56 protein-coding genes and 1 riboswitch (1 of these 57 cut by a window edge) are annotated in these 57,145 nt (G+C 45.6%); of the genes, 22 read left to right on the top strand and 34 right to left on the bottom strand.

Annotation, left to right across the window (positions count from 1 at the left end; translation table 11 throughout):
• Positions 1 to 1,279 carry the 3' portion of an MFS transporter gene (locus MHO32_RS21155; RefSeq protein WP_239213850.1) on the top strand. Its footprint begins 254 nt before the window's first position, so only the last 1,279 of its 1,533 coding nucleotides appear in the window; the start codon falls outside the window, past its left edge; its stop codon occupies positions 1,277 to 1,279.
• 105 nt (positions 1,280 to 1,384) lie between these two features.
• Here MHO32_RS21155 and MHO32_RS21150 read toward each other — a convergent pair whose 3' ends face one another.
• The 5 genes from MHO32_RS21150 to MHO32_RS21130 form a co-directional block, all read right to left on the bottom strand.
• The gene (locus MHO32_RS21150) at positions 1,385 to 1,987 is read right to left on the bottom strand and encodes a TetR/AcrR family transcriptional regulator (RefSeq protein WP_239213847.1); all 603 of its coding nucleotides are present in this window, start codon (positions 1,985 to 1,987) and stop codon (positions 1,385 to 1,387) included.
• 144 nt (positions 1,988 to 2,131) lie between these two features.
• Entirely contained in the window at positions 2,132 to 2,893 is a 762-nt protein-coding gene (locus tag MHO32_RS21145; RefSeq protein ID WP_005449633.1) for an iron ABC transporter ATP-binding protein, read from the bottom strand.
• Between the two features lie 11 nt (positions 2,894 to 2,904).
• Positions 2,905 to 3,855 carry an iron chelate uptake ABC transporter family permease subunit gene (locus MHO32_RS21140; RefSeq protein ID WP_154202136.1) on the bottom strand — a complete coding sequence of 317 codons (951 nt, stop codon included), beginning with the start codon at positions 3,853 to 3,855 and terminating at the stop codon, positions 2,905 to 2,907.
• Positions 3,848 to 4,804 carry an ABC transporter permease gene (locus MHO32_RS21135; RefSeq protein ID WP_017189870.1) on the bottom strand — a complete coding sequence of 319 codons (957 nt, stop codon included), beginning with the start codon at positions 4,802 to 4,804 and terminating at the stop codon, positions 3,848 to 3,850. Before MHO32_RS21135 ends, MHO32_RS21140 begins: the two co-directional genes overlap by 8 nt.
• Before the next feature lie 238 nt (positions 4,805 to 5,042).
• The gene (locus tag MHO32_RS21130; RefSeq protein WP_029788702.1) at positions 5,043 to 5,963 is read right to left on the bottom strand and encodes a siderophore ABC transporter substrate-binding protein; all 921 of its coding nucleotides are present in this window, start codon (positions 5,961 to 5,963) and stop codon (positions 5,043 to 5,045) included.
• A 203-nt stretch (positions 5,964 to 6,166) separates the two neighbouring features.
• Here MHO32_RS21130 and MHO32_RS21125 point away from each other — a divergent pair, with 203 nt between their 5' ends.
• The 5 genes from MHO32_RS21125 to MHO32_RS21105 all read left to right on the top strand — a co-directional run bounded on the left by MHO32_RS21125 (position 6,167) and on the right by MHO32_RS21105 (position 11,808).
• Positions 6,167 to 7,108, top strand: coding sequence for a LysR family transcriptional regulator (locus MHO32_RS21125; protein WP_005429183.1), 942 nt, complete (start codon positions 6,167 to 6,169; stop codon positions 7,106 to 7,108).
• A gap of 135 nt (positions 7,109 to 7,243) precedes the next feature.
• The gene (locus MHO32_RS21120) at positions 7,244 to 9,274 is read left to right on the top strand and encodes a TonB-dependent receptor domain-containing protein (protein ID WP_239213844.1); all 2,031 of its coding nucleotides are present in this window, start codon (positions 7,244 to 7,246) and stop codon (positions 9,272 to 9,274) included.
• 88 nt (positions 9,275 to 9,362) lie between these two features.
• Positions 9,363 to 9,797, top strand: a complete 435-nt coding sequence (locus tag MHO32_RS21115) for an EamA family transporter (protein ID WP_045485822.1) — start codon at positions 9,363 to 9,365, stop codon at positions 9,795 to 9,797.
• A gap of 276 nt (positions 9,798 to 10,073) precedes the next feature.
• Positions 10,074 to 11,015 carry a hypothetical protein gene (locus MHO32_RS21110; RefSeq protein WP_239213841.1) on the top strand — a complete coding sequence of 314 codons (942 nt, stop codon included), beginning with the start codon at positions 10,074 to 10,076 and terminating at the stop codon, positions 11,013 to 11,015.
• A 22-nt stretch (positions 11,016 to 11,037) separates the two neighbouring features.
• A complete protein-coding gene (locus MHO32_RS21105) occupies positions 11,038 to 11,808 on the top strand; it encodes a hypothetical protein (protein ID WP_005449606.1) in 771 nt (256 codons plus the stop codon).
• 72 nt (positions 11,809 to 11,880) lie between these two features.
• Here the strand turns inward: MHO32_RS21105 and MHO32_RS21100 are convergent, their stop codons facing one another.
• The 11 genes from MHO32_RS21100 to glgX all read right to left on the bottom strand — a co-directional run bounded on the left by MHO32_RS21100 (position 11,881) and on the right by glgX (position 23,594).
• Entirely contained in the window at positions 11,881 to 13,065 is a 1,185-nt protein-coding gene (locus tag MHO32_RS21100; RefSeq protein ID WP_053052178.1) for a multidrug effflux MFS transporter, read from the bottom strand.
• On the bottom strand, positions 13,062 to 13,691 hold the full coding sequence (locus MHO32_RS21095) for a recombinase family protein (RefSeq protein WP_005449602.1): 630 nt from the start codon (positions 13,689 to 13,691) through the stop codon (positions 13,062 to 13,064). The genes MHO32_RS21100 and MHO32_RS21095 overlap by 4 nt, the downstream gene beginning before the upstream one ends.
• Positions 13,692 to 13,879: 188 nt before the next feature.
• The gene (locus MHO32_RS21090) at positions 13,880 to 14,116 is read right to left on the bottom strand and encodes a hypothetical protein (RefSeq protein ID WP_005449600.1); all 237 of its coding nucleotides are present in this window, start codon (positions 14,114 to 14,116) and stop codon (positions 13,880 to 13,882) included.
• A 314-nt stretch (positions 14,117 to 14,430) separates the two neighbouring features.
• Positions 14,431 to 15,576, bottom strand: a complete 1,146-nt coding sequence (gene cfa / locus MHO32_RS21085) for a cyclopropane fatty acyl phospholipid synthase (protein ID WP_038898030.1) — start codon at positions 15,574 to 15,576, stop codon at positions 14,431 to 14,433.
• A gap of 7 nt (positions 15,577 to 15,583) precedes the next feature.
• Positions 15,584 to 16,585, bottom strand: coding sequence for a sulfite reductase subunit C (gene asrC, locus MHO32_RS21080; RefSeq protein ID WP_239213838.1), 1,002 nt, complete (start codon positions 16,583 to 16,585; stop codon positions 15,584 to 15,586).
• A gap of 12 nt (positions 16,586 to 16,597) precedes the next feature.
• Positions 16,598 to 17,398 carry an anaerobic sulfite reductase subunit AsrB gene (gene asrB, locus MHO32_RS21075; protein WP_005449587.1) on the bottom strand — a complete coding sequence of 267 codons (801 nt, stop codon included), beginning with the start codon at positions 17,396 to 17,398 and terminating at the stop codon, positions 16,598 to 16,600.
• Entirely contained in the window at positions 17,398 to 18,426 is a 1,029-nt protein-coding gene (asrA, locus tag MHO32_RS21070; protein WP_239213835.1) for an anaerobic sulfite reductase subunit AsrA, read from the bottom strand. The genes asrB and asrA overlap by 1 nt, the downstream gene beginning before the upstream one ends.
• 25 nt (positions 18,427 to 18,451) lie before the next feature.
• Entirely contained in the window at positions 18,452 to 19,243 is a 792-nt protein-coding gene (cobA, locus tag MHO32_RS21065; protein WP_045485795.1) for a uroporphyrinogen-III C-methyltransferase, read from the bottom strand.
• A complete protein-coding gene (locus MHO32_RS21060; RefSeq protein ID WP_009695888.1) occupies positions 19,243 to 19,398 on the bottom strand; it encodes a hypothetical protein in 156 nt (51 codons plus the stop codon). Before MHO32_RS21060 ends, cobA begins: the two co-directional genes overlap by 1 nt.
• Before the next feature lie 254 nt (positions 19,399 to 19,652).
• Complete coding sequence (locus MHO32_RS21055) at positions 19,653 to 21,374, bottom strand: sensor domain-containing diguanylate cyclase (RefSeq protein ID WP_239213869.1); 1,722 nt, start codon at positions 21,372 to 21,374, stop codon at positions 19,653 to 19,655.
• A gap of 252 nt (positions 21,375 to 21,626) precedes the next feature.
• Entirely contained in the window at positions 21,627 to 23,594 is a 1,968-nt protein-coding gene (glgX, locus tag MHO32_RS21050) for a glycogen debranching protein GlgX (protein WP_239213832.1), read from the bottom strand.
• Positions 23,595 to 24,040: 446 nt separating this feature from the next.
• Here glgX and MHO32_RS21045 point away from each other — a divergent pair, with 446 nt between their 5' ends.
• The 5 genes from MHO32_RS21045 (at position 24,041) to MHO32_RS21025 (ending at position 30,962) form a co-directional block, all read left to right on the top strand.
• Positions 24,041 to 25,318 carry a maltoporin gene (locus MHO32_RS21045; protein WP_005449575.1) on the top strand — a complete coding sequence of 426 codons (1,278 nt, stop codon included), beginning with the start codon at positions 24,041 to 24,043 and terminating at the stop codon, positions 25,316 to 25,318.
• A 100-nt stretch (positions 25,319 to 25,418) separates the two neighbouring features.
• Positions 25,419 to 26,228 carry a MalM family protein gene (locus MHO32_RS21040; RefSeq protein WP_005449574.1) on the top strand — a complete coding sequence of 270 codons (810 nt, stop codon included), beginning with the start codon at positions 25,419 to 25,421 and terminating at the stop codon, positions 26,226 to 26,228.
• Between the two features lie 328 nt (positions 26,229 to 26,556).
• The gene (locus MHO32_RS21035) at positions 26,557 to 27,063 is read left to right on the top strand and encodes a glycosidase (protein ID WP_029788722.1); all 507 of its coding nucleotides are present in this window, start codon (positions 26,557 to 26,559) and stop codon (positions 27,061 to 27,063) included.
• A gap of 86 nt (positions 27,064 to 27,149) precedes the next feature.
• Positions 27,150 to 28,772: an alpha-amylase family glycosyl hydrolase gene (locus MHO32_RS21030; protein ID WP_239213829.1), complete on the top strand. Its 1,623-nt coding sequence runs from the start codon at positions 27,150 to 27,152 to the stop codon at positions 28,770 to 28,772.
• A gap of 570 nt (positions 28,773 to 29,342) precedes the next feature.
• Positions 29,343 to 30,962 carry an endonuclease gene (locus tag MHO32_RS21025; RefSeq protein WP_005449571.1) on the top strand — a complete coding sequence of 540 codons (1,620 nt, stop codon included), beginning with the start codon at positions 29,343 to 29,345 and terminating at the stop codon, positions 30,960 to 30,962.
• Positions 30,963 to 31,010: 48 nt separating this feature from the next.
• On the opposite strand, the gene MHO32_RS21020 is transcribed toward MHO32_RS21025, so the two are convergent.
• Positions 31,011 to 32,447: an aminotransferase-like domain-containing protein gene (locus MHO32_RS21020; RefSeq protein WP_239213826.1), complete on the bottom strand. Its 1,437-nt coding sequence runs from the start codon at positions 32,445 to 32,447 to the stop codon at positions 31,011 to 31,013.
• A gap of 110 nt (positions 32,448 to 32,557) precedes the next feature.
• Here MHO32_RS21020 and MHO32_RS21015 point away from each other — a divergent pair, with 110 nt between their 5' ends.
• From MHO32_RS21015 to MHO32_RS21000, 4 genes are all read left to right on the top strand, one after another.
• Positions 32,558 to 33,475, top strand: a complete 918-nt coding sequence (locus MHO32_RS21015) for a DMT family transporter (RefSeq protein WP_005449569.1) — start codon at positions 32,558 to 32,560, stop codon at positions 33,473 to 33,475.
• Between the two features lie 61 nt (positions 33,476 to 33,536).
• Complete coding sequence (locus MHO32_RS21010; RefSeq protein WP_050933442.1) at positions 33,537 to 33,824, top strand: hypothetical protein; 288 nt, start codon at positions 33,537 to 33,539, stop codon at positions 33,822 to 33,824.
• 71 nt (positions 33,825 to 33,895) lie between these two features.
• Positions 33,896 to 34,267, top strand: coding sequence for a c-type cytochrome (locus MHO32_RS21005; protein WP_239213823.1), 372 nt, complete (start codon positions 33,896 to 33,898; stop codon positions 34,265 to 34,267).
• Positions 34,268 to 34,598: 331 nt separating this feature from the next.
• Entirely contained in the window at positions 34,599 to 35,126 is a 528-nt protein-coding gene (locus tag MHO32_RS21000) for a hypothetical protein (protein WP_005449560.1), read from the top strand.
• A 94-nt stretch (positions 35,127 to 35,220) separates the two neighbouring features.
• On the opposite strand, the gene MHO32_RS20995 is transcribed toward MHO32_RS21000, so the two are convergent.
• Positions 35,221 to 35,649: a MarR family winged helix-turn-helix transcriptional regulator gene (locus tag MHO32_RS20995; protein WP_009695880.1), complete on the bottom strand. Its 429-nt coding sequence runs from the start codon at positions 35,647 to 35,649 to the stop codon at positions 35,221 to 35,223.
• A 10-nt stretch (positions 35,650 to 35,659) separates the two neighbouring features.
• Complete coding sequence (locus MHO32_RS20990) at positions 35,660 to 36,301, bottom strand: cytochrome b/b6 domain-containing protein (protein WP_239213865.1); 642 nt, start codon at positions 36,299 to 36,301, stop codon at positions 35,660 to 35,662.
• Positions 36,302 to 36,434: 133 nt separating this feature from the next.
• Between MHO32_RS20990 and MHO32_RS20985 the strand changes: the two genes are divergently transcribed.
• Positions 36,435 to 36,878 carry a c-type cytochrome gene (locus tag MHO32_RS20985; protein ID WP_005449549.1) on the top strand — a complete coding sequence of 148 codons (444 nt, stop codon included), beginning with the start codon at positions 36,435 to 36,437 and terminating at the stop codon, positions 36,876 to 36,878.
• A 65-nt stretch (positions 36,879 to 36,943) separates the two neighbouring features.
• A complete protein-coding gene (locus tag MHO32_RS20980; protein WP_009695877.1) occupies positions 36,944 to 37,603 on the top strand; it encodes a hypothetical protein in 660 nt (219 codons plus the stop codon).
• 16 nt (positions 37,604 to 37,619) lie between these two features.
• Here MHO32_RS20980 and MHO32_RS20975 read toward each other — a convergent pair whose 3' ends face one another.
• The 6 genes from MHO32_RS20975 to MHO32_RS20950 form a co-directional block, all read right to left on the bottom strand.
• The gene (locus MHO32_RS20975; protein WP_017818231.1) at positions 37,620 to 38,069 is read right to left on the bottom strand and encodes a GNAT family N-acetyltransferase; all 450 of its coding nucleotides are present in this window, start codon (positions 38,067 to 38,069) and stop codon (positions 37,620 to 37,622) included.
• A gap of 83 nt (positions 38,070 to 38,152) precedes the next feature.
• The gene (locus MHO32_RS20970; RefSeq protein WP_239213811.1) at positions 38,153 to 38,683 is read right to left on the bottom strand and encodes a GNAT family N-acetyltransferase; all 531 of its coding nucleotides are present in this window, start codon (positions 38,681 to 38,683) and stop codon (positions 38,153 to 38,155) included.
• A gap of 66 nt (positions 38,684 to 38,749) precedes the next feature.
• Complete coding sequence (locus tag MHO32_RS20965) at positions 38,750 to 39,220, bottom strand: HAD family hydrolase (protein WP_009695874.1); 471 nt, start codon at positions 39,218 to 39,220, stop codon at positions 38,750 to 38,752.
• 416 nt (positions 39,221 to 39,636) lie between these two features.
• Positions 39,637 to 40,101 carry a GNAT family N-acetyltransferase gene (locus MHO32_RS20960; protein ID WP_005449532.1) on the bottom strand — a complete coding sequence of 155 codons (465 nt, stop codon included), beginning with the start codon at positions 40,099 to 40,101 and terminating at the stop codon, positions 39,637 to 39,639.
• Between the two features lie 9 nt (positions 40,102 to 40,110).
• Positions 40,111 to 40,842: an SDR family oxidoreductase gene (locus tag MHO32_RS20955; RefSeq protein WP_239213809.1), complete on the bottom strand. Its 732-nt coding sequence runs from the start codon at positions 40,840 to 40,842 to the stop codon at positions 40,111 to 40,113.
• Between the two features lie 27 nt (positions 40,843 to 40,869).
• Entirely contained in the window at positions 40,870 to 41,421 is a 552-nt protein-coding gene (locus MHO32_RS20950) for a GNAT family N-acetyltransferase (protein ID WP_017189892.1), read from the bottom strand.
• A gap of 231 nt (positions 41,422 to 41,652) precedes the next feature.
• Here MHO32_RS20950 and MHO32_RS20945 point away from each other — a divergent pair, with 231 nt between their 5' ends.
• The gene (locus MHO32_RS20945) at positions 41,653 to 42,747 is read left to right on the top strand and encodes a NapC/NirT family cytochrome c (RefSeq protein WP_009697286.1); all 1,095 of its coding nucleotides are present in this window, start codon (positions 41,653 to 41,655) and stop codon (positions 42,745 to 42,747) included.
• Positions 42,748 to 42,770: 23 nt separating this feature from the next.
• A complete protein-coding gene (locus tag MHO32_RS20940) occupies positions 42,771 to 45,218 on the top strand; it encodes a molybdopterin guanine dinucleotide-containing S/N-oxide reductase (RefSeq protein ID WP_009697285.1) in 2,448 nt (815 codons plus the stop codon).
• Between the two features lie 78 nt (positions 45,219 to 45,296).
• Here the strand turns inward: MHO32_RS20940 and MHO32_RS20935 are convergent, their stop codons facing one another.
• The 8 genes from MHO32_RS20935 to thiD form a co-directional block, all read right to left on the bottom strand.
• Positions 45,297 to 46,022 carry a phosphatase PAP2 family protein gene (locus tag MHO32_RS20935; protein WP_239213807.1) on the bottom strand — a complete coding sequence of 242 codons (726 nt, stop codon included), beginning with the start codon at positions 46,020 to 46,022 and terminating at the stop codon, positions 45,297 to 45,299.
• Positions 46,023 to 46,210: 188 nt separating this feature from the next.
• Positions 46,211 to 46,825, bottom strand: a complete 615-nt coding sequence (gene thiE / locus MHO32_RS20930; protein ID WP_005449518.1) for a thiamine phosphate synthase — start codon at positions 46,823 to 46,825, stop codon at positions 46,211 to 46,213.
• 64 nt (positions 46,826 to 46,889) lie between these two features.
• The gene (thiM, locus tag MHO32_RS20925) at positions 46,890 to 47,681 is read right to left on the bottom strand and encodes a hydroxyethylthiazole kinase (RefSeq protein ID WP_239213805.1); all 792 of its coding nucleotides are present in this window, start codon (positions 47,679 to 47,681) and stop codon (positions 46,890 to 46,892) included.
• 12 nt (positions 47,682 to 47,693) lie between these two features.
• Positions 47,694 to 48,362, bottom strand: a complete 669-nt coding sequence (tenA, locus tag MHO32_RS20920; RefSeq protein WP_239213803.1) for a thiaminase II — start codon at positions 48,360 to 48,362, stop codon at positions 47,694 to 47,696.
• Positions 48,363 to 48,416: 54 nt separating this feature from the next.
• A complete protein-coding gene (locus MHO32_RS20915; protein WP_239213801.1) occupies positions 48,417 to 49,367 on the bottom strand; it encodes an ABC transporter substrate-binding protein in 951 nt (316 codons plus the stop codon).
• A gap of 47 nt (positions 49,368 to 49,414) precedes the next feature.
• The gene (locus MHO32_RS20910; RefSeq protein ID WP_050906726.1) at positions 49,415 to 50,215 is read right to left on the bottom strand and encodes an ABC transporter permease; all 801 of its coding nucleotides are present in this window, start codon (positions 50,213 to 50,215) and stop codon (positions 49,415 to 49,417) included.
• Positions 50,208 to 50,963, bottom strand: coding sequence for an ABC transporter ATP-binding protein (locus MHO32_RS20905; RefSeq protein WP_132698148.1), 756 nt, complete (start codon positions 50,961 to 50,963; stop codon positions 50,208 to 50,210). The genes MHO32_RS20910 and MHO32_RS20905 overlap by 8 nt, the downstream gene beginning before the upstream one ends.
• The gene (gene thiD, locus MHO32_RS20900; protein WP_045485737.1) at positions 50,953 to 51,825 is read right to left on the bottom strand and encodes a bifunctional hydroxymethylpyrimidine kinase/phosphomethylpyrimidine kinase; all 873 of its coding nucleotides are present in this window, start codon (positions 51,823 to 51,825) and stop codon (positions 50,953 to 50,955) included. Before thiD ends, MHO32_RS20905 begins: the two co-directional genes overlap by 11 nt.
• A 109-nt stretch (positions 51,826 to 51,934) precedes the next feature.
• Positions 51,935 to 52,045: riboswitch (TPP riboswitch) on the bottom strand.
• A gap of 480 nt (positions 52,046 to 52,525) precedes the next feature.
• Between thiD and MHO32_RS20895 the strand changes: the two genes are divergently transcribed.
• Positions 52,526 to 53,911 carry a TldD/PmbA family protein gene (locus tag MHO32_RS20895; RefSeq protein WP_009697276.1) on the top strand — a complete coding sequence of 462 codons (1,386 nt, stop codon included), beginning with the start codon at positions 52,526 to 52,528 and terminating at the stop codon, positions 53,909 to 53,911.
• The gene (locus MHO32_RS20890) at positions 53,911 to 55,254 is read left to right on the top strand and encodes a TldD/PmbA family protein (RefSeq protein ID WP_017189903.1); all 1,344 of its coding nucleotides are present in this window, start codon (positions 53,911 to 53,913) and stop codon (positions 55,252 to 55,254) included. Before MHO32_RS20895 ends, MHO32_RS20890 begins: the two co-directional genes overlap by 1 nt.
• A 67-nt stretch (positions 55,255 to 55,321) precedes the next feature.
• On the opposite strand, the gene trmY is transcribed toward MHO32_RS20890, so the two are convergent.
• Positions 55,322 to 55,921, bottom strand: a complete 600-nt coding sequence (gene trmY / locus MHO32_RS20885; RefSeq protein ID WP_005374282.1) for a tRNA (pseudouridine(54)-N(1))-methyltransferase TrmY — start codon at positions 55,919 to 55,921, stop codon at positions 55,322 to 55,324.
• Positions 55,922 to 56,079: 158 nt separating this feature from the next.
• Between trmY and MHO32_RS20880 the strand changes: the two genes are divergently transcribed.
• On the top strand, positions 56,080 to 56,604 hold the full coding sequence (locus MHO32_RS20880) for a DUF3087 domain-containing protein (protein WP_005449505.1): 525 nt from the start codon (positions 56,080 to 56,082) through the stop codon (positions 56,602 to 56,604).
• The last annotated feature ends 541 nt before the right edge of the window (positions 56,605 to 57,145 follow it).

Below are 57,145 nucleotides of genomic sequence, written 5' to 3'. Positions count from 1 at the left end.
CCTTGCGCTCTATTGGACTGGTCAGCATGCGTTGTTGTTCACACTGACTTGGTTAGTAAGCGGCTTTTTCATGAGCATGTTATTGGTGGTGGTGAACCTTTATCTACTCAATACTTTTGAGCAGCGTTGGTTGCCTGCGATTATTGCGCTGACACTGATCTTCTCAACACTGTTACCAATGGGCGCTTACCCGTGGTTGGTGGCTGAGATTGTTGAAGAGTTTGATTGGTCGTTTTTGAACGTTGTTTCGGCTTGGTTGTACTTTTCAGCTCTAGTAATGATCGGCGTATACAAACCTCAGGCGATTGAGATTGAAGCTAAGCCAAAATCATCAGCTTCAGTTTACTTCGTACTCGCGCTAACGATGAGTTTGGTGGTGTTCCTACTCATGCGCGGCAGCTACTACAACTGGTTGGATTCAGACTGGTTTGTACAGGTTTTTTCTGTCGCTGCAGCACTGGTTTTGTTGGTGGTGTATCAGTTGGTGAAAACGCGCCATTTGGATACTGCGTCGATGCAATTGCACGGCAAGTTAAAGACTAACGTGTTTATGTACAACGCCTTTCTTGCAGGCTTTGCCGTGATGGCAAGTACGGTGCTGTTTGCTAACTTCCTAAAAATGGCGATGCACTATAACAGCCTCAATGCGGGCTATGCGCAGTTGCCATCGTTTTACGCCATGTTGGTCGGCATGCTGGTAAGTGTATTGGTGTATTACTTCCGCCGTCCGCTGGCGGATGCTGTGGTGCCTTTTGGCGTGCTGATGATTCTACTGTCGGTGCATGAGTTCAGCCAATTACCAAGCTTTGTTGGTACAGAGTCACTACCCATCCCAATGCTGCTGCGCGGTTTTGGTGTTGGCTTGTTGAACGTGTCGGTGACGATTGCGGTGTTGATGTATTTCCAAGTAGGGCAGCGCTTAGAAGGCATTGCTAACTTCTATCTGTTCCGAACCATGGGCGGGGTGATTGGCGGGGCGTTTTTCTCTCGTGTGATTCAAAACCACAGTGCGCAAGCATCGGGAGAAATTGGTCGTACTCTGGATGGTTCTAATCACGTATTCGCAGCTTACGAGCAGGCGTTGAGCGGTGCGATTCTAACTCATGGTCGCTTACCTAATCCGGCGCTCGGCATGAGCCAGATTAGTGCCGTTGTGAAGGAGCAAGCAACGACATTGGCGCTGAGTAATTCGTTGGTGATGTTTATTGTGTCTATTTTTGCGCTTGCGCCAATCTTGTTGATTGGTAAGAAGCTAGCCGCAAAACAAGAAGCGCACTGAGGTTAGGTAAACAGAACAAATAGCCAGCCAAACAACTCGGTAACTAAGCCGTAAAAGAACAAAGGGAGCCAATGTGCTCCCTTTGTTTTTTTAGTTTTGAGGTTCTTAGCGCTGATAAAGTTTAAGGAACGCCGTCACCGCTTTTTGTGTGTGCGAATCCAATTCTTCATCACTTAAGAAATCAAAGCCCATCAGTGCCATGTTCTGGTAATCCATTTTGATCAGCGCGAGTAGCTGCCCGCAGGCTAAATCGGCATCATCGATGTTAAGTTGCTGGCTGATGGTGTCGGTTTTTAGAAACTCAATTAAGTATTGGTGAATACGCTGCGGTCCGGTTTGCCAAAACTGATTTGGAACCGAGTCGTGTTTATTAAAATCAGCAGACACGATGCGATAAAGCGATAAGATTGGGTTAGAGCAAATGCCACGTAGATACTTTTTAGCGAAGTCTTCTAAGGTTTCTCTTAGTGGTTCATTCTGTTTATCGGCAAGTTGGAAAACGGATTCTAGGCTGATCTTGGTGTTATGCGCGAGCACTTCAACAAACAACCCTTCTTTATTGGAAAAGTAACGATAAAGGGTCTGTTTTGAACCACCACAAATTGCAACGATTTGATCGAGTGACGTGTCCTTGTAACCCTGTTCAATAAACAGCTCGGTTGCCACTTCGATGATTCGAGTTCTTTTCTTTTCAGTAGATGCGCGCATAACTAAATCAACTTAAATAAAACTGTTCAGTACAGTATCATTATTGCTGCCGAGACACACCGCTTTTCCGCGTTTAACGCTTCTTCATTGACCAAAATTAAAAAAGGCGACACGAGGCCGCCTTTGGAATCAGATTGGGTTACGTTAACGTCGGTAGTACAACGAAATACGGTTGCCGTTAATCTCTTGCACGATAAATGGAATCTCGTAAATATCGCTCAGCACTTCAGCATCAATCACTTCTTCAACCAAGCCTGCTTTGATGACTTCACCAAGTTTCATCGCTACGATGTGGTCAGAGTAACAAGACGCAAAGTTGATGTCGTGAATCACGATCACTACGGCTTTGTTCTTCATTTCCGCAAGCTTACGTAGCGTACTCATGATGTCGACGGAGTGCTTAATGTCGAGGTTATTCAGCGGCTCATCCAAGAAGATGTAGTCGGTATCTTGCGCTACCACCATAGCAATAAACGCCATTTGACGCTGACCGCCAGACAGTTGGTCGATAAAGCGATCTTTCAAATGGTCGATTTCCAGATGTTGCATCGATTCATCAATGATGCGGTGATCTTCTTCTGTCAGACGACCTTGCGAGTATGGGAAGCGACCAAACGCCACCAAATCACGCACCGTAAAGCGCATGTTGATGTTGTTTGATTGGCGCAGCACTGATAGGCGCTTTGCCAAGTCTTCGGTATTCCATTGGTCAAGCGGCTTATCACCAATCACGACGCTACCAGCATCGCTTTCTGTTAGTCGGCTCGCCATAGACAGTAGGGTACTTTTACCCGCGCCGTTAGGACCAATAATGCTGGTTACTTTACCAAGTGGAAAAAGGGCATCGGCGTTTTTTACCACGTATTTTTCGTTGTATTTTTTGCTAAGACCTTGAATACGGATCATGTGATAAACCCTTAATCGAATTTGTTTTTCATAAGCAGAAGCAAGAAGTAGCCGCCGCCGATAAAGTTGATAATAACGCTGATGGTGGTGTCGAAATCGAACAGGTTTTCAACCACCCATTGACCGCCAGACAGCAGTACAACTGACAGTACTGAGCTTGCGGCAATCAATAAGCGATGTTGGTAACCAGTGAAGATTTGGCGAGTCAGAGCCACAACAATCAGACCAAAGAACAAGATTGGACCAATCAATGCGGTCGAGATAGACACCATCAAAGTGATGATGAACATGACTTGCATGGTCAGTTTGTGGGTATCCACACCTAGGCTTTTCGCGTTATCGACACCAAGCCACATTACGTCTAATTTGTGGGCAATACGCATTAGGTACGCACCACACAGCAGCATCGGAACCACACACCAGTACACCAACTCACTGTTGATGTTGTTGAAGCTCGCGAACATGGAACTTTGGATGAAGGTGAACTCATCTGGGTCGGTGATCATGGTGAAGAAACCAGTGACACTGTTGAACAAGCTACTCAACACGATACCAATCAACAAAAGGGTGAAGATATTGCGCTGACGACCACGAAAGTAGAAGCTGAACAAAGTCATCGCACACACAATCATGATGCCAGTCGACAACACGAAGTTGAGTTTGCTGTTGATGACCAAAGCACTCAAGCCCCCAAACATCACCACAAGCAGCACTTGAATCATCACGTACATGGAATCGAAACCCAGAATCGAAGGGGTGAGGATTCGGTTGTTGGTGATGGTCTGGAAAATCAATGACGAAGACGCAATCGCCATTGCTGCCAAGACAATCGCCAGTACTTTCGGGATGCGGCGTGACAAGAAGAACTGGTAGTTATCTGGCGTTAAGCCCTTGCCGATGAACACCGCACAAATCAAAACCGCCGCGATTGCCAGCAGCGTTACTTTCATAGAATCACGCATTCGATTTGTCTCTCAGAACTAGGTAAATGAAGATTGAGCCACCCAAGATGCTGATGATCATCGAAATTGGAATCTCGTAAGGGAAGATAATGAGTCGACCTAGAATGTCGCAAGTAAGCACCAAAATCACACCTGCGTATGCGGTCCAAGGCAAGTTACGACGCATGTTGTCACCAATGAACAGCGACACAAGGTTTGGCACGATAAGCCCAAGAAACGGAATCATCCCGACGATCATTACCACCGATGACGACAGTACAGCCACAAGGATCACACCAACCAGAACGATGCGTTGATAGTTCAAACCAATGTTTTTTGCAAAGCTTTCACCCACACTTGCCGCGCTAAAGCGGTTAGCGTAAGCGTAAGCCAGAACCGAGACCGGAAGAGCGAGATATAAGAATTCGTAGTTACCACGCAATACCGAGGCGAAGTTAGCCACAGTCCAAGAACCAAGAGTCTGTACTAGGTCGTACTTGTAGGCAATAAAGGTGGTCATGGATGACACCACGTTGCCATACATGATGCCGATCAGCGGGACGAGTACGGTGTTCTTAAACTTCAAACGTTGCAAGAAGCGCACGAAGATCACCGTACCAATCACAGAAAACGCGAAGATGGTGACCAGGTGAACCCAACTGCTCATGTCTGCAAACAGAATCAGCGCGACGATGTAGCCGAACATTGCCCAATCGACCGTACCGGTGGTGGATGGGGCAGCAAAGCGGTTTTGCACGATCTGCTGCATGATCAAACCAGCGATACTCAAGCCTGCTCCGGCTAAGACGATGGCAAGCAAGCGGGGTAAGCGACTAACCAGCAAGATGTTCAAACTGTGGCTGTCACCAGCCAAAATCTGCGAGAGTGAAACGTTCGCCACCCCAACCAACAAAGAGGCGCAGGCGAGTACGACGAGCAGCAAAAAAGCCAAGATATGATGTAATTTCATGGTGTATTTATAGGGTGATAAAAACAACAATGACCTTTCGCACCGTGAAGCGGGAAAGGTCACCGATTAGAATGAGCAGGAAAGAAAGCACCTACAAACGCTGCCCAAAGGGTTCGGCTAAAAGCGTTTTACTCTTTGTTGAGTCAATTTTACTTAGAACCACTAGGCTTCAATCGACTCGCCGCGATTAAAACGCTTTTATCTCGAACAAAATTTAACCACGAAAGATAAACAGACCCTAGTCAGCAATGACTTGGTTCAGCTCTTTAATCATGGTTTGCGTCGATTGGTAGCCACCTGCGGTTAAGTACCAAGCCGCTGGGTCCATAAACAGCACGCGGTTGTTTTTCGCCGCTGGTGTCGACTTCACGAGATCGTTGTCGAACAGCTGTTTTGCTTTACCACTGCTCTGACCGATGGCTTGTTCGCGGTCAAGAATAAGCAGTACTTCAGGTTGCGCATCAGCGATGTATTCGAATGAAATCAGGTTGCCGTGAGTGCGTGGTACAGATTTCACGTTTTCAGAAGTCGAAGTCGCGAAGCCTGCTTCTTCATACACGAATGAGAAACGGCTGTTGGTGCCAAACATTGCCAAGCTGTTACCACTGTTTGAGACCGTCAGTGCGCGTCGTGGTTGTTCTTCTACTTTTGCGTGAAGATGGTCGATTTGCTCTTGAACGTCTTCGATTAACTGCTCAGCTTGTTCTTCTTTGTCGAAGATGTCACCCAGCGTGCGCCAGTGTTCTTGGGTTGTTTTCCAGTAGTCGGTGGTGTCGATACGGAACATGTAAGTTGGTGCGATGTCGCTCAGATCTTTATAGATATCTGCCATGCGACCTTCTGCGATGATCAGGTCTGGCTTGAGCATAAACAGCGTCTCGAAGTTCACTTCTTTTACGCTACCCGTATTCACAAACGAGTCGATTTGGAATTTTTCTAGTGATTTTGGCAACAGTGTTTTTGGCATGCCGACAGGTGTTACACCCAAAGCATCAATGTAGTCTAAACTGCCGTAGCCTAGAACAACGACGCGTTGTGGAACGCCATCAATGTCTACTGTGCCCAAGCTGTGTTGGTAGGTTTTAGCCATTGCCCCGATAGGAGCCAATGCAAGCAGCAAAGCTCCCGTTGCTACGCGAAGAGAAGTTTTACCCAACATAATGATTTCCAAAAGGTGCGATGCAATCTCGCATTAGTGCCTTAAAAAACAAATAGTGCTTTAAAAAATAAAGCGGGAGATTAGTCGTAAAGCGGTATAACTAATTTGATTAAAATCAAATAAGAATGATTATTGATTGCAGACACATTAGCAGATAGTCTATATGCAGCAACAGAATTAGCGGAATAGTGAGTATTCAAAAAATGAATTTAGCTCAAGTCGACTTGAACTTATTGTTTATTCTCAAACACCTACTTGAAGAGAAGCATGTTTCCAACACAGCGGTATCGCTCAATATGAGCCAACCATCGGTGAGCCGCTCTTTACAAAAACTCAGAAACTTGTTCAACGATGAGCTGTTAGTACGTACTGCACACGGCTACGAATTGACCCCAAAAGCCGAAGTGATCAAGCAAGATTTGAACACCGTTCTAACCGGGCTAGAAAAGCTGATGTACGGTCAGTCATTTGTACCTGAAAAGAGTAACGGGACGATCCGTTTTTACGGCTTGGTTCCACAGGTAATTTTCTTACTGCCACCGATTGTTTCGCGTATCCGTGAAGAAGCGCCGAACATGATTGTCGATATCGACTCCATCCCGAAGCGCCATTTCGATGCACTGATTGCAGGGGATGTACATTTTGTGCTCTCAACCGCCGAGCCGCCTAGCTCTGAGCAGAATTTGTACCGCATGAAAATTGCCAATCGCGACTACCGATTCCTGATGAGCGAAACCCATCCGCTTGCGCATGTTGAAGAGCTGACGGTAGAGATGCTGCTCGATTGCAATTTCGGTCAAATCTCACTTCAAGGAGGCAAAACGCTGTCGATTTATCATCGTTTTGTCGAGCTTGGTGTGGTGGATAAAAAGCGTCAATTATCGATTCCTGTCCAGCTTTCAAACTTCAATGCTGCACCAGCGATCGCAGAACAAACAGATGTGATTTTTCACTTGCCAACACCCTTTGCGGAAGATGCTTGTCAGGGCAGGAAATTGATTACTAAAACCGTACCGAAAGCGATTCGAATGGACAGTGAATCGGTCTATTTGTACTGGCATAAGCGCTATCATAACGACCCGATGTGTAATTGGGTTAAGTCATTATTTAAAGAAATATATGGCTCAACTGAGAGTGAATGGTAAAGGAATTCATTATTCACATTTGACATAATCGTAATAACTTCGGCAAATGCTCGGTTGCTTGTCTTCGTTATGTAAAGGCTATTTAATGCGAACCATTATCATTATAAGTTCCATTAAAGTTTATAGGTTTTTACCATGTCGAAGACGACTCCGTTTGCGCCAAAACCATTAGCAGTGGTGATCGGTGCGCTATGCACTTCTTTTTCTGTCTTTGCTGATACAACGCCAATCGAAGCTGATGAGCAGCTTGTTGTAACAGCAACTCGTACCCAGATGGAGCTGAAAGACGCACCAGCTTCTATGTCGGTGATCACCGCTGAAGATATCGAAAACGATCCGGGCATCACGCTGGCAGACATCGTGTCTAATGCAACCAGCGTGGAGTCAGACTTCGACAGCACACGTGCGGGTCGTCAGCAAATTTCTATCCGTGGTATGGATTCTAAGTACACATTGATCATGGTAAATGGTCGTCGCATGAGTTCAGCAAGTGCGATTGTACGTGGTAACGACTTTGATCTTTCTGCGATCCCAATGGATTCAATTGAGCGAGTAGAGATCATCCGTGGTCCTATGTCGGCGCTTTATGGTTCAGACGGCATGGGCGGTACGATTAACATTATCACCAAGTCGCCAGACAACGATTGGAGCTCACAGCTTAGCCTAGATAACACATCGCCGAATGATGGCAATGGCGGTCAAGAATACACCGTAGGTTTGACTACATCTGGCGCTCTGATTGACGACACACTATTTGCTCGTTTTTCGGTTTCTCAAACTAGCCGCAATGCATGGCAGCCGTACACAGGAATTAAGAGTGTGAAAGGTCAAGATTACGACCGTTCAGAAATTACTGCTCTTGAAGGTCGTGACAGTTTGGCGATGTTCGGTACACTTTCTTGGCATTTGGCTGATAACCAATTCATCGATTTAGATCTTGGTTACAGCGATGATGAACGTGATACGGCGGCTGAAAGCGCAACGACTGTGCTTTACTCTGAATCTCACGTTAAACGTAACAGCCAAGCGTTATCGCACACTGGGTTTTGGTCTTGGGGTGATACGCAAGTTCGTTACTCACGTGAAAACGTAGAGAACATTGAAGCGGCAAACGATGGTGCTGATTCAATTGAAGAGCTGACACAAATCTTTGAGGCGTCAGCAACGACTTATCTAGGTGAAAGCCACACAGTAACCTTTGGTGTGGATTACCAAACTAGCCAACTTACGAACCCTGAGCATATTAAGGGCAACAAAGCAGAGGCATACCAAGGTGCCGTATTCGTTCAAGACCAATGGGAAATGACCGATACGTTGACGGCAACGATTGGTGGTCGTTTGGATAAGCACGAACACTACGGTGAAGAGTTCAGTCCGCGTGTGTACCTAGTACATCAAACAACGGATGATTTGGTATTGAAAGGTGGTGTGGGTAAAGCGTTTAAAGCACCAACCATGACGCAAAACCATCCAGACTTCTCGATGAACAGCTGTAAGGGCAACTGTAATATCGTAGGTAACGAAGATCTGGAAGCAGAAACCAGCGTTAACTATGAGTTCTCGGCATTGTACAGCGGTCGTAACTGGAACCTAGAAGGGGCGGTATTCCGTAACGAAATCGAAAACCTGATCGAACAAACGGATATCTTCTGTGAAGTGGGTACATGGTCGAGTGCGGTGATGAGCTGTATCGATGACAATGGTGACCCTATCGATCGTGAGTTGTCTAACCCGTACAAATCTTACCAAAACGTATCAAAAGCGGTAATTCAAGGTGTGGAGCTGACCGGTAGCATTCAGTTTGCCGAGCAATGGGCGATGTCAGGTAACTACACTTATCTGGATACTGAAGATAAGTCGACAGGTGAAGAGTTGAACGAGCGTTACAAGCACTCTGCGTTTGCACGATTAAACTGGTACCCAACTCAAGATTTGAACCTGTTTGCTAGCGCGCGCTACCGTGGTGAGCGTAAGATTGATTCAGAGTTAACTCAAGATGCTTACACCACAATGGATCTAGGCACGGTTTATCATGTGAGCGATGCGCTGCGTATTCGTGCGGGTATCACTAACCTGACTGACGAACGTGTATCTAAAGAACTAGAGAACATCGGCTATGTAGAAGCGCCACGTACTTACTACGTTGGTATGACGGCAGACTTCTAAGCTCTGGTGAGACACTGATTCGAACACATGGCGTTGCAGTATACTCTGCAACGCCTTTTTTGCTTTTAGGGATGAATGGGGAAAGGCAATGCTACAAACTTCTTGGTTATTTTGGGCGCTTATGTCAGCTGCGTTCGCAGCGATGACCGCAGTATTGACCAAACTGGGTGTCGCCAATATCAACTCAGACTTGGCGACCTTTATTCGTACCTGCGTCATCCTTGTCTTAGTCGGTTTGATTGCTTACGCGACTAAGCAATTCAGTGCCATAGGTGAGATCTCGACCAAAGGTATGGTGTTTTTGGTGCTGTCGGGCTTAGCAACCGGCGCATCATGGCTGTGTTACTTTCGCGCTATGTCATTGGGGCAAGCTTCTCAAGTTGCACCTATCGACAAGCTGAGTGTGGTGTTAGTTGCGATCTTCAGTGTGGTTTTGCTGGGAGAGAAGCTCAGTATGGTTAACTGGATGGGGATTGGCTTGATCACCGCTGGCGTGATTTTGGTAAGTCTGCAAAGTTCTTAGTTGAAACCTCCAACATGGTTTGAAAATAACAGCGCCTACTTTGTTTAAGTGGGCGTTTTATTTTGATTTTCCAAGTATAAAACTGTCCAACTCATTACCCAACAGAGACACAGCGCGGACGGCGTTGTATATAATTAATTAGGATTGTTGCGCATTTGCTCAAGCTAATGTTGAAAAGCGTGTGATTTACCATCAATGAAAGTGATGGAGTAAAAGTTATCTGTTTTCTTCTCTGTAGCATCTTAGTAAAATCTGCGGGCAACTTGGGAGTATTACATGAGTTATAAACACACCTATTTAGCTTGGCAGGCACACAACGTTAGTGCTGAAGAGAAGCTGGTTCTTCTAAAACTATCGGACATCGCGAGCGCAGATGGACAAGCATCGTTTGTCTTGCGTGATATTACACAAGAGTGTCTGTGCGAAGAGTTCAAGTTAAGTAGCATCTTGTTTGCTTTATCGCAAAAAGGTTTGCTCGCGATGGGGCGAACCACACGCGAAGGCAGTGTAGAGAGGCATTCATGTCAGCTCACATTAGACTCCGATTCTCAATCTGCGCCTCAACCATCGGTACAACAAGCCGCGCCAATGACAGAGAAACCGTCGATCACGACGTTAGAAGGAGCTGGCTTGCCGCAATGGGCAAATAAAACATGTGATTTCTATAAGGTTCCGGCAAGCTATAGAGACGATGTTTGGCGTGAATTTATTCGCCAAAATGGTCGGGGTAATGTCAACATTTCAAGGTTGGAGCGCAATTTTGAAAACTGGCTTGAAGAAAGTAAACGAACTGGGCGTTTAGAAAAACTAACCAGTAGCCACCAAGCCGAAGAACCAGCAGCGCCAAATAGTTATCGAAACGTTGAAAGTAGCAGTCGTCTAAATAATGGTTATCTCAACTCCTACGATCTCGATGAAAACACAATTCCAAGCTGGGCGGAAAGAGAGCTGCACCACTCTGCTTTAGATATGGATTTACGTGTGTTCTGGAAAGAGTTCGTGTTGTACCAAAAAACGCAGGCAAACTTCATTGGTCCTGTTACCCAATTCGTCAACAAGTTAAGATATTCGATTAACTTGAAGAAGCAGTGGATGGAAAAAGATCGCCAAAAACAAGCGAGATATCAACAGCACAGCAGTGCTCGAGATAAGCATGTCAGCCCTTCTGAAGAATTTAGACAATTTTTGAGAGAGCAAGGCAAGAAACCATCCTTCTAATTGACCCAAAGAGATAGAAGCTATGAGCTATTCTAAAAAACCAAAAAAAGTGGACTTTTCGTCATTCGAAAGTCGACTTCGTGAACTTGGTATTGAAGCTAACGTGGATCACTTGAACAAAGATAAAGTATCTACCAGTCAATCTCTTACTGTGAAAAATGAACCTAGCGTAAGCTGGGAGCAACCCATTGTCACTGAACCACAGCCGACGTTTTCTGAGCAAGCGCTTGTCGTTACTCAAGAAGCGAGCGATCGATGCAATGAGGTGTTTGGTACGCTCTTTAGTATCTATGAATCAACATGGGTGCAAAGCTACGGTAAACGTCCAACAGGTCGCTTTTTGGATTTCGCGGATTCGCTTACAGATAAAGAGTTAGTGCGAATTATCCAGCACTGTCGCGAGCGTCTGCAATCGGGGGACCGATGGCCGCCAATTATGGGTGAATTGGTGGTATTGAAAGATTTACCAACGGAATCTGAGTTGGAGGATGCGTTAAACCGAGTCGTGGCACGTACGCCAAATGACGATATTGAATTGTGGTTAATGCAAAGCAAGTTCTACGAGCTACGTCGACTGCCTGAGCATCTGATTTTAAAGAAATTCCGTGAATACTACCGTCAGGCGATGAAATTGCTTGAGAAAGGAAAGCTCACGACAGCACCTATTGCTTTACCGACTCACTCGGTGAAAAGCATGACGGACTTAAAGCGTGAAGAATACGAACATGAGCACGGTAATAAGCTGCATCCTCGTATTCAAGCTATCTTAGACGCAAAGAAAAATAACGATTAATTTGTTCCTGCTTTAAAAAACAAAAAGACAAGCTAAGCAAAATTAACTTGTCTTTTTGTTTATCTATCCTTGCTATTGCTCTGAAGGCTGCTCAGTTGCAAAGCCTCGCAAGATATTGGTCAAGGTAATTGTCGCGAATACCACAATCACTAACGACAAGTGCCACGCTTGGCTCAAACCGAGCTGCACGAGCGCCATACTGACCAAGGATGACACCACCATTTGACCACCGCCCGACATGGCAGCCGCCGCTCCTGCTTGCTTCTTGTATGGCTGCATAACCATGGCTTGAGCACAAGGTAGAGCGATCGCATTGCCTAAGATCATCAGCAGTTGACCAAGCATCAAATATAGCGGTTCGACTGGGCAAAAGAACAGCCACACTGCGGAGCTTAGGTGCAGGATAGGCGTCGCCAGTAGCATCTTCTTCGTGCCGATGATTGGGCGCACACGGTTACAAATACTGGTGCCGCAAATCATGCCAAATGCAGGAATCAGTGCCCACATCGCGTATTGATCAGATGTCATGCCAATTTGGTTTTGCATGATAAAAGGCATTACCGAAACAGTGGTGATCATCAAGCTGAAGTTAAGCCAACCGATACTGGCAAAACTCATGAAGTAACGAGAAGTCAACAGATCACGATATTGCAGCAGCATTTTTTTCGGTGATGGCAGTGGGGAGGTTTGTGTGATGGTCTCTTTAAAGCGCACCAATATAACAATCCAAGCTAGTGAGACGTAACCGAGCAGTGAAATAAACACCATGGTCCAGCCGAAGTGGGCGTTAATGAAGCCACCAATAACGGGGGCAACTAATGGTGTGATAGACGCAGCCATTGCGATGTAGGAAAGGGCGACAGGCAGCTCTGGTCCACTAAAGCGGTCACGGGTGGATGCACGAGCTAATACGGCGCAACAACCTGTTCCCAGACCTTGCAGAAAACGCCCCATCACCATACCAGTGAAGGTATTGCTGAAGAAGATGATCATCAGCAGGCCGAGCATAGCAATCAACAAGCCGGTCAGTAGGACTTTTTTACGACCTAGTGCATCAGATACTGGACCGTAAATAAACTGAGAGGGACCGAATCCAAGTAAGTAAACACTTACCAATAGCTGAGCTTGGTCGAGGGAGATATCAAAGTCTTTCGCAATCCAAGGCAATGATGGAAACACCAAGCCCATGCTGAGTTGACCAACGCTGATGATCAAACAAGCTAGCAAGATGGTTTTAAATTCGAATGCTCGAGTCATGACTTTTCACCATCACCGCGGCGACGTAGGCTTCCTTCTTCATCGAACTGATTCAGCTTGGCTTTCACCCGTTTTACCGTCGATAGGCTCACATCACATTGCTCTGCGACACTTTGGAGCGTGTTTCCTTCCAACAATAGCGTCGCGATGTGTTGATGTTTTGCTTTATCTGCCGGACGGCCTCGGAATTTCTGCTTCCACATCTGTGGATTGTCTTTGAGCGCCTTGCGACCTTGTTCCGCGGCAAATAGACGGTGTTGAGTTTGGACTTGCCCATAGCCAGAAAGCAGTGAGATCAAGGTTTGTGTTTGTACCGAACCTGGTTCAAAGGTCAACGGCTCACAAACCGTTTTTAGGGTGACGCCTTGATCAAGTAGAGCTTGTATTGTGTTTAATGCTTGGTTGAAATCGCGCCCAAACGCGGTTAGCCACCAAAGTACGACAGTGTCACCGGATTGAACGGTGTTGATGAGTTGCTGAAAAGCGTGTCGTTCTGCTGGTGGTGTGCAGCCACGTACTTTGTCTTCAAAGTGAACGGCTTTAGGGGCAAAAGTTCGCAGAGTGTTAAGCTGTTCGGGGTAAGCTCGATTCTTTGGTGAGTGGCGCGTATAGAGAAAGGTGTTCATGATCGCGAATTGCCTCGTCTGAATGGCTCATATACTGTAATGGTCCATAAATATACACTGGTTCATTTGTTCTCACAACACCAAATGACCCATATATAAGGTAATGATTTTTTATCTCTATGATACATAAATGAAAACTAGCCGAAGAAATTGGCTAGTTTTTTGGGAAATGAATGAGTTTGGCGAGTTTATCGCAATAAGAAGTAAGGCGTATTAACGTAAGCATGTCCCGCTGATATCGCATAAGGCAGTACGACTTTGCCAACGGAGACTGCGGTGTTAACCAGTGGTTGAACGTTGATATTGGCATTCATCAAAGTAGGACGAACGTTGGGTGCCAAGCGATAGTGACCGGGCGTTGAAACGCACCCAGAAAGTGTCGATGTAAACAGTAGTGCGATGATGATTGATTTGATGGCTTTCATAGTGGTGACTCTCAAAATGGTATCTTGGCTCTGGTTTTGTTTGTTGGGATGAGCCTTGGTTGAGAGGAAGATTGCCTGAGTCGAGCGAACGGCACCATCAATGCTCAACAAGTCATAGCGCACAAGACTAAAAGTAACACTAGACGTTACTAAGTATTAGTTTTTGCGAGGAGAGTCACTATAAAAGCCCCCTAAATGGGACTTTTCGGACTGTGGAAGTGAACTGTGAACTGTAAAAAAAGCCAGAATGAAACCGCCCATTCTGGCTTGGAGCCAAACTAAGGTGCTCAAAACACAATCTGGAGGCAGATTGCTTACATGGAACGTACGGTCAGTGGACGACGGCGACCAATCTTAGTTAGGGCGAGTTGCCATAGGCTCAAATCTCGTGAGCGAAAGGCGCCAGCACAGCTGAGTAAGTAGTATTTCCACATGCGGTAGAAATCTTCACTGTAATCGCCTTTGATTTGATTCCACGATTGTTGGAAGTTGGAGAACCAGCACATCAGGGTTTTGTCGTAGTCTTCACCGAAATTGTGCACATCTTCGATGTTGAATCGATCTTCCATCGCCTCTGCGAGGTTCTTCATCGATGGAATGACACCATTTGGAAAGATGTATTTCGAGATCCACGGGTCCGATGCGGTAGTGCTGTGGTGTGAACCAATGGTGTGTAGCAAGAACACGCCATCATCTTTCATGAAGCGCTCTGCGCACTCGAAGTATTCCGCGTAGTTCTTCGGTCCCACGTGTTCAATCATACCGATAGAAACGATGCGATCGTATTGTACGGTGGGTTTGAACTCGCGGTAGTCCTTCAAAATGAAGTTCGCGACTACGCCATTTTCTATCGCCAGTTTGCTGCCGAGCTTCTTCTGTTCTTTGGATAGAGTGAGACCATCGCAGATAACGCCATACTTCTTCGCTGCGTAAATCATAAAGCTTCCCCAACCACAGCCAATATCGAGAATACGCATCCCTGGTTGCAGATCGAGCTTGCGACAAATCAAATCCATCTTGTGCTCTTGCGCCTCATCCAGTGTCGAAGCTCGATTCCAGTATCCACAGGTGTAAGTCATGCGTGAATCGAGCATCTTTTGGTAAAGCTTATTGCCGATGTCATAATGGTGCGGTACATCGAATTTACAGCGCTCAATGCTCTGCGGGTTAACCCAGCTTTTCAATTTTAGTTTCGCAGCGGAAGAGGCAAACTTGAGTTTTTCAGCCAGCCCCAGTTTGCCTTCAATGTCGTTTAAAAGTACGCGTTCAAAGAACTGATCCAAGCGACTGCAATCCCACATCTTGGACATGTACGCTTCCCCTAAACCCAAGGAGCCTGACTGCATCACAAGCTCATACACTTTTGGGTTAAATACTTGGATATCCCACGGATTCGAGCCGTTAATGGTAATACCTGCCGGGGCTAACGCCTCTCTAAACATTTCTTCTAGTTTGTTCATATTATGCCTATTTCACGTGCATGTTCGCTACGTATTCATCTTCTGCCCAATACATACGTTCGGCGACTTTGGCTTCTGGATTTAGGCTAACGCCATCTAAGACACGCTCTCTAAAACGCAAGTAGCCGCCTTTATCGATCAGATGTCCCATGTGAAGGTAAATCGGCTTACCGTCCAACATCTCTTTTTCAAATTCGAACAGATTGTCGATGACAGGGTGTAGGACGTCTTCCGTTACCCAATTGAGGAACATCTTGCCAACGCGAGGGGTCTTCTTCGAAGTTCGACCGCCCAGTTTGACCATATAGAATTGTTTTGGATCTCGACGCCAAGCCAGTGTCGGACAAGCAAGCACACATTCGCCGCAGCCAATGCATTTGCTTTCTTCCTTCACCGCTTTACCGTCTTTGAGTGACAAGCAATCTACTGCGTGGTGCGCACAAGCTTTGACGCAAGCACCACAACCAATACAGCGATGACTTTCGAAATTAATCTTGGCGATACCGAAGATGCCGAAATCTGCCATATTGGCTTTGGCACAATCGTTCGGACAGCCTGCCATGACCATTTTTAAATGGTATTTACTTGGGTAAACGTGACGCTCCATTCGCTGTGCCAAGCCAGTGGTATCGGTATTGGCTTTCTGGCAGATTCGACTGCCCTGACAAGCGACGATATTACGCCCACCAATCGACTGATAACCTGCTTGCGTGTCATCGACATCAATGCCGCACGTATCGACGGTGATGTCTTTGATGAAGGGCTCCAGCGCTTTGTTGACCTCTGGAATATCTTCATAGCGAATGCCGGGCATCGCCAGTTTTTGTCGCGTGGTGAGGTGAATAACACCATTGCCCCACTTCTCGGCGATCTCTTGCGCAGCGCCGAGCAGGTAAGCAGGCATAATGCCACCTGGAATGCGTACGCTGATCATGCACTCGCCACGTACTTTCGATAGGCGGTAATCGCCATTGGCGCGCATTTTGATGATATCTACGTCCATCGTCATTGTGATTCCCTCCTAATCGATCATGGTTCTGGCGTGGTCATAACGGAAAACCGGACCATCCAAGCACACGTACTTGTCGCCAATTCGGCAGTGGCCGCATTTACCAACTGAGCAAGCCATTCTGCGTTCGTAGTCGACCCAAATTTGGTCCTCTTGAATGCCTCTGGATAAGAAGTCCTGCACGACGAACTTAATCATGATCGGTGGACCTACTACGATGACGCGGATGTTTTCCTTGTCAGAGAGATCAAGTTTGCTGATGTGCTCGGTAACTAAGCCGCTTTCATAGAAGTGTTCGTCGCCACCGTCATCCAAGGTGGTGATGACGTGATTGGAGTAAGACCAATTCAGCAAGTCGTTCTTGTACAACACGGCATCTTGGTTTTTGAATCCGAGGATCAAAGACATTTTCTTCACATCACTTGGGTTGTTGTGAAAGTAGTTAATCAGCCCTTTAACCGGAGCAACGCCAGTGCCGCCCGCGACCACAATGAGGTGTTTATCTTGGTACTCTTCCATCGGGTAGCCATTGCCCATTGCGCCGCGCATCATCACGCGGTCACTGGCGTTTAATTGGAACAGCTCGCTGGTTACCTTGCCGACATTACGTATCAGCAAGTCGACGTAACCTAAGCCGTAGTCGGAGACGGAAATAGGAGCTTCACCCACAAGGGATAAACCCACTTCGACAAATTGTCCGTAGTGCACCGGAAAGTCACACGCAACGCGAAAGTTCCATTCCAGTTCTGTGTGCTTTTCGATATGAATAATCGGGTAGCTTTGCGGCAGCATTTTGTTTTCACAATCGCACATTAGAGCGCCTCCTCTACAATCGATGTCATCTTGTTGATGATGTTGCTAAATGAGATGTAGTGAGGGCATCGGTCGTCGCAGCGCCCGCATCCGACACACATATGGTGTTCGCCTTGGCGAGACTTAAAGTCGTTGACCTTGTGTAAGGCGCGATAACGTAAGCGCTCTCCAGTTTTATGACGGAAGCTGTGACCGCCTGCCATATCCGAGAAGCCATCAATCATGCAACTGGCGTGTTGGCGGCGACGTTCACCCACTTTGGCTTCTTGGTTGTAAACCACATCAAACACGTTGAAGCAGGCACAAGTCGGGCATGAGGAAGTGCAGCGACCGCAACCAATGCAGCGTGAATCGTATTCTGACCACACTGGATGGCCGAGTAACACTTCGCGTACTTTAGCCGGATCATCGCAAACCGAATCTGGCGTACACACTTTGACAGGATTGGACTTGACGAAGCTGACCCTGTGCTCAACGTCTTTGCCTTGTGAAAAATACGGCGTCAGTTCTGGATCTTTAATAGTGACAATTGCGCCATGCTCACTAAATTGAACTGAAGCCGCAAAGTTGTCCGTTTTATTGGTGCCCATAGAGACACAAAAGCAGTTTTCGAAACTTTCGCTGCATTCAATCAGTACGAGTTTGAGTTTCTGGCGCAGACGTTTGTAGTAGAAGTCTTCGTGACCGCCGTTTTCTAAAAGCATGTAATCAAGGCTTTTGAGCGCATTGATGTCACAAGCTCTGAGAAACAGAAACACAGGACGCGCATCGACGCTGGATTCTCGCAACTCGTCGGCGTTAAACCAAAACAGGGTTTCGGTAATTGGGAAGACGATTTCTTTGGGTGAGAAGTGGCTTTTCTCTTTCCACTCCAGTTGGTCGTAACGTTCGAGTTCTTGGTAATCCAAATTTGGGGTATGGGCAAAACGACCTGCGTATTCTTCATAGACGGGCGCCATCACCTTATAGCTCTGACGTAACGCCTCGATCGCCGAACCCATTTGCTGAGTAGTTAAAAACTTAGGCATTGTTCTATCTCGTTGTTTTCAAAAACTAATGAATCGTGCGTTCTAGACAGGGCTCGGCGGTGGACTCAAACCATTCCAGTGACTGTGAAAGGGAAACCACGTCTCCGACCACTATGATTGCTGGCAGTGGTGGTTTTTGCGTTTTGCAGGTTTCATACAGTCCAGCTAAGGTAGTGACGATCTTATTTTGATTTTCTCGTGTCCCATTGCTGACGATAGCGCAAGGTGTATCTGGCGCGAGACCGTGAGCAATAAGGTTGTCTGCGATCGCTTCTGCTTTGTGTAGCCCCATGTAGAAAATTAGGGTGTGGTCGATGGCGGCAAGTGCGCTCCAATTTGGTTCGCTAGCATCATTACAGTTTCGACCCGTTACCAAGGTGACACCCCTCGAAACTTGTCTATGAGTGACCGGTATCCCCGCATAAGCACAGCACCCGAGCGCTGCAGTTACACCCGGCACAACTTCATAGTTGATACCTTGTTGAGCTAAATAGGTCGCTTCCTCACCGCCTCGACCAAATACAAACGGGTCGCCCGCTTTTAAGCGACATACCGTCAGACCTGTGATTGCGTAGCCCTTCATCATTTGGTTGATTTCTGCCTGAGTTTGCGAACACTTACCGTAGTGTTTGCCTACGCAGATTTTTAGGGTTTTTCGTGGAATTACATCCAAGACTTCTTCCGAAACCAGATGGTCATAAAGCACAACATCAACGCGATTGAGCAGACGAAATGCTTTAATGGTGAGCAGTGATGCATCGCCTGTGCCCGCCCCAACCAAATAAACCTGACCATAAGATGGATTGGATGCCTTCATTAAAAAATACCCCAAATCAATACAACGAATAGGATGGCGGCAATGAGCCAATAAAACACTTGATGAACGTTGTCGCTAATCCAACCTAGCTCCTCTAACATCTCGTTAGTCAGGTCTAAATTTATTTGCTCTATGTAATCGTCCAGTTCTTTCATTTTCAATTGGCTTCATGCAATCCCCTGATGCATTTAAGGTTATTGGTGAGAGCCGTTAAGTTAAATCAAAGAAAAATAAACACCTGTTCAGAACTGATTAACGAGAGGGTGTTTGGGGGCAGAACTTGAGTCGGTTAAAAGACGGGAAAGAGGAAAGGGGAGTGTCAGTTTTTTTGATTTAACTGACTGTAATAAAAATAAAAAAGCCAGAGCGATGTTTGCTCTGGCTTTGTCGTTTTTGGAAAAGAAAAGCGTTATGCTGCTTTTAGGTGGCAGACGCGATTCTTGCCCAATCTTTTTGCTTGATAAAGTGCTTTGTCAGCTTGCTCCACCACGTGATGGTAACTGGTTTCTAATGGTGTAAATCCAACACTTGCCGTAAATCGCACATCGCCACAACCCAAAGTGAGGTGGCTTCTTTGCAGCACCGTTAGGAAGTTATCCAGTTGGTGTTTGGCATCGAATTCGTCATTGGCTTGGAACACGATTGCAAACTCTTCACCACCATAGCGCGCTAAACAAATCCCTTTTGGTTTAGGGAAACAGTCGCGCATCACTTCAGCTGTTTTTTGGATGACCAAATCGCCCACTGGATGACCGAATTTATCGTTGATGTATTTGAAGTTATCAATATCGACCATCGCGATAAAACGGTTCTCTGAATGAAGCTCTCTCGACACTTTTGCAGCTAAACACGCTTTATTTTCGAGTTGCGTCATTGGATCTTGATGGCGTAAACGGTCATGCAATTTGAGGTTTGCCAACGCTACTTGGGCGTAGTTCTGAATCAAACTGAGCACGCATTTGTAGGTTGGGAATCGGCAACTGACGTAAGTCACCCCAAGCAGTTCTCGTCCATCAAACAACGGAATGCAGTAGTGGTTACTGTTGATCTTGAGCTTTTTCGTCAACTCGTCGCCGTACTTCTTGTTGCGGTAAGTCAACGCACTATGAGAAAAACGCGCCGCGAGTTCGGCATCGGTTAAGACGAGCTTTTTGTTACCGTGATAATCGAGGGTGTAAAAGCTGTAATTCAAGCTGTCGTATAAACAGAACTGTATGCCTCTGTGATAGCAGAAACGATCCAAAACATGCTTGAGTTGGGTTTTGAACTCATCAATGCTCTCAGTGCCATTTAGGCGCGCGAGTGACAAATGCAGTTGGTAAGTGAGGTAATTGATACCAATCGCTAGAGCTAATAAAGAAGCAATGACACCTGCAGTAAGAGTAAATGGATAACTGTTGTTGAGGATGTCGGCGCGGTCTGTGCCCGCCACAAACACCCAGTTTAATCTGTTGTCTGCGTCGAAGACCGAAATCTTAAAGTTATCTTGGTAATAGTATTCATGTTTACCAAACAACAATCCTGCAGCTACTTTCTCGCTAATGCCACCGTGATAACTGACAGAGTTATCGCCAATTCGGCTTGGATCAGGATGGAACACCAAGCGTTCGGTGTCTCTGTCTACGACAAACACATAGCCTTTGTTCAAAGTTTTAAGACCGCGTAGCTGCTGAGTCGTATGGAGGAGATCGAACTCTAACCAAAGTTGGTGTTTGAGGTCTGGGTTGTCATGTTTGATGGCAAATACCCAGCGTTGTTGCGGGTTTTGGTATAGCGAAGAGATGGAAAATTTATCACTGACGGTATTCAGCTTGTGCCATAAGATCTTGCTGGTATCCGCTTGTTTTACCTGACCAGAAAGACCATAGGCAATGTTGCTATCTGTCGTGGTGTAGAGAATGTTGGAGTACTGTGGTGAGTAATCGATGATGCCTTGGCTTAGCTCATGAAAGTCAGGATCATTAAGGTCTTGCTTGCTTGTCTTTAGTGCGGTTTCTAGTAGATAGAATTTGCTGAAAGCCGCTTCGATTTGGGAGTGGATCAGCCGCTCGGCGGTGATGATATTGGTTTGAGATTGCCGATAAACCATCGACTCAGAATCAACTAACTGAGCATAAGCCAGATAGACCATAAATCCTGCGAGAAGTAACAGGTAAGGCCGCAGAATACGGATTAAGAATTTAGGTAAAGCCATGGTGCCAAATTACGTTGTAGATATTATAAATGTGATTTGGCTAACGATATTAGATTAGTTTCATTATTGCATCAATGCGTATGGTGTGTTCTTTGACCTGATTGATGGATATCTGCTCGAAACGTCCATAAAACAAACCCAGCATGCAGCTGGGTTTGTAAGAACTTGTAGGATTGAACGGCGAATCCGTTAGGCTTCTTGATTTGGGTTATAGTGCAAAATTGCCATCGAAGTTGGAGACAACAAGACTTCTCCTTCCGCATGTCCTGGGTTTAGGTTACGTACGTTGGTATCGCACACCGTCACCCATTCTTGACCACGCTCACTTGGCAGCTTGAAGCGCGCTGGTGCATTGGTTTGGTTGATCAAGTAAACCAATTCTTGCCCTTCTTTACCAATGCCTAAATGCAGCGCTACTGAGCTTAAACGGTTCCAATCGTCATGTTCCATCAAGCTGCCATCAATACGACGCCAGAAGATGCGGTTGTTATTACGATTTTCACCACTAAAAGCACGAATGAATGGCACCATGTATTGATTACGGTTTGCCACCATTTGTGAAATCCATGCTTTGAAATCTTGCTTGCGCTCAGACGTCGCCCAGCTCAACCAGCTAGTCTCGTTATCCTGACAGTAGGCGTTGTTGTTGCCACCTTGCGTATGGGATAACACATCTGCAGTCAGGATATGAGGAATACCGAACGCAAACAGCAAGCTAGCAATCAGGTTGCGTTTTTGCTTTTCGCGTGTAGCGATGATCATTAGGTTTTCGGTTTCACCTTCAACGCCATAGTTTTCCGAGCGGTTATCACCATGACCGTCACGGTTCTCTTCGCCGTTGGCTTCGTTATGTTTTTGCTTGTAAGACACGAGATCTTGCAAGGTAAAACCGTCGTGATATGTGATGTAGTTGACTGTGAGTTTGTAAGGCCAGTTCGCCGCGCTGTAGATATCACGAGAGCCCATCAAGCGCGTCGCAAACTCTTTTAGGTAACCTTGATCGCCGCGCCAGAAGCTGCGGGAGATGTCTCGTAGTTTGTCGTTACACTCGTTCCAACCAAATGGGAAGTTACCCACTTGGTAGCCATTAGGACCGATGTCCCAAGGTTCTGCAATCAGCTTTGTCTCGCGAAGAACTGGGTCTTGCGCGACCGCTTTAAAGAATGCCGCTTCAGGGTTGTAATCGTCCCCTTGGCGACCGAGTGTTGCTGCCAAGTCAAAACGGAAACCATCAACTTTAAATTCGCTCACCCAGTAACGCAGCGTATCCATAACGAGGTTAAGTGCTGGCTGATAAGTCAGGTCCACCGTGTTGCCACAACCAGTGAAGTTCGCATAGTGAGGACCATGCTTGATGTAACTGCGAGGATCGAGTGCTTTTAGGTTGAAGATAGTCGGACCTTCACCGCCTTCCGCCGTGTGGTTGTACACGACATCAAGAATCACTTCGATGCCGTGCTTGTGCAGCTCTCGAATGGTAGTTTTGAGTTCTGTGACGGCATCTTTTTCGGCATAACGAGGATCTGGCACCATGAAAAGGTAAGGGTTGTAACCCCAATAGTTCACCTTATCCATCTTAAGCAAATGCGGCTCGTGCATACACGCAGCAACAGGTAGCAATTGCAACGTATTGATGTTTTGTTGTTTGTAAAACGCCAACATCTCAGGTGACGATAAACCTAGGTAACGTCCTCTGTCATCACTTGGGACCTCTGGGTGTTGTTGAGTTAACCCTTTTACGTGGGTTTCAAATAACACCATCTCTTCTCTTGGTATGCGAGGGTGATCGGTGTCTTGCCAATCGAAGTGATCCTCGATAACGACACATTTAGGCATATCAAAGCTTTTTGCAGGAGAGAAAGGAGGTTGGTAGTGGAGGGCTTTATCAATCGACTTTGCGTAAGGATCAGAAATCAGCAAAGGTTGGTCTTGATGCGTCACCACAAAGCCATACTTCTGCCCAGATTTAATGTCTGGAATAAAAGTATGACGAATACCTGCATATTCATTTGGTAAGTCGTGCAGTGCATAGCTGCCGTCTTCTGCAAAGAGCGCAAGTTGAATGTCTTTACTGCTTGGCGCATGAATAGCGAAGTTACAACCTTCTTTATTTAGGGTTGCACCAAGTGGGTAGGGGCGAGAGTGAAGTCGTGTCATCAGAGATACTTTTTTTAATATTTATTGCTACCTTTAAGAAACTATAAGTAAAAAACTTTGTCTTACTTAGGTCAACCACCTTAGAACGAAAATTATCACTGTAATTAAATTACTTTCTACGTCCTATTTTTGACGAAAATATGAAATGGCTATCACTTTGTAGCCACTATAAACCGAAGAAACTTACTAATTCCTCCCTAGATTGGTGATCTGACTCGAAAAAACACCATTCGGTAATTTTTCTCATCCTTTCTCATCCCCCCTAAATTAGTTTGGGGTGGAGGACGTCATCCTTGTACGCCTTGGGTAATCTTAAGACTGTTGAAACAAACGGGGACTTGTTCCCATCTTACCTCTCTTTCTTTAGGTGCATTTTTACTGCCTATATTCACCTAAAAGAGTGAGCAGGGAAGACAGAATTATAAATACCCTTAATGGAGTTAAGAATGAAAAAAGTAAGTGTAATTGCTGCTGCTGTTGCTGCAACTTTAGCTGCTGGTTCTGCTTTCGCAGTGGATTTCCACGGTTACATGCGTGCTGGTGTTGGTGTGAGCGCTGATGGTGGCCAACAAGTAACATTTGAGAAGAACAAAATCGGTCGTCTAGGTAACGAAGGCGATGTATACGGTGAAGTTCAACTAGGTAAAGAAGTTTACAACAACAACGGTAAAACGTTCTACGTTGACTCAATGTTCGCAATGACTTCTAACGGTTCAAACGACTGGGAAAGCACTTCGGCTAACTGTGGTCTAAATGCTAAGGGCGACAAAGTAGAGTGTGTTGACGATGCACAATTTGCTCTACGTCAGTTCAACGTTCAAGCTAAAGGCGTTCTAGACTTCGCTCCAGAAGCAACGCTATGGGCTGGTAAACGTTACTACCAACGTCACGATATCCATATCTCTGACTTCTACTACTGGAACATTTCTGGTGCTGGTGCTGGTATCGAAAACATCGAAGCGGGTCCAGGTAAACTATCTCTAGCATGGGTACGTAACGACCGTAGCGACATCACTGACCCAGGTAACGACGGTAAAGCTGCAAACGTAAACACACTTGATGCACGTTACGCAGGTCTTCAACTATGGAACAACGCTTCTCTAGAGCTAGGTCTTAACTACGCACTAGTTAACGAAACTGACGCTGCGCCAAACAGCACTAAAGATGCAAAAGATGGCGTAATGTTCACAGCTGAATTGACTCAAGGTCTAGATTCAGGCTTCAACAAAACTGTAGTTCAGTACGGTACTGAAGGTTACTCTAAAACAATGGCGTTTTACGGTGACGGTAGCTGGTACGGTGCAGAAGCGAAAGATGGCGCATCTGGTTACCGCCTAATCAACTGGGGTGTAATCGGCATGGGTGACAGCTGGGAAATGGGTCACCAGTTAGTATACGGTGTTGGTGAAGAAATGTGGGCTGGTCAAGACAAGTGGGAAACTATGTCTGTAGTCGTTCGTCCAATGTACAAATGGGACGACAACCATAAAACTATCTTCGAAGCGGGTTACGCGATTGATGATAACGACGGTGACGAAAACAAATACGGTAAGCTAACAGTTGCTCAAGCATGGTCTGCTGGTTCTAGCTTCTGGGCTCGTCCTGAAATCCGTCTATACGCTTCTTACCTAACAGCGGATAAAGCGGACAACTCAAACACATTCGACAACGGTCGTTCTGACGATACATTCCAGTTCGGTGTACAAGCGGAAGCTTGGTGGTAATCATCTAACCATTAAGTCCTAAATTGTCCTAGAATGATACAGCCAGAACCTATCTGGCTGTATTTATTTCAAAAACAATAACGAGTCGAGGTAGACGGTAATGAAAAAATGGCTTGCTCCCGTGCTGTTGGGAATGTTGGCTACGGGTTGTTCTTCTGTAGAACAAGTAGACATGAGCCCGAAAGGTCAGCAACAAGTGATCACGCAGTCGGGTGATATTCAATGGGTACCAATTGATGTACCTGCGGTTACTGAGTTCGCTTTGACTGATAAAAGCCAAATGCTATTAGATGGTAATAGCGCAGGCGCAATTGCAGCGTTCGCTCTACCGGGTAATCGCGGCAGTCTCGATATCAAACTAGAGACATTCGTAAACAAGAACCTAGAGTTCTATGCACCAAACGTCGTTGTAATGAATGCGGCGGGTGAACCTATTTACCAAGCAGATTTTTCAAAGTTTGAGTACGTGCCAGCAAAACTACTGGATAACGATAAGTTCGTACTTGAAATGAATGTAATTCCAGACATGACAGGTAACGATTTGCATGTGTTGGTTTACACCACTTCCGATGATCTAAAAGGAAGTTCAGAAGTTCTTCACCCTGCAAAAGCCTTCGCACTGGCAAATCACACTCAGCCGCCAGATATTGCAGATCCTCAAGCGAAACACAGCCCACTTGGTCAGTTCCGCTTCTCAGTATCCGCGAACGATATCGTGAATACTAAAATTGTCGCGAAAAACGACAATATCCCACAAGGTACGGATTTAACCAGCTACTACCACAGCTCGATTAAAGCAGCGGTCGCGGCTAATGATATTCCGAAAGCGCTAACACTGCTTGATGAAGCGAAAGAATTGGGCATCGAAGGTGCACAAGAAGTATTTGTGAAAGCAGTAAATACAAAATAATTTAAAAAAGGTCAGCGATATGCTGACCTTTTTTATTACTCTATTTGAGTGTTTAAAACTCACCCCTACATATAGTTAGCTTATTCACAAATTTATTTGTTTTACTTTGTTTTTTATATTTAACAGATCAATAATTAAATTGTGTTCCTAACCTTACTCGTCATCGATTAGGAAATAATTAAACCTATCAAAGTAATCTGGCTCAGCAAGATATGGAATAATATTCTTTATCGGTAGTTCGATATTTTGTTCTTTTTAAATATTAAACTTTTACCAACTTGGTGAGTTTTTATTTACTTTGGAATATTAAAAAGGAATTAACGTGAAAATGAACATGATGAAAACATCACTTGCTGCTGCCTTACTTGTTGCTCTTGCTGGCTGTCAATCAACGGCAGAACCAGAAGCGGCGGCTGAGCCTATTGTTAATCTATCTCAAGATGAAGTCGTCGCTTTTATGGCGGCTTGTGATAACCCAGATAGTACGGCGAAAGGTCCAATTTCTAAGCCACTGTTTGTTGTTGGTACGTTTGCTGATTCAGATTGGAAGCATGTACCTCAACGCCAATACACTTATAAAGGTAACAACTTCTACCAAGTTGTGACGCAAGAAAAAGCAGGCTCTTACAAAATGCAGTACGCGACAGAGTTGTGGTTCCCACAATTTACTGCGAAAGGCAATCGAATGAACGTGGGTGAATTAACACCACTGACTTTCGGTGGCTACGGAACGGATACAGCGGTTGATATTAAAGAAGATGGTAAATATGTTTGGAGTCTTCAATTTGAAGGCGAAGGCAAACCACTTCATGTAATGGTTAATAAGTGCCAATAATATTCCATTTCGTTATTTAGATTTGCTTTTTTTATTAACCCCTACATGGAGAACGTGTCGGGGTTAATTTTATTTGGGAGAGTTTAATGCACAATATCCGATATAATAAACTGCTTGGTAAATCGCTTATTGCGTTGAGTGTTGTCGGCGTTTTATCGGCATGTAATTCCTCTGGCGGCAGTGATAGTGGCAGTACACCACTTCCAGATTCGAGTTATGTCTGCCAAGCGAATGTGATGGAGCAAAGTAATCAGCTTCGCACGTATCAGATCATGGTTGAGAGCTTTGTCGATGGTGATTCAAACATAGGTCATGGGACCGGATATGGTACCAGTCATCACAATGGCGACTTACAAGGCATCATTGATTCCCTGGATTATATCCAAGACTTAGGCATGAATGCGATTTGGTTGACGCCAGTTTTTGAGTCTCAAGCGATTGCGGGACAAGATCACTGGGCAGATCGCTTGGATGCAACGGGTTATTTTGCTACGGATTATTTTAAGATTGATCCTCGCTTTGGCGATTTAGAAACGGCAAGAACCTTAGTTAATGAGGCACACAAGCGTGGTTTGTATGTCTTTTTTGATGGCGTATTCGGTCACCACAAAGATGGATTGATCAAACCTTCTCCGTCTGGCTTGCTGCCTACTGGTGGTAGTAATCCTGTTGATTATCCTGCCAGCTTAGACTTCTACAAAGAAGTGGCGACCTATTGGGTGAAAGAGCTGAAGATCGACGGCTGGCGTTTGGATCAGGCGTATCAAGTACCAACGGATGCATGGACACAGATCCGCAAAGCCGTCGATGATGCTTCGCAAAGTGTGACTTACACCAATGCTGATGGCAAAGACGTTAACCCTCTTGGCTATATGGTTGCAGAGATTTGGAAGGGCGAATCTGATATCGCAAGTGAAGCGTATGGGTCTGCGGATGATCCCGCGTTGTGCTCGGCGTTCGACTTCCCAATGCGTTACCGCATCGTAGAAACGTTAGCGGTAAATGAAAGTGGCGTGGGTGGGCGAGGTGTTGATTGGTTGGATAATGGCTACCAAACGCACAATCAGTATCCATCCCATGCGCAGCCAAACTTAATGATTGGCAACCACGATTTAGTTCGTTTTGGTGACTTACTTCAACGCGGCGGTATGGCTGATATTAATGACGCCGAGTATTGGCAACGTCATAAGGCTGCGTTTGCTTTCCAAGCGGCTTATACCGGACCAATTACGCTCTACTACGGCGACGAAATTGGCGATCAAGTTGATGGGTTTGCTGCGAAAGAAGACAATAACACCTGCGCCGTGCGAGGCGTGTGCGATGACCATGTCGCCCGCAGCAGCGCTAAGATTGAGGGTGTGACAGCAACCTTGGATGCAAATCAAGTTGACCTAAAAAATTACGTTAAGTCTTTGATGGCGATGCGTGCAGCTCATCCTGCCCTGTATCAAGGTTCTCGCGTTAACTTAGCGGCGAGCAATGGTAGTTATGTCGATCTGAAAAAGTCTGGCAGTGATCAGGTGTTGTTTGCGCTTAATACATTAGAAAGCGCTCGAAACGTTATTTTGACTGAGGCGCAAGTGGGTAGCTCTCAAGCGCTGGTGGACTTGCTAACGAACCAAACAATCACACCAAGTAATGGGCAATACCAGATCCCAATGTCCGCACTACAAGGGCGATTCTTTAAAGTAACGTCGAGTGTGCAATAGCATCTAAGGCTACTTGCTCATTAGTATTTTATTTCTATCCAAAGCCAAGTGCAGTCTTCTACCCCCATAGAGACTCACTTGGCTTTTTTTGTACGTTTTAGAAATCATATACCCAGCTAATTCCAAGATGCTTGACTCAGCGAGAGTGATTTAGTTTGTAGACGTGGCGGCGATTTAAAGGTTTAGTTCTTCTAAATCAAGAGCCGACAACAAAGTATACAGGACAAGGTCTTACTGTTTGCAAAGAGTGCCCTTCGGGAAACAAGGAATCCATGACAACGCTCTGAATCCTGCATCTTGAAGTTAATTGGGCATGACAAGCTCTGTTGTTTCGATTCCTATCCCATCTCTATCTCTATCTCTATCTCTATACGCATGTTCTATCTTACTGTTTTATATCGAACAAACGATGCTATCCAAATCGAGAAACAGTACGCAATTTGTGAGATGCTCTGCACGATAATGAGAATATTCACATTCGTGCAACGTAAAATTGTGAGTTAACGCTTATTTATATGTGATCATTATGTTTATCTTTTCTTGGATTTATATAACCAATGGAAAATTATAATGAAATCCATAGCGAAACCCCTCTTTATCCTACCTTTGCTTTGCTCTCCATTCGCCTACAGTGACGTCATCAACGGTGACTTCGAACAGTGGAATGGCAATACGCCAACACAATGGGCTGTGATTGACTCTGGTATTGCGGTATCTCCTACTAGTAACCAAGTGCAGTCCGGTGGTTTAGCGGCGCAAGTAGTCGTGAATACGGGTACCCAAAGCAACACGGACTTTCTGCAAACCATTAATGTGGAGCAAGGGAAAACCTATCCATTCGCAGTGTCTGTTTATCACACTGAAGGCAATGTTAAAGCGCGTCTGATTGTTGATGGGTACCATGGTTATTCAAACCCTAAGCAAACCAATCAATGGCAACAGCTCACACACAGTTATACCGCATCATCAAATAAAACCATTAACGTTGGTCTGAGATTCTATGATGAATCGGGCTTTGATGGCTCTGAAGTAGTGTATGTCGATAACTTCCTACCTAACCAAAGCGGTGGAGGTACTCAGCCTCCGGTTGAAAGCTGCAATGATAATGAAATCCGACTGACTTTGACGACTGATAGTTACGGCTCAGAAACCAGCTGGGAACTGAAGGACAGTCAATCAAAAGTACTCTTCTCTGGTCAAGGTTTCGACTCTTCTAAAACCTATGAAAAGACCATGTGCTTAACCGATGGTGACTATCAATTTACCATCAATGATAGCTACGGTGACGGCATTTGTTGCAGCAGCGGTAACGGCTCGTACGCTTTGATGCTTGGTCAAAAAACGCTTGCTTCAGGTGGTGAATTTACTAAAACGCAAACCACTAGTTTCACGCTTGGTGAAACAACTACACCACCGGTCGTCGGGGAATATTACAAAGCGGCGGAAGGCAAAACAGGTTTTGCATTGAAAACGGCGTTGTTCAATATCATCAATAACCACACTGGTCGTGGCTACTCTGCGATTTGGACATTGGTGAAAGATGCCGATCTGGACAACTACTATGAAAAAGACGGCACAATCCTAGACATGTACTCAGAAAAACCATTGGGTAATGATGCTGTCAGCTTTACCAAAGTGACAGATCAGTGTGGTCAATACAAAGCTGAAGGGGATTGCTATAACCGCGAACACTCATTCCCGAAAAGCTGGTTTGGTGGCAAAGTTGAACCAATGAACTCAGACGGTCACCATTTGTTTGCGACCGATGGTTATGTGAATGCTAAGCGTAGCAACTGGCCATTTGGCGAGGTGGGTAGCAGCACTTATGTTTCTAATAATGGCTCAAAATTAGGTTCAGCCAGCGCATCTTTGGGCTACTCAGGTACAGTATTTGAGCCAATTGATGAGTTTAAAGGTGACTTCGCTCGTGCTTACTTCTACATGGCAACACGATACGAAAACGTGATTGGTAATTGGGAAAAGAACTCAAGCAGTTCAGACGCTGTACTCAATGGCACAAGCACGACGGTATTTGAACCATGGATGCTTAACATGCTTAAGCGTTGGCACAAAAACGATCCGGTGAGCGCGAAAGAAATCAATCGTAACCAACAGGTATTTGATTTCCAGGGTAACCGTAACCCGTACATCGATCATCCGGAATTTGTCGAAATGGTTTGGGGTAACTAATCTCGTCAACAGACCCCAATAAAGCCGTCCACTTGGGCGGCTTTGTTTTTATTGTGCAAACTTCGCGATGAGCTTGGCGAGGGTTTCCATAGCTGGCTGCCAGTTTTTTTCAGCTCCGAAGTTCGCCACACTGAGGCGGATACAGTTTTGGTACTGCCCCTGCGTGCCAAATACAGAGCCGGGTAGAATACTGATCTTGTGTTCATTACAGGCTTGATAGAGCGCGTAGCTGTCAGTTTTTGGTGGTAAGCGTAACCAAAGTAAGAATGAGCCTTGTACGGCATTGATTTGATAATTATTTTTTAATTCAAAGTGTGCGCCTAAACATTGATTTAGCATTTGCAAATATCGACGGACGTTTGCTTGGTACACGCGACACATTCGCGCCGTATGCGTGCGATATTTCCCCGACGTCAAAAAGGTCGCTACCGCTGATTGCATCAAGTTCAAGCTGCCCATGTTTTCACACAATAAATACTGCTCGACCTGAGCACGATAACGCCCTGCCAGCATCCAACCAATGCGAAGCCGTGAATCGAGCGTTTTCGATAAAGAATTCACATAGATCACTCGTTGTTTTTCATCCAATTTTCGTAGGCTTGGCAAAGTCTTATCGAAGCTCAACGCACCAAATACATCATCTTCAATGATGGGAACGTCTCCAGAGACCGCGAGTAGCTGCTTTCGTCTTTCAAGTGGCATCAGAGAGCCGGTTGGATTGGTAAAGTTCGGTGTGACGACAATGACTTTGATCTCCCATGTTGCCATTGCTTTTTCTAGTGCGTCTGGGTCCATACCATCTCGGGGGCAGCTTGGGATCTCAACCACTTGTAAACCAAGCGATTCAAGCATTAATAAGTTACCGAAATAGCACGGTGATTCGACAGCGACAATATCGCCGGCTTGTGTTGTTGCTCTTAATGCAAGGCTGATTGCTTGTTGGGCACCATGGGTTACCAGAAGATCGTCAACATTCGCAGGGGTTCCCAGATCTTGAGTGATCTTAGCCAACTGTTTGATCAACAAATCATCGCCTGGTGGCAATTGATAATGGCTGGATATATGGCTTTGCTGGCGACTATGGCGACCAATTTCGGCATACAGACTTTTGATTGCTGGGGCATCAATATTTGGGTGTGCAGAACCAGTCGGAAGCCGCTCTTGATACTCAGGGTAAGTGAGGATTTGCTTACACACGGAAAGTAAATCCACACGCGTAGGCTTGGCGATCTTGGCTTCACTTTGTTCCGTGGGTTTTACGCGATAACCGGATTTGGGCACAGAATAAACCATGCTTTGCGCTTCCAGCTCTTGGTAGGCACGGATCACCGTGTTTTTACTTACTTTAAGCTCGGTGCTTAATAGACGGATGGAAGGTAACTTATCGTCCGGTTGATAAACCCCATTACTGATCGCTTGTTTGAGGTGATGCTCGACGATCAAGTACTTATTCGCATCAAGCGTACTGATTAAATCTGTACCCATAAAAACACTTCCATCTGTCACTTTTTCAAAACACTGTACCTAACTACATTAGCAACATTCGAGATTGAAAAACATTCAAAATTTAAAAATAGGTAGAGTGAGGGCGCATAATGTTAATCAGAGCCATTCCTTTTGTATTCGTTATCCTTTGGGCTTCTGGGTTTGTCGGCGCACGCTTTGGTTTGCAATACGCTGAACCAGCAACCTTATTGTCGATTCGCATGGCGTTTAATGTTTTGCTGTTCCTAGTGATAGTGGTCTTGCTGCGTCGTCGTATTCCAACGGGCAAGGACTTTTGGCACAGCTGCGTGGTTGGTGTATTGATCCACGGTTTTTATTTAGGTGGGACGTACTTTGCTATTAGTTTGGGTATGCCAGCAGGACTAAGCTCGTTATTGGTAGGTATACAGCCCATTTTAACTGCCGTGCTGCTGGTAGTGTTCGCTTCTGAGCAATTTAAGCCATCACAATGGATTGGTTTGTCATTGGGCTTTGTCGGCATTGCGATGGTGCTGATGGGTAAGATGGAGTGGCAGTCGGATTTGCACAAAACTTTAGCGATTGGTGTGTGTTTGTCATCTCTGTTTGGTATTACCGTCGGCACGTTGTATCAAAAGAAATACTGTCAACAAGTGGACATGGTGGGAGGCGCAACGGTGCAATATTTGGCGGCATTGGTGATGTTTCTACCTGTTGCAATGCAGTTTGAAACCATGCAGGTGCAATGGACAGCGGAGTTTATTTTCACCTTGATTTGGTTAGTGGTGGTTCTGTCTTGCGTAGCAATTTTATTGTTGCTGTACATGGTCAAGAATGGTGCGGCATCAAGCGTTGCTTCTGTGTTTTACCTTGTGCCTCCAACCACTGCGCTTCAAGCTTGGTTTGCGTTCGGTGAGTCATTTGATTGGATGGGTATTATTGGCTTTGTGTTGGCAGCGACCGCAGTATATTTGGTGGCGAAAAAGCCTGAATTTCCAACGCTTAAATCAAAGTTTGCAAAGCAAAAACGTAAAATATACCTAAATTAGGTAGGGACATTTGCGTGCCAGAGAGTACAATCCGGCTCTCAATATTGTGTGGAGCCGGGTAATGACCGTCAAGCCAGATCGAATGACCGCAATGCGCGATATCATTGCACAAGTAAAAGCTGAACTGCCGATTTATGAACCAGAGACGTTTGTTTGTGGTCCTGAAGGACAATGCATTGGTTGTCCTAAAAAACTGTTGGAGATGGTCGATTCAGAATTGAGTTATTGGGAATCGGCGATGGAACGCGGTATCACTCCTCAATTTGATGAAATTCGTCGCTTTGGCAAAATGTGCACCAGCGTGCGTCGAGGTCTAGTACGTAATAACGTCCCTTTGTTGAACGTTTAATCAACACTTTTTCGACATCCCCTTCGTTACCTTGTCTTCATTGATTTAGCAAATGAAGACAAGGGGCACCCATGCGTAAATTCTTTTTCTCTGTTGTTTTCTTATTGCTTGTATCCAGCTCTGGATTTGCAGGCTATAAATGGTTTACCGATAACCAATACGGCGAAGCGGACCTAGTCGCAGGAAAGCAGCGTTTTGAGTCTTATTGTGTCTCTTGTCATGGTGATAAAGGGCATGGAGATGGTCTTGTTGCCAAAGCCATGGACATTAAACCCGATAATATATCTGCCGAGCTCTTAAACCCGTTTGGGATGAAAGTGGAGCTGATTGGTTCCGTCTTGGAAGGTGGTAATGGGCAGGGCGGCGCAATGCCACCATTCAAAACTGTGCTGAGTGAAAACGAAGTCAATGACATATTTGAATACATCAAAAGTATTAACTAAATAAGATTCTTATTTTAGAAACAAATACTTAACCTGATTGTTTGTGCCGTAGTAGTTTGAATTTAGTCGAGTTTTTTAGCTAATTGCTGAGTATGTTTCAGCACAACTTAGTGGCTGGTCTCAAGTTCTTAATTGGTTCGGTTTTTCTATCAGTTAGTGCGTTTCTCTGCGTAATTTCAGCGATATATTGGCTCGGTTCTCACATGGAAGTGGGAGCGACGACCTTTACCCTCAGCCATTTCGCTGAATCAAACATCAAGAGGCTACTTGGGTAACTATCATTTGTCTGTATGCCGAGAGATAAGAAGTGAAAGCAAAAGGATTTACGTTGATGGAAATCACCATTGTGCTCGCAACATTGGGGTCCATTGCTCTCGCAGCTTTACCTGTCTTGCTCGATATCCACCGCCAAGCATACGCGTCTATGCTGCACAGTTCACAGTCCTCTCTGGGGACATCTCTTAAGTTTTTTCATGCCAAAGTTGTTATTGATGATGCACAGGATAGTCAACAAATCACTTATGTTGACCATCAAGTGAAGATGCTCAGTGGCATGCCGGAAGCAAGTGCGAACAGTATCCGTGCTTTATTGGAAATAGGATTACCCGCCAAGGGCAATTCACCCATCGATAAGCCGTGCCATGGCAGCGATTTTTGTATTATGGGCAATCAATTTCCTAACAGTGCACACTTTGTTGAGATCCCAAAATACCAATTTATTGATCACTCTGGTCTAGATCGTGTGGTGTACATCTGGCCGCAGGGCTATACCTTGGAAAGTGAGGCGTGTTATTTCTATTACGTTAATCAAGCATCAAATCGCTCAGTGGTAAGAGGGCATGTTACTGAAGGGTGTTAGGTACGGGCAAACTTGGCGTTCACCTAAAAACACAAAGCCCCAAGTTCAGAACTTAGGGCTTTGTTTATTCTTGGTTGGAAAACTCAGCGAAGCGCTAAATCTCTGCGACCAACTTTTTTAGTAGGCGTAACATCTCTTTCTGTTCAGCCGGCTCTAACGGGCTCATTAGTGCTTTATTGACGTTCAACGGAATTGGCAGCAAGGTTTCTTTGAGGTTTCGCCCTTCTTCCGTGAGGTAAATTCGGAATGATCGGCGGCTATTTGGATCAGGGTGGCGTTCCACTAAACCAAGCTTCTCAAGCTTGTCCAAAGTGCGAGTCGTGGTTGAGTTTTCTACCTTAGATTTCGCCGCAATATCGCGCTGTGTTACGCCTTCTTCTTCCCATAAACACATCATGGTTGGCCAAAGCGCTACTGTGAGACCATGCTTCTTGAGTTCGATCTCAAATCGCTTTGCCGCATCGTGTGCAACCACGTTGATCATCCAACCAAAACTGTCTTGTCTATCAAACTGTTCGCTCATTTTCTTTCTCTTATGATAAAGCAACGATTGTCATGGTAACCAATGTTGCGGCAACTAGCACCCCCAACGCACGGCTTTGCGGTGCGAGATAGACAATTTTTTGCTCAGCAACAGAGGTTTCTTTGATTGTTTTGGTCTGCTTACCAGTGATCATGGCTTTCACTAATGGTTTGCCTTTTAATTTATAAAGAAGGATCGCGCCAATATGTAAAGCGATCAATATTGGTAAAAGATCGACCAAGGTTAAATGTAGCCACTCCATGCCAGCGAATACGTCATCGTTAAGCCAAACTTCCGAATAAGGCCATGTGTCGAATACGCCACCAAGAGCCATTCCAGAAATACATTGAAGCAAGAGTGCTGTCAGCATGGTTACTACCATCCAGCCGCCAGCAGGGTTGTGACCAGCAGTGGCTGCCGATTTTCCCTTTAAATAAGAAATGACGTCTTCAGGGGAGCGGAGAAATTGACGAAATAGGTTAGTCTCACTGCCGATGAATCCCCATACCATTCGCCATACTAGCAGTGTGAGTAATGCCAATCCAAGTTGGATATGAGGACCGTTACCAGACAGCCCAGATGCCATCAATGCTATAAAAAGTAAAACTTGACTCCAGTGGTAGAGCCTTGTTGCTAAGTCCCAAATCTTCATCATTTACCTCGATCGTTTTGTTGTGTGATGATCTTCTTTACGGTAATTTACACAACAATAGTTGCGTACGCAATGATTGTTGTGTAAATTTAAATCCAACAACCCAACAATGAAGAACGATTAGGAGAAAGACATGAAAAAGACACTGGCACTGATTGCACTTTTACCGACCATTTTTGTACCAACAACGCTTTTTGCTCAAGACTTCAGCTCTCAAATCGACATGCGCCAGAATGCGTTTGAGCAAATTGAATCTCTATCGAAGCAAGCGGACAAGACTCTGAATGGCAGTAATACCGATTGGCAAGCTTTAGCGCAGATCGGCAATGAACTCTCTCGTCATAGCGAACATTTGCTACAAGCGTTTCCGCAAGGTAGCCAAGCTGATAGCAAAGCGAAGAAAGAAGTGTGGAGCAAGCCAGAGAACTTCAATCGTTTGATGGTGCAAATGGATGAAGGGTTCGTTCAACTGTATCAAGCAGCGCAAGATCAACAAGTTTCAGCAGCCGAGGCTGGACTCAAACAAGCCCAGAGTACTTGTCGTAGTTGCCATCGCGCATATCGTAGCCGCTGGTAATAGAGTCAACCACATTGAATTTAACTTGAAGCAGATAAGAAAATCGTAAAATGAAAGGTAACCTTATGAACAGAATCATCCTATTGAGCACACTTGCTGTTGCGTCTTTCTCAAGTTTTGCTGCTGATTACGGCGTTGAACTAGCCTGGAATACTAACGATGTGGAGCAGGTTTTACAGACATTACCAAAACAGAAAGCCGAATTTAGTCAACTTATCGAGCAAGGTGATGTGAAAGACATGTTCGTTTTACCAAGCAGTATTGATGGTAAAGTGGTACAAATTCTGCGTTTTGTTTTATCAGCAGAAAACGAAGCGGAAGTGCAAGCAAAACTGCAAGACTTACCCATGTACCAACAAGATTTGGTGAAGATCGCGAGTATCCAACCTTTGGGTGCTAAATGGTTAGATAACACGCCTGAGAGTGATAACTACAGTGTGACATTGCGTTGGAAAGAGGGGGTTGAGGCTTTAGAAATGGACCGCGTATTGGGTGTCGATTTACAGCGTGTTATCAATCTGAACAACTCTGGTTTAATCACTTCGTCTTATATCAATACCCAAGTACTCGACAATGGCATTGAGCGTCCAATCTATTCAGTCGCTGTGTTAGCCAAGGATGCGCAGCAGGCACAAAACCTAATGTACTCTTTTGAAGCGGTTCAGCTTGGCTATGCGACATTTGAAATTGAATACTTGGGTAAAAAGTTAGATATGAAAAGTTAACCGAAAGTCTCTTTATTCAAAGCTCAAGATACAGGCGTAGCATATCTTTATGTTGAATGCCGTTTTCCCAAATTGGTTCTGGGTAGTGGAGTAAGAAATGATTTTTGTCCACGCTCTCTACCCTAAAACCTAATCGCTGATAATACGTCAGTTGATAACCAAAGGTACCCGTTCCCAATATCAGTTTTTGAAATGATTGACTTTTCATGGCTTCAATTGCAAAACGCAATAGATTTGAACCAATGCCGCGTTGTTGATGTATTGGCGCGACTGAAACGTTCATGATTTCAGCTTGTGTTTTCGAATGAGGTAATATCACACATGCACCAACAATTTGATTGTCTTCAATAGCGGCAAAGCCAATGGATGTATCAAGATATCGCTCAATGTTATCTTGATTAGGGTCTGCCTCTAGCAGCAAAGTCATTGGAATTTGGTTTGGTGGTAAAGGTTTAAATTCAATCATCACAATTACGTGTTAAGTCGTTGGGCGAGCGAGTATATCGAAAGGTCGGCTTTGTACCCAAGTAGCCTTGGATTCTTAGCTTATCAAGAATGGCTTTTGCTGCTAGCGTTCATTTCGTCTTTCTTTAACACCATTTTTTGACTCATCAGATATTTGCCATTGGGTAGTAACACTTCTCCTAGCTCACCACCATGTTCGAAGCCAAATTGTTCATACAAAGCAATCGCTGCTTGGTTGGTCTTATAAACATTGAGAACAATGGTATCATAACCATACTTCCAACCACTTTGAATGGCGGTTGCTAGAAGTTTTGTTCCTAGTCCTTGGTTGCGATAATGACGATCAATGTGAATGCCAAGAATACCAGTTTTCGCAAACTCTCCACCTTCATAACCGCACATTTCGGCAGGGAAGATCTCAATACTTCCCACTAATTGCCTCCCATCAAAGGCGACAAACTGAGGGATGGATTCTTTTTCTACTCGCGTGATCACATCACTCAACATTGTTCGGTCAGGCGCAGGAGATCGTAAATACTCGCCTTCTTCATATACACGGTTCCAGAGCGCAATAAAATGGTCGATATCGTTGAGAGTAATCGGTCTGATCTGCATTCATCTTCCTTGATTAGTGCATTAAGTGTAGTTGGTTAAACGAGAGTTCCAGTAAAGCCTTGTTGGTTAGCCTAGTATCAGCTCCGATAAACAATGCACTTGAGACGGAATAGGCTTACTTGGAACAGGAAGGTTTTTAGGATTGAACCAAATGACGTTTAGCCCTGCATCCATTGCGGGATAAATGTCTTTTTCTGGTAAGTCTCCCACCATAGTGAGCTGGCTGGGTACTACGTTTAATTGCTCAGCGACCGCGAGATAGAAGCTAGGTTGATTTTTCGCAATACCAAGATTGGCAAAACAAAAGTAACCACTGATGTATTGGTCCAGTCCGACTCGCTGAAATGCCTTTTGCACGTCCTCCATTGCGGAGTCTGATGCACTGGTAGCGATATAAACGCTATGCTGCTGTGACAGTTTTTCTAGCGTTTCTCTGGCGAGAGGCATGGTCTCGACGTGTTCCCAATCGCACATTTTTCCTTGTGCGTGAGGGAAATCTACCATTAAGGTGTTCCCCCAATCGAAAAGATAAATCATGTTCGAATCTCCATTATACCCAAGTAACCTCGAGATGCTTGGTTCAGCGAGAATGACTCGGTTTGTAGACGCGTAGGCGATTTAAAGATCTAGTCACTCTAAATCAAGAATCGGCAACAAAGTATACAAGCCAAGGTCCTTACTATTTGTAAAGAGTGCCCTTCGGGAGCGTGTTATTGACTCGCTTTTTTAATTAAACCAATGGCTGCGTCAAACAACTTGAAAATAGCTGGCTATTACACTGCGTTGTTTTCCTTGCTCTCGAATCAATGACAACGCTCTGAATCCCGCATCTTGAAGTCACTTGGGTATATCCGTACATCATATCGTCTTTTCAAAAAGGGGGAGGAAGGTGCCAGAAAGAATTGCGATTCAGGTTAGCTTTAATAGTAAATTTCGCTTAAATGCCGTGATCGTTACAAACATTTCAACATGATGCGCGAGCTCGTCGTAAAGTTGAGTTTGTCATAAAACTGCTGAGCAGCTTGGTTAAACTCCATTACTTCCAGCCTAATTTGAACGGCTCCTGACTCAATGGCCCATTGCTCTACTTGATTCATGAGTAGACTTCCCACTCCCTTTGATTTCTGATTTTCATCTACAACTATGGTTCCGATACGGCAGATTGGGTCTTTGATCAGAAAACTAATGGTTTCATTCTGCGTAATGCTTGCGGTCACAAAACCGATCGCTTGTTGGTTTTCTTCAGCAATTAGAATTAAACGTTCCTTATCTTCCAGAGCATTGGCAAGAAATTGTTTGTCTTGCTCCGAGGGGGCGACAAAGGCTTCAGGAGCATTGAGATGGTGAAGTTCACTGATCTGTTTGTTTAACACAAATAGTGCATCAAGATCTTTGGGTGTAGCTCGTCTTATTTCCATGATTGTTCCTTAATTTCCGCCAGCAAGATCGATAAAGGAGCCAGTGACATACGAGGCTTCGTCACTCAGTAACCAAGAAATGGCATTGGCAACTTCGTCCACAGTACCACCTCGTTTGAGAGGGATTTTTTCGCTGAGTCTGTCGACACGATTGGGTTCTCCGCCGTCGGCATGGATGTCAGTGTAGATACAGCCGGGGCGAACACCATTAACGCGAATATTTTGCGCAGCCAATTCCAAAGACAACCCTTTAGTGAGAGAGTCCATTGCTCCTTTTGATGCTGCATAATCAATATATTCGAATGGCGCACCAGAGCGAGATGCGGCAGAGGAGACATTAACGATGGCACTGCCAGATTCAAATCGTTTCGCCGCTTCTCGACAGCAGAGAAAGCAGCTAGTGACGTTAGCATTCATCACGCTTTGGAAACGCTCAAGACTCATGTCGGTAAGGCGAGATTGAGTGAATAAGATTCCAACATTGTTGACGAGGTGAGTGACTTTACCAAGCGCTTGTTCAGTTTGTTCAAACAATGAGAGTACCTGCTGCTCATTGGAAACATCCGCTTGAATAGCGATTGCGTTACCGCCATTTTCTTCTATTTCGTTGACAACTTGTGTGGCAGCGTCAGTCTGCGTACGATAGTTTACGCACACAGAATAACCTTGTGCTGCCAATCGCTTAGCAGTTGCTGCACCAATGCCTCGGCTGGCTCCGGTGATGATGACTACTTTCTGCATAACATATCCTTGTTTTTGTAGTTAATATTATTTTTGTAATGAATAGAGCCTATCAGCGTACTTTTTCCCACCGATTTCATAGGCTTCAGGGATGATTTCAGTAAGTTTAAATCCGCACTTTTCCAGTACTCGCTCAGAGCCAATGTTACCTTCCGTCACGGTGGCAGAAAACTCAGAGATATTGTGCTGGTTAAATGCCCAATCAATTACACCCGCAAGAGATTCGGTACCAAATTGTTTACCGTAAAACTCTGGCAACAACAAATATCCGACCTCAGCAATCCCATTTTGCAGTACAAAGCCAGTGATACCGATTGGCTGTGAACTGTGTTTTTCATAAATCACCAAACATAACCAATGTTCACTTTGGGGAGTCCATATTGGCAGACGCGATTCAAATTTCTGTCTCATGTCAGCTTCTGTTGGTGGATCAAAACAAAGAGCAATGATTTCTGGATCACTGGATAGACGTCGATAGAGATCCCAATTGTCTTGAGTGAGCGGTTTTAGCTCGGTTCTTGGGGTAGAAATAGATTGAGATAGCACGTGCGATTCGCCTCCATGTGATCGAGTTTTCATATTTCACACAAACATATCAAAAGTGCTTTGATAAACAACATCTATCGTTATGGCGAATACGTCTGGTCAAGAAAGATTTTTTTAAAAAATGGAATATGGTAAGGAGCCTCTCAATAACGAAAAATAAGTCACCACATAGAGAATAGGCATGACTCAGATCAAGTCGAAATTACTACTAAAGGGGTAAATATGCGACAAAGCATGTAACTTTGTGAGTATTTATTTCTAATTATGTCAATTAAAAAACGTTATATCGCCGCAATGGTGGCAGTGGGTATTGGTGTGGGCTGGCTAACTTTAGGCGGCACCGCAGCAGTGATGCATTACACATCGGACACTGAGTTTTGTCTTTCTTGTCACTCTATGGAAATTCCATACAAAGAGTATCAAGGCTCAGTGCACTTCAGTAACGCTAAAGGTATTCGAGCTGAGTGTTCAGACTGTCATATTCCGAAAGAGCCAATGGATTACTTGATCACTAAGATCCGTGCCTCAAAAGACATTTACCACGAGTTTGTGACTGGCAAGATCGATACGCCTGAGAAGTACGAAGCACATCGTACTGAACTTGCCGAGATGGTTTGGGCGCAGTTCCGAGAAAATGATTCGGCAACCTGTCGCTCTTGCCACGATTTCGATGCAATGGAAGAGTTCGAGCAATCACGTGACGCGGCGAAGATGCACGCTTACGGTAAAGCGAATGACCAAACGTGTATCGACTGTCACAAAGGTGTAGCGCACTTTGCTCCAGAAGCGGAACTTGATAGCAAAGCGTTTGAAACACTGATGAGCTTCACAACCAAGACAGCAGCAGATGCGAAAGTGGTTTATCCAGTGACGTCTATCAGCATGGGTGACTTTGGTACGGTGAACCCAACAACCAAGCTGGACGTTGTGAAAGCTGAGGGAGACAACCGCACGGTTAAGATCAACGCATTCCAAATGAAAGGTGCAGAACAAGTGCTTTACATGGGTGAAGGTCAACGTGCGATTGTCGCAACACTATCTGAACAAGGTCAACAAGCAGTTGAAGCTGGTGAGTTCAAGGCAGATGTATATGGCAACGAGTGGCGCCCTGTCACTCTAACGGCAACGATTGATTCTCCAGTCGTTGATACGCTAGAGCCAGTTTGGTCATACGCGGAAGAGTTGGACAACGTTTACTGTGCAACTTGCCACGCGAAAATTCCTTCAAATCACTTTACTGTGAACGCATGGGGTCCTGTAGCGAAGAGTATGGGTGATCGCACTGATATTTCAGCAGAAAACCTAGAAATTTTGACTAAGTTCTTCCAGCACCACGCGAAAGATGTGGTTGGTCACTAATAGATAAATAGAAGGATAAGATTATGACTAATTTAACTCGTCGCGGATTTCTAAAAGGCACTGGTCTAACTGCTGGTGCTCTAGCTTTCACTTCATTGACGCCAATGAGCGCGCTAGCGTCCGATAAGCGTGGTTCAGGTGTACTCACAGCGGGTCGCATGGGTCCAATGTTATGTGAAGTGAAAGACGGTAAGCTGGTTTCTACCACGAACGCATTGCCACAAACGGTACCAAACAGTCTTCAAACTACGGGGCCTGACCAAGTTCATACTAAAGCTCGTGTTAAGTACCCAATGGTACGTAAAGGCTATTTGGCAAACCCATCTGCACCAGAGGGTGTGCGCGGTAGTGATGAATTCGTTCGCGTGTCTTGGGATGAAGTTTACAAACTGATTCACGAACAACACATGCGCATTCGCAAAGAGCATGGTGCTGAATCGGTGTTTGCTGGTTCTTATGGTTGGCGTTCAAGTGGCGTATTGCACAAAGCGCAAACGCTTCTACAGCGCTATATGAGCATGGCAGGCGGTTATTCAGGTCACCTTGGTGACTACTCTACAGGTGCAGCGCAGGTGATCATGCCGCACGTGGTAGGTTCTATTGAAGTATACGAACAGCAAACCACTTACCCTGTGGTTCTTGAGCACAGTGACGTTGTGGTGCTTTGGGGTCTTAACCCAATCAATACCCTAAAAATCGCTTGGAGCTCAACAGACTGTGCGGGTCTTGAGTTCTTCCACCAGCTTAAGAAGTCAGGTAAGACGGTTATCGCTATCGACCCAATGCGTTCAGAAACCATCGAGTTCTTCGGCGAAAACGCAGAATGGATCGCTCCGCATCCTATGACGGATGTGGCAATGATGATGGGTATCGCACATACACTTGTGAAACAAGGTAAGCACGACAAAGAATTTTTAGCGAAATACACTACAGGCTACGACGTATTCGAAGCTTACCTAATGGGTAAAGAAGACGGCGTTGAGAAATCTGCAGAGTGGGCATCTAAGATTTGTGGCGTGCCAGTTAAGCAACTTGAGCTACTTGCAGACATCTTCAGCAAAAACCGCACAATGCTGATGGCGGGCTGGGGTATGCAGCGCCAACAATACGGAGAGCAACGCCACTGGATGCTAGTGACGCTAGCAACTATGCTGGGTCAAATTGGTTTACCGGGTGGTGGTTTTGGCTTCTCTTACCATTACTCAAACGGTGGTAACCCTGCACGTGATGCGGGTGTGCTTCCTGCGATTTCAGCATCACTAGGTGGCGGATCTTCTGCGGGTAACGATTGGGCGGTTTCTGGCTCTGTTAATGCGTTCCCAGTAGCACGTATTGTTGAAGCGTTAGAAAACCCAGGAATGAGCTACCATCATAATGGTCATGACTTAACGTTCCCTGAGATCAAGATGATTTGGTGGGCAGGCGGTGCGAACTTTACTCACCACCAAGATACCAACCGTTTGATCAAAGCGTGGCAAAAACCAGAGCTTATCGTTATCTCTGAACCATACTGGACAGCGGCAGCGAAGCACGCGGATATTGTTCTACCTATCACCACATCGTTTGAGCGTAACGATATGACCATGACAGGTGACTACAGTAACCAACACCTAGTACCAATGAAGCAAGTGGTAGAGCCTCAAGGTGAAGCTCGTAACGACTTTGATGTATTTGCGGATATGGCAGAATTGCTTGCTCCGGGTGGACGTGATGTTTACACCGAAGGCAAAACGGAAATGGAATGGCTGTATGGCTTCTATAAAGCAGCGCAGCAAGGCGGTCGTGGTCAACGCATCGCAATGCCAAACTTCAGCAAATTCTGGGAAGATAATCAGTTGATCGAAATGAAGTGGAACGAGAAGAACGCGCAGTTTGTACGTTACGCTGAATTCCGTGAAAACCCAATCATGAGCCCACTAGGTACGCCAAGTGGTAAGTTCGAGATCTTCTCTAAGACAATTGAAGGCTACCAGTTAGAAGACTGTCCTCCGCACCCAACTTGGATGGAGCCAACAGAATACACGGGCAATGCCACTGATGGTGAGCTTCAGCTAATGACGGCGCACGCCGCGCATCGACTGCACAGCCAGTTCAACTATGCGAAGATTCGTGAAGAGTACGCGATTGCTGATCGTGAGCCGATTTCTATCCACCCAGAAGATGCAAAAGCGCGAGGTATTAAGACCGGTGATCTTGTTCGTGCCTTTAATGGTCGCGGTCAAGTTCTGGTGGGGGCATTGGTTACTGATGGCATCAAGCAAGGTTCTGTTTGTATTCACGAAGGTGGTTGGCCAGATCTAGATCCGAAAACAGGCATCTGTAAAAACGGTGGTTGTAATGTTCTAACGCTAGATATTCCGACTTCTCGTCTTGCGAATGGTTGTGCGGCAAACTCTGCGTTGGTTCGTATCGAGAAATACGAAGGACCAATCCTTGAGCTAACGGCATTTACACCACCTAAGAATGCTTAGTCTTAGTTTAGAATCCAATGTTTAAAATGAACGAAGCCAGCAAGTTGCTGGCTTCTTTTTATCTATTTTTTAAGACTTCTACTTGGTTGCTAAGGCAACGAAAGGCGCTTTTTTTGTAATTTGAAATGTAGGCAGTAAGGTAAATAACACAGCGACAAACACCACTGAACCAATCAAATCCTCAATTCTGTGCATGCCTAGCCACAAACGGCTGTACGCTACGCCCATAGCCCACACCCACAAAGTTGCAGCAGAAAAATAGCACTTATTCTGCAAAAATAACCCACCGAAGAAGGCTAAACAGATTGAAACGAAAATCGTATGACCAGATGGGAAAGAGTAATCTTTTTCACCTTGCCAGTGGCGAGTGCGCCATTCGCTGACTTTCTCAGAAATCTGCCCAATCACATTCGCTTGCTGAGCGGTTTCTAGTTGATAAAACGCTTCTGGATGTTCAATTAATTGCTCTGCAGCAAGCAATTCGGTGTAGGGACGTGGGCTTTCTGTCATTAGCTTCAAGCCTGTTTTGCTGGCAAAACCAATCACCAGTAGCAACCCCAGCATCGACAGTTTTTGCATCCAGTCGGTGCGAGATGGTTTAAAGCGGTAAAGGGACAGCACCAACAACGTCAAGGTAATTAAAAAGCCTTTGCTGCCTGCAGAGTCTGTCAGCAAGGTGAATAGGATGCCAGTACCATCAGAAACGTGAGAAGTAAGATCGTGGAACGAGGCAAACAGCGAAAGCGGGATGATGCCAAGAATGAACAAGGCGAGCATCATCAAACCATATTTTTTTGTTTTCATGAAAAGTCATACAGCAGTCGAAAATAGGCGGCTATCTTACGACAGTCGATGTGAAAAACTTATCAACGCTCTGTCAATTCGAATGTGAAAGTGACATTGCAGGTCTTCGCTGTGAAAGGATGGACTGTTGAAAGTTTTGAGAGTCGAACGCGCTCATCCATAAGCGCGTTGTTCAGGAACCGAGAAGGTTAGCTCATCAAACCCAATAGGTACTCTGATGCGGTTTTTGGATCATCAGCATGGCAAATTGCTGAAACCAAAGCTAAGCCATGAACACCAGTGGCGCTAAGCTGCGGAATGTTACTCTCGTTAATGCCGCCAATGGCAACAATCGGCAGTGAAGTCGTCTCTAACGCCATTTTCAAACCATCAATACCCCAGTGTTTTTTTGTGTTGGTTTTGGTTGGCGTCGCGAATATTGCGCTCAAACCGATGTAATCAATCGGCAGAGAGTCGGCTTCTGCAAGCTGCTCTTCATTTTCGATAGATAAACCGAGAATTTTGTTTGGTCCGATCAACTCACGAGCAATGATTGCTGGCATGTCTGATTGCCCAAGGTGGACCCCATCAGCATCGACAGCCAGTGCGACATCTACGCGGTCATTGACGATCAAAGGCACATCGGTATCTTTAAGGATGTCTTTCACGGCTTGAGCTCGTTCGATAAACGCACGCACATCACCGTGTTTTTCGCGGACTTGTACCATAGTCACGCCACCTTCCACCGCTTTTCTCACAACACGCTTTAATGTGGCTAAATCTTGTTGGTCATCGGTGACCAAATATAAACGATAGGCGTTCATTGGGTTTCCTTTAAGCCTCTCATTGAAAGAGGATTGAGAGGCTAGTGTTAAAAGAGATAAAAGCTTATTGCACGTGCAGTTTGAGGCGCTTCGCCAATGTTTCTTCATCCAACTGGTAAAGCTCATCCAACAGGTTCATTTGCAGGCTACCTGGACCACGAGCTTGTTCCGCTGCAATCTCGCCAACAACACCTAGTACCGCTGCTGCTGCGAGACCAGTGTCATCACCAACGGCAGCAAAAGCGCCCGTTAGTGCCGTGAGCGTACAGCCCATTCCTGTTACGTATGGCATCATCTCGTGACCATTGTTTAGTTGCACGGTTTGCCCTTTCGTGACGATGTAATCGGTCTCGCCAGAAATCACCACGCTTGCATCATACTCTGTGACTAAGAAGTTGGCTGCACCAAGTGCTATGTCGCTGCTGTCTAACGCATCGACGCCTTTGCTTTGTGCTTGCTCGCCAGCGAGTGCAATGATTTCTGAGGCGTTACCACGAATGATGAGTTTGTCTGCAAGGCGTGCGATCTCACGTGATGTCTCTGTACGTAGTGAGCTTGCTCCGCAACCGACAGGGTCGAGTACAACGATTTTACCATTGGCATTGGCTTGTTCTACGGCATAGCTCATACGCGGTGTCCAAACGCTGTCTAGGGTTCCAATGTTGATAACCAATGCGCCAGCGAACGACATCATCTCTGCCATTTCCTGCTTGGAGTGCGCCATGATTGGAGAAGCGCCGATAGCCAATAGCGCGTTTGCCGTGTTGTTCATCACCACGTAGTTAGTGATGTTGACGACTAATGGCTTTTGCTGGCGTACTGCGGTTAATGCTTGGGTGATTTGTTCAATTAACATGAGACTCTCCGATTAATCTTGCTGAGCATTCAGACCTTGTTGCCAGAATGCCACTTCCATACGCGTTGCAGTTTTGAATACCTGAATCAGGTTTTGACCACGCTGGCTATTGATGTCGATTTCCGCCAATAACTGGTTAAAGTGTTCTGCACCTTTTACGACACCAGATTGGAACTCTTCACCACCGTAGAGGTTGATCCAACTTGCGTATGAGTTGCCTTCGATTACTGTCTTTTCATCTTCAATCAGCATCTTACCGATAACGGCATAACCGATAGAGCATGGCGCTAGTGCCGCGTATAGATCAACAAGATCGCCCGTCATGCCGGCATCCAATACGTAGCGGGTGTAAGCCACAGTGCCGAAATCTTCCGGCTCGTTTTCTAGGTCGGATTCCGTCAGCCCCCATTGCTCACAGTAAGTCACGTGGTGGGCGATTTCAGAATCGAGCAATGCATGTACGCTTGGGAGAGCGCGGCGCATGTCATCCAAAGTACGCGCTTTGTAGATCGCTAATGCGTAAGCTCGTGCGTACTGCTTTAGGAACAGAAAATCCTGCTTTAGATAGTGCAGAAAACAAGGTTGAGCCAGAGTGCCTTGCGCCAATTGCAGCACGAAAGCATGCTCGGTGTATTCTTGCCAATCTTGGTGGCAAGCGTCGATCAAGTCTTGGTATTTCATTATGGATATCTCGTTATCAAAAGACCTTAGGCTTTGAGCCTAAGGTCAGTAGAATTAGTCAAAGCTCGGTACGTAATCTTTCGCTTTTGGCAGTGTCTCGATGATTTTTTGTGAATACATGAATTCGGCATAATCATCGTAGCGCTTCAGATCTACTGCAGATGGACGAAGAGCGAAACGAGTTAGCGTGTCATTCCAAGCGCGTTGGTTAAGCTCGTTGTTGAGGGTGTCTGGTGAATAAGCCACAAACTCTTTCCAAGATTCTTTTGGATGGTTAACGATGTAAGTGGTCGCTTGCTCCAGTGCTTTGTTGAATGCCTTGATGGCTTCTTTGTCGTAGGTTTTTGCATTGGCTACGAAGACTAACTCGTCATACGCTGGCACGCCGTGTTCTTCAGGGAAGAAGGCTTTAGCTTTATAACCTTCTAGTGCCAGTTGGTTAGTTTCGAAGTTACGTAGACCGCCCCAAATCGCATCCACCTTGCCAGACGCAAGAGACGAAGATAGCGCCCAACCTACGTTGATGATTTGTACGTCAGAAAACTTCACGTTCTCTTGAGCTAACATAGTGCCGATTGTTGCTTCTTCGTTGCCTGCGATCGCAATACCGATCTTCTTACCTTTCAAGTCGCCAAGGTTTTCATTCTTACCGTTATCCAACACCATCAGAGTGTTGAGTGGCGTAGCAATCAAAGTCGCAGAGCGGACTAGTGGCAAACCAGCTGCGACATCGATAGTTAGGCTCGGTTGGTATGAAATCGCCATGTCGACCTTGCCAGCAGCGACCAACTTAGGTGGTGTACTTGGATCTGCAGGCTCTTGAATGTTGACCTTCAAACCTTGTTCTTTGAAGTAACCGCGCTCTTTAGCAATCACGATAGGACCATGGTTTGGATTGACGAACCAATCCAACATCAATGTCATCTCTTTTTCAGCTGCAAGCACGTTGGTTGATACCACTGAAGCGAGTAGAGCAGCAGCGCTCATAAGTTTGTTTTTATTCACGGGGTTCTTCCTTTTCTTTCCCAATTTCCTTTGGTTATTTTCTGCAATTACTTGCTTTCCCAAGGGATGGCTTTTTTCAATAATTTATCGGTGATGAAGTAGAGTGAGATAGACAGTACGGCGAGGATAAACAGCGCCGCAAACATCTCATCAATGATCATGCGAGCGTTGGCTTGGAGCATCAGATAACCCAAGCCTTCACTTGAACCTACCCACTCACCGACCACTGCTCCAATTGGCGCAATAACGACGGCAACACGAATACCTGAGGCTAAAGTTGGTAGGGCGGCTGGCAATTGAATATGACGAAGTAGCTGCCATTTAGACGCACCCATGGTCTTGGCAAGATCGAGGTAACCTGTTGGTGTATTGCGTAAGCCGTCGTAACAACATGTTGTGACGGGAAAAAAGATGATGATCGCCGCCATAACAACTTTTGAAGCAATGCCGTAACCCAGCCAAAGCATGAGCACTGGCGCGATGGCGAACACAGGGATCGCTTGGCTAGCAATCAGAATGGGCAGTAACCAACGCTTCAGCGGCTCGAACATCAGCATTTGCAATGCGAACAGCAAACCCATCGATAATCCAAGCGCCAAACCAAGTAAAATCTCTTGCGCGGTAACCCAAGTATGTTTGAGCAAGACATCGTAACGAGTGACCAATCTATCCAGCACTTCAATAGGTGAAGGTAAGATGAAGCTTGGCATATCGAATATCACCACGACCAACTGCCACAATCCCAAGATCACCGCAGTGCTTATGACCAAGCGCAGAGCCGGATGGGTCACGCGTTCTTTTTTATTAATACGTGCCGAAACGGAGTTGTACTGAGTCATATCACTCATAGTCCTTCTCCAGTTGATCCAAAATCGCTTGTTGTAGCGCCGCGCACTCTCCATCGAGAACTCGTGGCGGCTTGGAGTCTGGAACGACCAAGTGCTGAGCTTGCGCAGGCGTGCCTTGCAACACATAGAGTTGGTGAGCTAATCGCACCGCTTCTTGTGGGTCGTGGGTAATCAGAACAACCGTCTTATCTTTCAGTAATTCGGCAGACAAGGTTTGCAACTTATGACGAGTAACCGCGTCCAGTGCAGAGAAAGGCTCATCCATCAGAACTAGAGGCTTGTCTTGCATCAGAGTGCGAGCAAGGGCAACGCGCTGTCTCATGCCGCCAGAGAGCTGAGCAGGCTTAGCATCAGCGTAATCGGCGAGTCCTACTTGGTTTAGTAAAGTCAGTGCGCGTTGTTTATTTTGCTCTGGTGATTGGTCTTGAGAAAATCGAGAACTGAGGCAGACGTTGTCTAACACATTTAACCACGGTAACAACAAGTCTTGTTGTGCCATGTAAGCGATTCGTTCGTGTAGGGCGATGCCATCCGTGGTGGTTAATTCACCATGCCATTCGACTTTGTCGTCTAACAACCCCGCTAGATAACGAAGGATCGTCGTTTTTCCGCAACCACTGCGGCCAAGTAACACCGTCCATTGATTAGCAGGGATAGTCATACTCAACCCTGCTAATGTTGGTGTTTGGCTGTCTTTGTATTGCAGACTTGCTTCGTTAAGCTGAATGCCGAGTGCATTAGCGCACATGCGTGTGACCTGCAAAAAAATGGTTCACAGGACCATGACCTTTACCTACATCCAATTCGTCAGCGTGCGCGATAGCTTGGCTGATGTACTGCTTACCAAGGTGCACCGCTTTGTGCAGATTGTTGCCTTGACCAAGGTAAGACGCGATAGCAGAAGACAGCGTGCAGCCTGTGCCATGGGTGTTTTTGGTTGGAAAGCGTTTAGCGCTGATTAACTCGGCGCTGTCTTGCATGATCAGCAGATCGTTGCTGTTTTCGTCTTTTTCCAGATGACCGCCTTTTAACAGCACCGCTTTTGCCCCTAATGCGCGCAAGTCAGCAATCATATCGTTCATTTCAGATTCTGATTGAGGAACTGGTTTACCTGTCAATGCAGCACCTTCAGGTAGGTTAGGGGTAATGATGTCTGCGAGCGGAATCAATTCTTCTTTTAAAGTGCTGATTGCCGACTGTTCCAGTAATAGATCGCCGCTGGTGGCCACCATAACAGGGTCAATCACGAGGTGTTTTGGCTGGTATTGTTTAATTTTGTCTGCAACGACTTTGATGATATTGGAATCGGCCAGCATGCCCACTTTAACTGCAACGATGTTGAGGTCGGTAAATACCGCATCAAGTTGGCTCTCTACATGGTCGAGAGGGATTGGGAAAATCGCAGAAACGCCTTGGGTATTTTGCGAAGTAATCGCCGTGATTACCGAGCAAGCAAAACTGCCGGTTGCGGACATCGCTTTTATGTCGGCTTGAATGCCTGCGCCGCCACCGCTATCAGAACCTGCAATCGTTAACACAATCGGTGTGTCTGTTGAAGTTGCTGCTTGTGGCTGTGTTGATGGTTTTTCTTGGCTTGACTGCTGCGCCATGGTCGCTCCTATTACAAGACGTACAGGAACTGACTTGGCCAAGCAAGGGAAGATCGGTGATCGGATCCATTGGGCTAGCTGTACTGGTAGAGACTCAAGGCAAGCTAGTGGCAAAGTGATGATAGTTCCCTACGTCAGTGCTAACTGAATCAGGTTCAACGGGTCTCGAATTTCGATCTCAGCCGATGCATTCACTGCATGGGCCCCCCGACTATTTCGTCAAGATAATAGCAGTTCACTCAGTTACGGTGCACGTGTTTTTTATGGCTAGAGAGAGTCATCATTTAAATATGAGAACTGGATTCTCTTCGTAATTAGAGCCCCAGCGTTGTTAACTGCGCTCACTCGCCCAATCACATAGGCTAACTATGCTCATGGGACTCTTTCGCTTGTTGCCTAGCTGGAACCCTTATTATTTTGTGAATCCAACAGCAATGTGGTGGCAGAATTTAGTGTAAATAACGTGCTGCATTGAAACTGGCAGTTCAAGACACTATCTAATAGTGAGATGTCGACATAATACGTAACGATTCGTTCTTTGGTTTAGCAAGGATTAGCATAAAACAAGGTTAAAAAAGTGTTAATATTTAACGCGTTGCCAATATGCTTTTGAGTCATCCAATTTAGGTTGTGACTGTTATACACAAAGTCTAACTCAAAGGTGGGGAAGGCTAGGACGATCAACGAGCAAGGAGATTTCATGCTTAATTCTGTAACAGCGAAAGCGGTGATCGATCATGCCCTCTTTTTAGGGGCTGATTTTGCTGAGCTATTCGTTGAACACCATCAAACCAACACTGTCCAGATCGCATCTGGTGAGGTGGACAAGGTAAACTCGGGTATCGATTTTGGTATCGGTATTCGTCTCTTCTTCGGTCATAAAGTGCTTTACGGTTACACCAACAGCACCGATGAAGCCGAGCTTAAACGCGTAACCTCACTGCTTGCAGCAAAAGACAAGCGTGAGCAAATCGCCTCAGCAGGTTCTCTCAATCTGAACCGCTACCCAATTCAACATGGTTGTCGTATGCCACTTGGCAAAGACGCTAACCTAGATTCTAAAATTGCTTTCTTATTGCAAGTTGACCAAGCCGCACGCGCAGAGAGTGAACATATCAGCCAGTTCATCGGCAGCGTGCTTCAGCGCGAACAGCAAGTGTCTATCTTCAACTCAGAAGGTCTACACGTTGACGATACTCGCCACTACATCCGAGTTGCTGGTAATACCGTCGCTCAAAAAGGTAATGAGCAGTCTTCAGGTATGGAAGGTCCTGGCGCTCTTGCGGGTTGGGAATTCAGTGAACAGCTTGATGCCAAAGAGCTAGGTCAAACTATCGCGCAGCAAGCGTTGGTTAAACTTGGTGCGGATGCTTGTCCATCGGGTGAAATGCCGGTGGTGATTGGTAACGGCTTTGGTGGTGTTATCTTCCATGAAGCATGTGGTCACTTACTAGAAACCACTTCAGTTGCGAAGAAAGCATCAGTCTTCCACGACAAGATGGGCGAAATGGTTGCTCACACCGCAGTGAATGCAGTCGATGATGGCACCATGACCAACGAATGGGGCTCGATTCATGTTGATGATGAAGGCATGAAGACTCAGCGCACCCAATTGATCAAAGACGGTAAGCTTACCAGCTTCATGGTCGATAAAATGGGGGGCATGAAGACAGGTTACGAACCTACGGGGTCTGGTCGTCGTCAAAACTACAAGTTCGCACCAACCTCGCGTATGCGTAACACCTTTATCGAAGAAGGCGAGCATTCACTTGATGACATGCTGACAGGCATCGAGCGTGGTATCTATGCGAAGAAGATGGGCGGCGGCTCGGTTCAACCGGGTACGGGAGAGTTCAACTTTGCCGTTCGTGAAGCTTACCTCATTGAAAATGGTAAAATCACCAAACCTCTGAAAACTGCAACGCTGATCAGCACGGGTCCAAAAGTGCTGAAAGAAATCAGCATGGTCGGCAAAGACATGGCGCTTGCGCCGGGCATGTGTGGTTCCGTGAGTGGTTCAGTGCCAACAACAGTCGGTCAGCCAACGCTGAAAGTAGATAACATTCTGGTAGGAGGCGGTAACTAATGAGCCAAGAACAACAACTTCTTAATGCGGTTGATTACGTCCTATCAGAAGCAAAACGCCAAGGTGCAGAAGCGGACGTCATTGTAAACCGCAACAGCAGCTTTTCTTTGAAAGCGAACCAAGGAAAGCTGGATGAGTACAAAGTAAGCTCAAGCCAAGTTCTGGGTGTTCGTGTTGTGAAAGATGCGCGTGTTGCAACAAGCTATTCTGAGTCGTTAGAGCAACCAAGCTTAGATTTGATGCTGACCAACGCACTGCAAAGCGCTCGCTTTTCCAAGCAAGATGAACATCAGACGATTAGTTGCGTGAACAGCCAAATTGCGACTGATGTTGCTGAGATTTCACAAGAAGATACGACTTCTGTTGATGAAAAAATTGAACTGTCTCTCGCACTTGAGCAAGGCGTAGTCGCTCTACCTCACGCTTCTAGCGCACCTTACAATGGTTACAGCGATGGCGAAACACAACTAATCATTGCCAATACTCAAGGCACATTGTGTCAACACTTCGAGCGCTCGTTCACTTGTTACGCGTATACCTTGTTTGAAAAAGACGGCAAACAGTCAATGGCGGGGAGAATGTCACTTGGTCGCCGTTTTGATGAGTTGAATCCAGCTTACTGTATAGAAGGCGGTTACAACCTTGCTCGAGATCTTCTTGAAGGTGCACCGGTTGCGACGGGTAACTACCCTGCTATCTTCCATATCAATGCGCTAGCAAGTTTATTCGGTGCTTTCGGCAGTGCTTTCTCTGGCGTAAGTGCGATGAAAGGCATTACGCCACTGGGTGATAAGCTTGGTCAACGTGTTGCGAGTGATTTAATTACCTTTACTGATACGGCTTACATGCCAAATGGTATGGCAATCGCAAGTTTTGATAGTGAAGGCTTTGCTACTCAAGACAATGTGATGATTGCTAATGGTGAGTTGAAAACCTTGCTACACAACAGCCAGACCGCAAGTTACTTGGGTGCAGTCTCGACAGCAAGTGCCGCTCGCGGTGCAAAATCGAGCCTAGAAGTATCAGCGAATCACAAAGTGATTGCGACAGGCAACAGTAGTGCGTCAGAAGTAAAAGCGGGTGAGTACCTAGAGTTAGTCGAACTGCAGGGTGTTCACTCTGGCGCGGATGCGGTGAGTGGCGATTTCTCGTTTGGTGCGAGTGGCTTCTTGTGCCGTGATGGTGAGCGCATTCAACCAGTGCGTGGTATCACTGTAGCGGGTAACTTCTACAAGATGCTGCAAGAAGTTGAGGCTGTGGGTGATGCTCAGTTAATTAACGATAGCCGCACTTTCTTCTCGCCAGACGTTCGTTTTGCTCGTTTGAGCATTGGCGGTAAATAACTCCGGCATTCCTATAGAAACAAAAAGAGGACTCAATGGAGTCCTCTTTCTTTGTAACTCGTGAGAATTAAAATTCGCGAATGTCTAACTCATTGTGGATCAATACCACACACTGAGAAGCGAACAGCATCTTAGGACCTAAGCTGATCTTCTCTGTGCCAAGGCGCTTTAAGCTGTTAAAAGACTTCTTCGGCATCGGAATATGGTCAGTTAGCAAGAAACATGGGTTTCCACCGATTTCTGCATCACGAACAAATTCGCCTTTTTTATCCAACATATATAGTTGGTGATCTTCTGCCAGTTCTTGCACTAGGCGTTCAAAGCTGACTGTACGAACGGTGATACCGGGTTCGACTTCACGAAGCTGCTCTTTACCCATACCAACCGAAGCGTCTAAAGCGCGAGCCACCGCTGCAATCAAAGTTGACTCATGGAAGCCGCCAATGTTGGTTATGTCGTTGGAGCGAATGGTAATGGTACGTGAGAAATCTTTTGTGCTTTCTAAAACCAAGTGCACAACCACATCTTCGCGGTGCGATTGAGCAACGAACATAGTGTTCATCATGGTATGAGCAAGAATCTCTGTATGCGCTTCATTACCAACACCTTCTAACAATGCTTTGCTGGTGGTTGGCGCCGCGCGAGCTCGTAAAACAAAAGAGCGCATGAATTTAGCCTCTATATAGGAAGAGTGAATGCGCGAAAGTATATACCCAAGCAGGGAAGGGATGCGAGTTTAATAGCAAATGTGAACTTACTTACAAAGCTTCGATTGTCGTAAGGAGTGTGCTGGTTAGAATAGAGGCAACCTGTTAGGAGCGGTATATGGAAATCAAAAAAATAAACAAACAAGTCTATAGAAAGAAGGTCAACCTAGTGATTGGTGGCTTTGTTGCCTTGCTTGCGATCTCTTCTCTTGCTTTTAGTACTTTATTAATTATCTTGTTCGGTAATACAGATGTAGTACCTGAACAATCGACGGGGAACTTTCATTGGAACTTAATTGGTGTTGTGCTCGCCTTAGCCACTTCACTGTCTTTGTTGAACCAATTCAAAACACGCCCTTATATGGAAGAAGTGTTGTATGTCTGGAAACTCAAGCAACTGCACAACAAGATCTTTCGCAAACTGAAAAGCATTAAAGCCGCTTCTGTTGAGCACGATGTAAAAGCACTGACGATACTTAAGTTCTACTATACGACTCAAAGTCAGGTGTTTGAGTTAGACAACAACACATTAACGATGAGCAGTGTAAATAAAGAATTAGAGGCAATTGAACAAATAGAAGCGGCGCAATCACTGGATCTGGATATCGCTAGCTTTGAAGAGTCTTGGATAGACACATATTGATTGCCTATTTGCTACTTGAAGTTAACAACTAAGTGCTAAAAATAAGCGTTTGAGTGAGATTTCATCACTCAACGCTTTTTTTTAAGTTTTTTTCTAAAAAAGGGTTGCCAAGAAAAATCATCTCCCTATAATGCGCCTCCGTTGTCAGGGCAAAGCGGAAACGCAAAAGCGGTTGGCAATGAGGCGAAAGAAAAAGCTTCTAAAAATTAATTTAAAAAAGTGTTTGACACTAAGAATTAATTCCTTAGAATACGCCTCCGCTTCGATAGCAAAGCTTACGAAGCAAGCTCTTTAACAATATAGACCTATCAATCTGTGTGGGCACTCGTTGATGATAATCCAATTAGAAATTTCTCTTAATAAAGAGCGGTTTCAAATTAGGTTTCAATGAAACGAAGTGACCATTCGAATTGGGGAGCAGCCTTGAGCTGTTTTATTTCACTTTTAAAAGTGAAAACCAATAAGAGCACAGTCAATTCAAACATTACTTATGTAATGTTCAGTATTCATTGAGCCGAACAAAATCTTAAATTGAAGAGTT

The organism is Vibrio sp. MMH1-50 (genome assembly GCF_022347645.1).
Taxonomy (GTDB): Bacteria; Pseudomonadota; Gammaproteobacteria; order Enterobacterales; family Vibrionaceae; genus Vibrio; species Vibrio harveyi.
This window is presented reverse-complemented; position numbering and strand designations above follow the sequence as displayed.

Excerpts from the sequence above, each read along its gene's own strand:
- MHO32_RS21040 (WP_005449574.1), top strand. The coding sequence starts at position 25,419 with ATGAAAAAATGGCTTGCTCCCGTGCTGTTGGGAATGTTGGCTACGGGT.
- MHO32_RS20910 (WP_050906726.1), bottom strand. The coding sequence starts at position 50,215 with ATGAGTGATATGACTCAGTACAACTCCGTTTCGGCACGTATTAATAAA.
- MHO32_RS21060 (WP_009695888.1), bottom strand. The coding sequence starts at position 19,398 with ATGAAAGAACTGGACGATTACATAGAGCAAATAAATTTAGACCTGACT.
- MHO32_RS20970 (WP_239213811.1), bottom strand. The coding sequence starts at position 38,683 with ATGCAGATCAGACCGATTACTCTCAACGATATCGACCATTTTATTGCG.
- MHO32_RS20890 (WP_017189903.1), top strand. The coding sequence starts at position 53,911 with ATGAGCCAAGAACAACAACTTCTTAATGCGGTTGATTACGTCCTATCA.
- MHO32_RS20950 (WP_017189892.1), bottom strand. The coding sequence starts at position 41,421 with ATGAAAACTCGATCACATGGAGGCGAATCGCACGTGCTATCTCAATCT.
- MHO32_RS20905 (WP_132698148.1), bottom strand. The coding sequence starts at position 50,963 with ATGTGCGCTAATGCACTCGGCATTCAGCTTAACGAAGCAAGTCTGCAA.
- glgX (WP_239213832.1), bottom strand. The coding sequence starts at position 23,594 with ATGACACGACTTCACTCTCGCCCCTACCCACTTGGTGCAACCCTAAAT.
- MHO32_RS21010 (WP_050933442.1), top strand. The coding sequence starts at position 33,537 with ATGACCGTCAAGCCAGATCGAATGACCGCAATGCGCGATATCATTGCA.
- asrB (WP_005449587.1), bottom strand. The coding sequence starts at position 17,398 with ATGTGCGATTGTGAAAACAAAATGCTGCCGCAAAGCTACCCGATTATT.
- MHO32_RS21115 (WP_045485822.1), top strand. The coding sequence starts at position 9,363 with ATGCTACAAACTTCTTGGTTATTTTGGGCGCTTATGTCAGCTGCGTTC.
- MHO32_RS20935 (WP_239213807.1), bottom strand. The coding sequence starts at position 46,022 with ATGAAAACAAAAAAATATGGTTTGATGATGCTCGCCTTGTTCATTCTT.
- trmY (WP_005374282.1), bottom strand. The coding sequence starts at position 55,921 with ATGCGCTCTTTTGTTTTACGAGCTCGCGCGGCGCCAACCACCAGCAAA.
- MHO32_RS20985 (WP_005449549.1), top strand. The coding sequence starts at position 36,435 with ATGAAAAAGACACTGGCACTGATTGCACTTTTACCGACCATTTTTGTA.
- MHO32_RS21005 (WP_239213823.1), top strand. The coding sequence starts at position 33,896 with ATGCGTAAATTCTTTTTCTCTGTTGTTTTCTTATTGCTTGTATCCAGC.
- MHO32_RS21055 (WP_239213869.1), bottom strand. The coding sequence starts at position 21,374 with ATGGTCTATCTGGCTTATGCTCAGTTAGTTGATTCTGAGTCGATGGTT.
- MHO32_RS20980 (WP_009695877.1), top strand. The coding sequence starts at position 36,944 with ATGAACAGAATCATCCTATTGAGCACACTTGCTGTTGCGTCTTTCTCA.
- MHO32_RS21135 (WP_017189870.1), bottom strand. The coding sequence starts at position 4,804 with ATGAAATTACATCATATCTTGGCTTTTTTGCTGCTCGTCGTACTCGCC.
- MHO32_RS21140 (WP_154202136.1), bottom strand. The coding sequence starts at position 3,855 with ATGCGTGATTCTATGAAAGTAACGCTGCTGGCAATCGCGGCGGTTTTG.
- tenA (WP_239213803.1), bottom strand. The coding sequence starts at position 48,362 with ATGAAATACCAAGACTTGATCGACGCTTGCCACCAAGATTGGCAAGAA.
- thiD (WP_045485737.1), bottom strand. The coding sequence starts at position 51,825 with ATGGCGCAGCAGTCAAGCCAAGAAAAACCATCAACACAGCCACAAGCA.
- MHO32_RS21130 (WP_029788702.1), bottom strand. The coding sequence starts at position 5,963 with ATGTTGGGTAAAACTTCTCTTCGCGTAGCAACGGGAGCTTTGCTGCTT.
- thiM (WP_239213805.1), bottom strand. The coding sequence starts at position 47,681 with ATGTTAATTGAACAAATCACCCAAGCATTAACCGCAGTACGCCAGCAA.
- MHO32_RS21125 (WP_005429183.1), top strand. The coding sequence starts at position 6,167 with ATGAATTTAGCTCAAGTCGACTTGAACTTATTGTTTATTCTCAAACAC.
- MHO32_RS21100 (WP_053052178.1), bottom strand. The coding sequence starts at position 13,065 with ATGACTCGAGCATTCGAATTTAAAACCATCTTGCTAGCTTGTTTGATC.
- MHO32_RS21150 (WP_239213847.1), bottom strand. The coding sequence starts at position 1,987 with ATGCGCGCATCTACTGAAAAGAAAAGAACTCGAATCATCGAAGTGGCA.
- MHO32_RS21015 (WP_005449569.1), top strand. The coding sequence starts at position 32,558 with ATGTTAATCAGAGCCATTCCTTTTGTATTCGTTATCCTTTGGGCTTCT.
- MHO32_RS20975 (WP_017818231.1), bottom strand. The coding sequence starts at position 38,069 with ATGATTGAATTTAAACCTTTACCACCAAACCAAATTCCAATGACTTTG.
- asrA (WP_239213835.1), bottom strand. The coding sequence starts at position 18,426 with ATGCCTAAGTTTTTAACTACTCAGCAAATGGGTTCGGCGATCGAGGCG.
- MHO32_RS21020 (WP_239213826.1), bottom strand. The coding sequence starts at position 32,447 with ATGGGTACAGATTTAATCAGTACGCTTGATGCGAATAAGTACTTGATC.
- MHO32_RS21035 (WP_029788722.1), top strand. The coding sequence starts at position 26,557 with ATGAACATGATGAAAACATCACTTGCTGCTGCCTTACTTGTTGCTCTT.
- cfa (WP_038898030.1), bottom strand. The coding sequence starts at position 15,576 with ATGAACAAACTAGAAGAAATGTTTAGAGAGGCGTTAGCCCCGGCAGGT.
- MHO32_RS21110 (WP_239213841.1), top strand. The coding sequence starts at position 10,074 with ATGAGTTATAAACACACCTATTTAGCTTGGCAGGCACACAACGTTAGT.
- thiE (WP_005449518.1), bottom strand. The coding sequence starts at position 46,825 with ATGAACGCCTATCGTTTATATTTGGTCACCGATGACCAACAAGATTTA.
- MHO32_RS20990 (WP_239213865.1), bottom strand. The coding sequence starts at position 36,301 with ATGAAGATTTGGGACTTAGCAACAAGGCTCTACCACTGGAGTCAAGTT.
- MHO32_RS20995 (WP_009695880.1), bottom strand. The coding sequence starts at position 35,649 with ATGAGCGAACAGTTTGATAGACAAGACAGTTTTGGTTGGATGATCAAC.
- MHO32_RS21120 (WP_239213844.1), top strand. The coding sequence starts at position 7,244 with ATGTCGAAGACGACTCCGTTTGCGCCAAAACCATTAGCAGTGGTGATC.
- MHO32_RS20940 (WP_009697285.1), top strand. The coding sequence starts at position 42,771 with ATGACTAATTTAACTCGTCGCGGATTTCTAAAAGGCACTGGTCTAACT.
- asrC (WP_239213838.1), bottom strand. The coding sequence starts at position 16,585 with ATGACGATGGACGTAGATATCATCAAAATGCGCGCCAATGGCGATTAC.
- MHO32_RS21095 (WP_005449602.1), bottom strand. The coding sequence starts at position 13,691 with ATGAACACCTTTCTCTATACGCGCCACTCACCAAAGAATCGAGCTTAC.
- MHO32_RS21000 (WP_005449560.1), top strand. The coding sequence starts at position 34,599 with ATGGAAATCACCATTGTGCTCGCAACATTGGGGTCCATTGCTCTCGCA.
- MHO32_RS20945 (WP_009697286.1), top strand. The coding sequence starts at position 41,653 with ATGTCAATTAAAAAACGTTATATCGCCGCAATGGTGGCAGTGGGTATT.
- MHO32_RS20965 (WP_009695874.1), bottom strand. The coding sequence starts at position 39,220 with ATGATTTATCTTTTCGATTGGGGGAACACCTTAATGGTAGATTTCCCT.
- MHO32_RS20955 (WP_239213809.1), bottom strand. The coding sequence starts at position 40,842 with ATGCAGAAAGTAGTCATCATCACCGGAGCCAGCCGAGGCATTGGTGCA.
- MHO32_RS21025 (WP_005449571.1), top strand. The coding sequence starts at position 29,343 with ATGAAATCCATAGCGAAACCCCTCTTTATCCTACCTTTGCTTTGCTCT.
- MHO32_RS21045 (WP_005449575.1), top strand. The coding sequence starts at position 24,041 with ATGAAAAAAGTAAGTGTAATTGCTGCTGCTGTTGCTGCAACTTTAGCT.
- MHO32_RS20880 (WP_005449505.1), top strand. The coding sequence starts at position 56,080 with ATGGAAATCAAAAAAATAAACAAACAAGTCTATAGAAAGAAGGTCAAC.
- MHO32_RS21090 (WP_005449600.1), bottom strand. The coding sequence starts at position 14,116 with ATGAAAGCCATCAAATCAATCATCATCGCACTACTGTTTACATCGACA.
- cobA (WP_045485795.1), bottom strand. The coding sequence starts at position 19,243 with ATGAAGGCATCCAATCCATCTTATGGTCAGGTTTATTTGGTTGGGGCG.
- MHO32_RS21145 (WP_005449633.1), bottom strand. The coding sequence starts at position 2,893 with ATGATCCGTATTCAAGGTCTTAGCAAAAAATACAACGAAAAATACGTG.
- MHO32_RS20895 (WP_009697276.1), top strand. The coding sequence starts at position 52,526 with ATGCTTAATTCTGTAACAGCGAAAGCGGTGATCGATCATGCCCTCTTT.
- MHO32_RS21030 (WP_239213829.1), top strand. The coding sequence starts at position 27,150 with ATGCACAATATCCGATATAATAAACTGCTTGGTAAATCGCTTATTGCG.
- MHO32_RS20960 (WP_005449532.1), bottom strand. The coding sequence starts at position 40,101 with ATGGAAATAAGACGAGCTACACCCAAAGATCTTGATGCACTATTTGTG.
- MHO32_RS21105 (WP_005449606.1), top strand. The coding sequence starts at position 11,038 with ATGAGCTATTCTAAAAAACCAAAAAAAGTGGACTTTTCGTCATTCGAA.